This window comes from Weissella uvarum (assembly GCF_016908785.1).
Classification (GTDB): Bacteria; Bacillota; Bacilli; order Lactobacillales; family Lactobacillaceae; genus Weissella; species Weissella uvarum.
The window spans coordinates 1-57,671 of sequence record NZ_JAFBEO010000004.1; the positions used below are offsets into that span (position 1 = coordinate 1).

Here is a 57,671-nt window from a genome sequence, read left to right on the forward strand (position 1 = left end):
TGAGGTCACACCTGTTCCCATACCGAACACAGAAGTTAAGCTCAATAGCGCCGAAAGTAGTTGGAGGATCTCTTCCTGCGAGGATAGGACGTCGCGATGCATATCATTCCGAATTAGCTCAGTTGGTAGAGCACACGACTGTTAATCGTGTTGTCGTCGGTTCGAGCCCGACATTCGGAGTTAGTGAAGCACCTTAGTAAAATTGCTAAGGTGTTTTTTATTATAATTAGGTATTGAAAAGGGGCATCAACCAATGGTTAAACAAGGGAAGTTTGCAAGTTCTGAACGGCAAAAGCAAGTCCAAAACAAAAACCGTAAGCCCAAAAACCAAACAGCAACAATAGAGGCAGACCAAGCCTTGGATTTTTTGTTAGTTCGTTATCACTTGGTTAGCAAACAAAGCAGTTTAGTTGAAGAAACCAATAGTCGATTTATACAAGAGTTTATGCAACTTGGGATGGACAATCCTTGGTCATTGGCAGAAATAACACTACGTGTGCTTCAACAAGTCGATGTGAATGTCCCCTGGCAGTTTTATCAAATTTTATTTGATCATTGGGAACAAACAAAGCATTTTATATTAAAAGAAGTACCAGCGATTCCACTTATAAATCGTATTAATATTATGGACGATTTGAGTACGGAAGAATTACAGAATGCAATTGTAGATAAGCTGGCGATGAATTGGTTTATAAATCAATTTAAGGGCGTTCCAGATAAGTTAGGGAAAGTTACCGACCAACAAATTAAAGAGCTGGCTAAGGGGTTAAAACAGGGCTCAGAGATTGATTGGAATAAAGTAGCGGAGCTTAACCGTTCAATTGTTTCCGGAGAAGTAGCCAATGTGGATGCAGGGACACAAGCATGGCTTGACGCACTTAAAAATATGTAAAAAAGCATTACCGTTAAAATAACGGTAATGCTTTTTTGTTATTCACGCGTTTGATCGATAGCGTGACGAACATGATCAACAACATCTAATGTATCGGAACCAAGATTCACACCAACTAAAGTGAACAAGCTGTCGATAATCGTGAGTTGTGCTAGTAGTGATGACATTGATTCGCTTCGTAAGTTTACTTCAGCAGCCGAACTTGGAAGGACTAAGTCAGCAAGCTTGGCTAAACTAGAGTTAACATGGGCCGTAATGGCGATAATTTTAACGTGATTTTGTTTGAGTTGTCGCGTAATCTTCAATGTATCTAAATTGCGTCCAGAATGAGAAATGACAATAGCAACATCATCAGGCTGCATCCGAACAGCTTGCATTAATTGAACGTCATAGTCTGGATGTTGTTCAGCATCAATAGGCGTTCTTAAAAACTTATGGTAACCATCTAATGCAACAATTGAAGAACCACCAATGCCGAAAAATCCAAGCTTGCGACAGTTAATAATCCATTGATATGCTGTATCCCAGCTTTCTGTTGGAATTAAATCAAAAGTTGAAGACAGTGCGTTTTCGCCTCCCTTAAAAACTTTGCTGACAATTGCTCGAGTATCATCGTCACTTTCAATTTCACCAAAGAAATTATTGTCAGATGCAGGGGCTGCCGTTAAGCTGAGCGAGAATTCGCGAAATGAACCGTACCCAATTCGCTTAACAAAACGTGAAATTGTAGCAGTAGATACATCGACGGCAGATGCCAATCCTTTAATTGTAAGACCTTGGACAGTATTAGGATTATCTAGGATATAATCTGCTATTTTAGCATCAGATCCAGAGAGCTGATCTCTGAGAGCCTGAATGCGGTTGAAACCTGATTGTGGCATAAGGTCCAAAGCTCCTTTTTCTATTTGATATTAAAATAGTATACGCACTAATTTCATAAATGTAAATATTTTACAGTAAAAGGCTTGCTTTATGAAAATAGTTTGCATTATAATAAGGGGGTAGATAAATATGAAAAGAAGAATGAGGTATTTGAAATGAAGTTCGCAATGATCGGCCTTGGTAAGATGGGCTTGAACTTGGTTAAGAACGCTGTAGACAATGGTCATGAAGTTGTTGCATACGACTTGAACCCTGACTTTGTTAAGGAAGCAGCTGAATATTCTGATAAGGTTACTGCCGCATCAGATATTGATGATATGTTGGCTAAGTTGCCATCACCAAAGGTTGTTTGGGTTATGGTACCAGCTGGTGCCCCAACTAACTCAACGATCGACACATTGATTGAAAAGATGGACGAAAATGACATCATCATCGATGGTGGAAACTCAAACTTCCACGATAACTTGGAACAAAACAAGCGCACAACTGCTGCTGGTATCAAGTTCTTTGACGCTGGTACTTCAGGTGGTATGAGTGGTGCTCGTAACGGTGGAAACTTCATGATTGGTGGAGATGATGCCGAAGCTTGGAAGACAATCGAACCTTTGTTCAAGTCACTTGCTCAAGAAGATGGTTACCTATACACTGGTAAGTTAGGTTCAGGACACTACTTGAAGATGGTTCACAACGGTATCGAATACGGTATGATGCAAGCCATCGCCGAAGGATTTGAAATTTTGGATGCTTCAGAATTTGATTATGATTATGAAGCTGTTTCAAAGCTTTGGAACCACGGATCAGTTATCCGTTCATGGTTGATGGAATTGGCTGAAGAACAATTCGCCAAGGACCCTAAGCTTTCAGCTATCTCAGGTCGTATGCACTCATCTGGTGAAGGTAAGTGGACTGCTGAAGAAGCTTTGAAGCTTGAAGTTCCTGCTCCAATTATCACAACTTCATTGATGGTTCGTTACCGTTCAATGCAAGAAGATACATTCTCAGGTAAGGTTGTTTCAGCTTTGCGTAATGGATTCGGTGGACACGCCATGGATCCTGCAGGTAAGTAAGCTTATCTTGATTATAAAAAGCCTATCCGTTTGGGTAGGCTTTTTTGTTGCAAAAATTAGCGTATTCCTAGGCTTCTGGTAAACTTAAAGATGAGATGGACTCACAGATAGCGTATAATGGACGCTAGATAGATTAAAAAGAGGACCTTGAAATGAAATATGAATTGTTAGTTAACATTAATCCATTGGGGATTGATGGTGAATTGCTCGATGAAAAAAATCAAAGCCAACAATTACATGTAGCTTTTGATCAAAACGAATTTGCCAACAGTGTTGTTGAAATGGATGCATTTTTAAACGCAGTCCATGCTTTTTTGCATCAGCTTGAACTAAAAGTTGCTGAAACAGATGAAATTAGCGCCATTAATTTTAAAAACATCATGCATGGCTGGCTGGCCTTAGATGAAAATTTTGAAGCAGTTAGTCCAATTATGCTTGGTGATCAAAATGATGAACATTTTATTGAAGCGTTAATGATGAATGGTATTGGAGGACAATTGCAACGTAAAACTGGTGTACCATTGGCTGTAACTTCACCTTTAATCATGACGTTGCATTTGCGAAATGATAATCCAGAAATTTATGCTAAAGCACAACATTATATGACTTTAAATGATTATATTGTTTATCGTTTATTTGGTAAAAATGTCACTGATGCTGCCGTTGCAGCACGAACTGGTTTGTATAATGTGGCCACTCAGGATTGGGATGGACAAGCCTTGGCTTTGACCGGGGTCACAAAGGAACAATTACCTACTTTATTACCACATGATCAATTAGTTAATGAATTAGTATTGACTGGGTTACCACAGGCGATTAACCAGGAAACAAATTTCAAGATGGATTAAATTTTTAATGGTGGTTGTGCTATAATATTTTCTGTTGCTGGAGATGCAGTTAGCCAGGGAGTGATGACCTAGGGCTGCTTAAATTTTTAAGAGGGTGCGATTCCCTGCTGTCCAGCGATGGCTCTTTTTGAGAGGTGAAGGACTCAAAAGGAGTCGGAGAAAAGATTCTAAAGTTATGTGGATGATAACTTTAGATGGGGATTATTTATAGGGTGGTGCCTATAAATATGATATGGTGAAAAGCTATGTGGTACGTGGTGGTCCACATAGCACAGCAGAGTCTGCACTCGTTGAGCGAGAGAGACTCTGCTTTTTTATTTGTGAATAAAATATTTTAATAATTTTCTCATTCACAAATTGAATTAATATGACTAGACGTTTAAAATCTAAATATATTTCAAATGAATTTAATTAAGATGAATGTAAGCGATTCAATGATTTGCTTGTGAAATAATTAATTATTTTTAGTAAGTCATTCTTGTGAAAACGTGTTACACTATGTGCATAGACAAGATACAGTTTAGAAAAGAGGTATTTCAGATGATTAAGAATCTTGTGGTTGCCGGTGGTGGAACGTTAGGAAGTCAAATTGCCTTTCAAAGTGCATACTTTGGTAAGCATGTGACAATTTATGATATCTCAGACCAAGCTTTGGATGCAGCTAAGGAACGTATTACAAACTTGAAGACTAACTATAAGGACTTCTTCAAGGTTGATCAAGACGTTGTGGACAAGGTTGCAGATGGCATCAAGTATTCAAGTGATTTGAAGGAAGCAACTTCAGATGCTGACTTAGTCATTGAAGCAGTACCAGAAAGCGATAAGATTAAGGGTAGCTATTACCAACAATTGATGGAAGTTATTCCTGATAATACATTGATTGGAACAAATACTTCAACAATGTTGCCATCACACTTGGCACAGTATGTTGGTGAGGATAACCTATATCGTTTCTCAGCTACACATTATGCTAACCAAGTTTGGGCTTCAAATACCTTTGAGATTATGCCAGTGAAGGAAACTTCATCTGAAACTGTTGATGAATTGGTTCAATTTGCGAAGGATACTGGTCTAGAGCCAATCAAGATTAAGAAGGAACAATCAGGTTATGTTTTGAACTCTGTTTTGGTTCCTTGGTTTGATGGTGCCCTTCGTTTGTGGGGTGGCGATATCGCCGATCCAGAAGAAGTTGATAGGGTTTGGATGATTGACTTGCGGGTTAACCGTGGACCATTTGCCTTTATGGATGTTGTTGGTATTCGGACAGTACTTGAAATTACTAAGCGTAATTACGCTAATAGTGATGACAAGCAAATTTTGAGTGCCATCGATAAGCTACAAAAGATGGTTGATAACAAGGAATATGGTATGGAAACGAATAAGGGATTCTATACTTATCCAAATCCAAGCTATAAGGATGTTAAAGTTGCTTACATGGACAAGTAATTAACTATAATAAAAAGACGCCAGATAATGATTTATTTGGCGTCTTTTTTGGTGCTTTTTTAAAGGTACACATTTAAAATGACATGTGAAAAAATATTTTTGATTTATTTTACTTTCACAAATTAAATAAGTTTGACTAGATGACGTTAATTTATAATCAATTTATATAAAATACTTTACAAATAAATGAAAGCGCTTGATAGTATAGATTGTGAAATAATTAATTATTTTTAGTAAGTCAACTTTGTGAAAACGTGTTAAACTAAAGGTGTCGATGGGAGATAAATTAGGAAAGAGGTAGTAGAGATGATTAAGAATCTTGTTGTTGCAGGCGGTGGTACATTGGGTAGTCAAATTGCATTTCAAAGTGCTTATTTTGGTAAAAATGTGACCATTTATGATATTTCAGATCAGGCTTTAGAAGCAGCGAAGGGACGGATTGAAAAGCTTGAAACTGAGTACAAGAATTACTTCAACGTTGATCAATCTGTCGTGGATAAAGTTGCCGATGGCATCACGTACTCAAGTGATTTGAAGGAAGCAACTGCTGATGCTGACTTGGTCATCGAGGCTGTTCCTGAAAGTGATAAGATTAAGGAAAGCTACTATAAGCAATTGATGGAAGTTATTCCTGATAATACATTGATTGGAACAAACACATCAACGATGTTGCCTTCACATATTGCACAATATGTTGGTGAAAAAGATTTGTATCGTTTCTCAGCGACGCATTATGCAAATCATGTTTGGGCATCAAATACCTTTGAAATTATGCCTGTTCAAGAAACAGCGACTGAAACGACAGATGCATTGGTACAATTTGCCAATGAGACCGGTCTAACACCAGTTGTGCTAAAGAAGGAGCAAGCTGGTTATATCTTGAATTCATTGTTGATTCCATGGTTCTATGGTGGACTCCGTTTGTGGGCCGACGATATTGCTGACCCAGCTGAAGTTGATAAGGTATGGATGATTGATTTGCGTGTAAAGCGGGGACCATTTGCTGAAATGGATGTTGTGGGAACTCGAACAGTGCTAGATATTACGAAGCGTGATTTTGGTGATAGTGATGATAAGACCATGTTGAAGGCCATCGATAAGTTACAAGAAATGGTTGATAACAAGGAATATGGTCGTGAAACCAATAAGGGCTTCTACACATATCCAAATCCAAGCTTTATGGACGTGAAAATTGCAGAAATGGACAAGTAAGCTTGTCATGATAGGAGTTGAGCCGGTCCTGGTTCAACTCCTTTTTTTGATGTTAAACATAGCTATTCTGTGTGACGTGTGGTCGCAGGTGAAACTAGACGGATTGTATATTTACTCTTGAAAGTATGCGTTTATACTGAAGTTATACAGTAAAGATAAAGAAATTTGCTTGGCCTAAGTATAGGGGGATAATAATGTTCGGTATATTAAGCTTCTTTCAGATGATTTTGGGAATTGTGTTGTTTTTCATGTTTAGAAAGCAACTAGATCAATTGTCGCAAGGGCAAAAGATGGTCGTTTACTTAATCTTAGCGTTTGCCATTTTGACAATCGTAGCTATGCTTTTCTCGCTCCCAGGGGCAATCCATGACTTTTCAATGGGCTTTGAGGCTGGTATTTCAGGCCATTAAGCTATAGTTTCGTATACAAAAAGCGATCAAAAGTTAAATGCTTTTGGTCGCTTTTTTATATGTGTTTACTTAATGACTTGTTTGCGTGCTTGCCGTGATTCGATGGTATAGCGGACAGGGATGCGTGACAACAAGAAAAAAAACCATGAATAGCAAACCAGGTTTATTCTGGGTTAACATCATAATCGCAGAGCTCTCATCGATGAAGACGATGATAAGGAAAATGAAGAAAAGAGCTCCCGCGGCGATAAGCGATTCGTTAGTGATTTTCTTAAGTAATGTAAAATTAAACATAGCGTGAGTTCCTTTTGATTTGCTAGTAATTGAGCCGATAAGCACTAATTTATAGTGAGTGAATTCCGACACCACTGGTGATTTCTTGGATATAAATTAATGAAATTAGTTTTGCTAGTGAACTTGGGTAAGCTTTAGGATTGCCATCCGTAAGGGACAAGAGCTTTTCGCGGAAGCTAGTTAATTGGCTGCCTTTTAATTGCTTCGAATGAACTTGGTCACGGTTATCGAGAAGAAACTGGTGAATAGTAGGATAATCTTGTAGTTCCAATAAAGTTTGATCGTATTGCGCGATGATGTCTTTATATTTATTCAAGGGAAGTACCTCCATTTTTTTGGGGGGATGAAGCGATTAATAATATAAATTAATTGTAAATGATGCTTTTTTGATAAGCTATCATTATTTTGTATATGAGAAAAATGTAATTATTATAAAACGTTTTATGATAAATTGTAAGCTTATAGAGTTATCAAAACGTGTTTAAATGGGAATGTAAAATGTTAATTGCGTTACTTTAGTAATTGTTTACGGTAATTTAATAGGGGAAGGAGGTGCTTAATGAACTTTGACGAAATGATTAAGGCTATACGTTTGAATCGTGAGATGACGCAAGAAGAGTTTGCTCAGGAACTCAATATTACACGTCAGACATTATCAAGATGGGAGACGGGACGCGGTTATCCGAATTTAGATACACTAGTAGATTTAAGTTATCGCTTTGATATTTCCTTAGATGAATTGTTAAAAGGAAAAGATTTAAATGGGGAGAAGACAGACGTGGTAGAAACAATCAGTAAGGATGTACGAGATAAACAAAAGTATAAAATTTTGGCCTTTGTCATGGCCATCATTATGATAATTTTCGTGATTGGATTGAGCGTTTTAGGCTATGGACGTGAAAAACAGGTGTCTGTGATTGATCGATTTAACCCTTTTTTGCAGACAAGCGTTGGCTATGGACGATTGCCAAAAGAATTTGAATCTGGGAAAGTGGATACTTTCATTATGCAAGATGCTTTTGGAGAAGGAGAATGGTTGAATTTTATCACTGGGAAAGAAGAATCAAATGACGACTTTGTGATGGTAAAACATAAGGGAGCATATGTAATGGGAACACGTACAATCAACAAAAAGAACATACCAGTTGATTTGCGGTCTCAAATGCCATCTGAATATATGAAGTATAATTCGAAGGCAGATGGACCTAGAGTTGCTAAAAAAGTTCCTTGGTGGCCGTTTGATTAAATTAAAAACCCTTGTTGTGCCGACTTTGTGAGGACACAACAAGGATTTATGATTGATGTTCTTTAATATAGTCATCCATGGATGAATAACCAGAAAATAGCATGACGGCAGCAACAGCTAAATACAAGCCAAACATGAAGATTGGTTTGTCATAAGTATTGGTTAAGAAGCATGTATAACCGCCATAGAGTGTGACGCCAATAGGTATGATGAAGATTAGAAATTTATAACGAGGAAATCTCGCAAAAACGAGGGATTGAATTAAAATCCCCGCAACGATTAAAATGGTTGTAATCAAGAAGAGCTCCTTTGTGTGGTTATTTGAGATGTTACTAGCTGCTACATGTAATGTGAATTAGGTTTTGAAGACACCTAAGAGCTTAATACCGACTGCTTACATTGTGGGTTGGTGCGGTCATGCCGTACCCATTGGCTGTCCCAAGTGTCTTTAGCTTACTGATAAAAGGTTTATCTTCTTCTGGCAAATCCAATTCATCTTGTTGTGCTAGATCGTAAAAAGAATTGGCAAGCATTGTCGCGACAATGGGAGCGGCTTGGCGATGATGATCTAAATCATTTTTCGCAGCTGAAATAACACGATAAGCATACGGATTGCTGATATCAGAGGTATGCTTGTAAAGCGTATCAACAATTTCTTTAATTTCAGCAATCTTTTTATTTTTGAATCCAAACATGATGCTACCTCCGAGACCAATGGCTAAGTGATATCAATTAGTTTTATTTTAGCGCAGATGCTAGTGGAATAATATGGTCGCAAGCAAGAATACAAATTTTCTTGAACAAAGAATGCAAATATAAACTTCGTTTAAGAGATGAAGATTAGCATAAAGATTATACAAATAGATTTGCATTTGTGATACCCGTGATTGCTCGTGTCATGAAATGATTGGAACAAGCCGTTTGATACGGGGAGGCTACTAATGAAATTAAGACAAAGAGATGATATAACCTTATTTGCGATGTATGCCATTTACATCATGTTAGTTCGTAATCCTAATCAGCCAATGTGGCTTAAATTTATCACATTTATCGTAGGAATGCTGGCTTTGGCGGCAGCGCTCAAGAAGATTAAAGATGTGCTGGGAAAACGTAAGCGGAGAGCGGTTCGATAAAGTGATAAACAACAAACAGATAAAGAAAAAGGAACTGTTGCGTGAGTTAGCAGTTCCTTTTTTATTGGTAATGATCACCAATTAAATTATGAATATCTTCATCTAATAGTCGCTCGATGGCAACTAGGATATCGATGTTGGGGATACGCAAACCATTTTCAGAATGCGATAGGGTCGTGACGTCAATGCTGAGGGCATCGGCCATTTCACTCTGTGTTAACCCGTGCTTATTTCTTAGTTGTTTTATATTTGTTCCAATATGCGAACTACACACTTCTTCATTCATTTGGTTGTCTCCTTATGATGGTAGGATATGTAAAGAAATATTCGTTAGTAATATATTGCACGATGAAAAATAAAATAAAGTATGTCGTCTCAGTTAGATTGGCAATAAAAAAGTGCCTTTACACGGATGTAAACACACTTTGTAGTAGTAGTTATTTTTTTGTTGGTTTTTTGATGCCAATCGTCAAAGGATATTTTAAATCCCACGCTGGCTCAAGTTTAAAGTTACGCCAGTAGTTAAAGAATGTATAAGCAATCGGCCAAGCAATTAACCATACCAGACAGGCGATGATAAACAAAAACGTGTGATTGCCTAAAGTACTAATGCCATAGAATAGAATTAGCATAATAAAAACAAATATCAGCCGAGGTAAATCATATTTAAGGTGTTTCTCGGATTTTCGCTTTCGTAACTGATCGACTTGAGCTGCGTTATAGGCCATAATTGTTTCCTTTCTATCTGAACCAATATGCGTAAACAAATCAGTGACTTGCACATTTAGGGCTTGTGCCACTAACCGCAAGGTCTCCAAGCTTGTTTCTTCGCCGGCTTCAAGTCTTTGAATTGTTCGCGTATTGATATTGCAAAGTTCTGCAAGGTGGTCCTGAGTCCAGCCTCGTGCTTTTCTGAGTTGAGCAACATTACTTTTGTCCATGGCTAAAGTATAGATGAAAAGCCGATAGAATCAAACGACAGTTACCTGACAGATGGCCGACAGTGTGATTTTTTTAGTTGTTTAACAGGTTTGCTTAACGTTGCTCATTTTTTTAGATAATATATATCTGTATGATTTTTGTTATGAGAGAGTTTTGCAGAATTTGATACATGAACTTACTATTTTGGCGGTTGTAAGTCAGACAATCCGTGATATACTTATTATTAGTAAGAGATTTCACGAGATGAAAGGATGGTAAACAAATGAAGATTGCGATTATTGGTGCAACGGGTATGACAGGTAAGGCGCTTTTTAATGAAGCTAAGGAACGTGGTCACGAAGTAACTGGCTTTGTACGTAATGAGGCACGTGGTAAAGAAATCCTTGGGGATGATGCCAATTTGATTGTGGAAGATGCTTTTGCGATTACAGGCGACCAATTAGATCAATTCGATGTTGTGATTGATGCATTTGCGAACCATCAAGAACCAGAACAAAACTTAGATGTATTAACCCATTTGATTCATCAAACACGGAAGCACTCGGTTCGGATGTTCTTTATCCTAGGGGCCGGCCCTCTTTTGCAAGCGAATGGTGAATATGTTTATGAACACTTGAAAACTTTGCCTGGGGCTGAAACTTGGGTTGATGAGCCACGTTATGGAGTCACCGAGTTACAAGTGTTGCTCAGCACGCGTGATGTCAATTGGACTGCTATTTCTGCACAAAATACTTATAGTGAAGGTCCAAAGACAGATTATGTCTTGGGTAAGGACCACTTAATGGAAGCAAGTGATGGTGAATCACATGTGACATCAGGTAACTTGGCAAGCGCTGTTTTGGATGAAATTGAGACACCACAACATAAAATGGAACGCTTTACAGTTTCTGATAAATAAAACGAATTAAAGCGGTGCATTTTGGTGATGTGCGTGCTATAATCATCCTATTGCAAGGATGGTTTAAGTAGAGAGTGAGTTTGGAAATTTCAGAAACACAGTGGCTGATGTGAACTGTGCCGGCTTATTCTTGAATTACACCCATCGAAAAGGTTTGCACGTCACGCTCGGCGTTATGAGCAAGATAAGGGGTCACAGAATACTGTGGCAAATTAGGTGGTACCGCGTTTAAGTAAGCGTCCTAATCAGTTCATCGACTGATTGGAACGCTTTTTTTGTTCAATCAGTCAAAAATACACTTTTATGGAGGTACAGCATGGCTGAAGAAAATGTTTTGCAAGAATTAGAATGGCGAGGAGCCATTAATCAACAAACTGATCCAGAAGGTTTGTTGGAGTTAATGGATAAAGAGCAAATTGGCGTTTACGTTGGGATTGATCCAACTGGGGATTCAATGCACATTGGGCACTTAATTCCGTTTATGGTGCTTAAGCGTTTCCAAAATGCTGGGCAACATCCAGTGATTGTCGTTGGTGGTGCAACGGGTTCAATTGGTGATCCATCAGGTAAAAAGTCTGAGCGTAAAATGCTTTCTAAGGAACAAATGGACCAAAACGTTGCTAAGATGAGCAAGCAATTGGAGAAGCTATTTGGTAAAGATGGCTTCACAATTGTAAATAACATGGATTGGTTGGGTGAATTTAACCTATTAGATTTCTTACGTGATTACGGTAAGATGTTCCCAATTAACACGATGTTGGCTAAGGATGTTGTGGCATCTCGTTTAGAAGCTGGAATTTCATTTACTGAATTTACTTACCAAATTTTGCAAGCGATTGACTTCCATGAGCTTTGGAAGCGTGAACATGTACGTTTGCAATTGGGTGGTTCTGATCAATGGGGTAACATCACCGGTGGTGTTGACTTGATTCACAAGCTAGAAGGTAGCGATGCGCCAGCATTTGGTTTGACGGTACCCTTGTTGTTGAAGTCTGATGGAACCAAGTTCGGTAAAACTGAAGGCGGTGCGGTTTGGTTGGACCCAGAGAAGACGACGCCATTTGAGTTCTACCAATTCTGGTTGAATACAGCCGATGAAGATGTTGAAAAGATGTTGAAGTTCTTTACCTTCCTATCAAAGGAAGAAATTGATGAACTTGTCGAATCAACAAAGACAGATGCTTCAGCACGTAAAGCGCAACGTCGTTTAGCAGAAGAAGTCACGCGCTTTGTGCATGGTGAAGAAGCTTTGAAAACGGCTGAAAAAGTGACGGATGTGCTATTTGGTAATGCCGATGTTGCCACGCTTTCAACTGATGAAGTGCAAGCTTTGGCGGGAAATGTGCCAACATTTGAAATCGGTAGTGAACCAATTGGTATTTTGGACTTAGTTGTTGCCGCTGGCCTAGAAACTTCAAAGACGCGAGCACGTGAATCAGTAACCAATGGTGCCATTCGGATTAACGGCGAACAAATCAAGGACGTCGAAACAATGATTGATCCAAAGGCTGCTTTTGATGGTAAATACGTGATCGTTAAGCGTGGTAAGAAGAAGTGGGCGGTTGGTAAAGTCCAATAAGCTGATACTTGTCACTTAAACACGAACGATAAAAAGTGTTTTTATTTATGATAGCCAAAAACACGAATTATTGTTATACTAGATAAATATTAATATCAAGTCCTATGAGTATAGTGGTTGGAGAATGGCCAACGAGTTTCTACCTGCGTCCCGAGATGCAGACTACTCACAATGTATTTAGAAAGCCATTCTTTTTTGAATGGCTTTTTTTACACCCTTTTTCGATTAGGACAATTCTTGGAGGAATTTATGGACACGGTTAAGCAACAACCTAATCGACTAGAGTCAGCCTTTTTAGGCTTACAACATGTTTTGGCGATGTATTCGGGCGGGGTGTTAGTTCCCTTAATGATTGGGGCGGCCTTGCATTTTACACCGACCCAAATGGCGGTTTTGATTTCAGCCGATATTTTCATGACTGGAATTGGAACACTTTTGCAATTAAAGACGACTCGGTTCACTGGAATTGGACTTCCGGTGGTGATTGGATCAGCGATTCAGACGGTGACACCTTTAGTTAATATAGGTAGTACTTTAGGTATCGGTGCCATGTATGGCGCAACGATTGGCGCTGGAATTTTTGTATTTTTGATTGCTGGGATTTTCGCTAAATTACGTCGCTTCTTTCCACCAGTTGTAACTGGTTCTTTGATTACAGTGATTGGGTTTGCGTTGGTGCCGGTCGCGATTCAAAATATTGGTGGTGGCAATGCAAAAGCAGCTAATTTTGGTAATATGACTGATTTAGCCATTGCTTTAGTTACGATTGTGACGATAGTGCTATTAAATATCTTTGCGAAAGGCTTCGCGAAAGCAATTGCGGTATTATTGGGAATTATTGTCGGTGCATTGTTTGCAGCATGCTTGGGCCGAGTTGATTTAACGCCAGTGGCACAGGCTTCTTGGTTCCACTTACCAATGCCATTTTATATGGGGACACCAAAATTTCACTTGTCAGCAATTATTACCATGTCGGTAGTGGCCTTAACGTCATTAATTGAATCAACTGGTGTGTATTTTGCTTTGGCTGATTTAACTGGTAAAGATTTAACAGAACGTGATTTAGCACGTGGTTACCGTTCAGAAGGCTTAGCCGTCATTTTGTCTGGTATTTTTAGTACTTTCCCATATTCAACTTTTTCACAAAATGTTGGTGTGGTACGTCTTTCAGGGGTTAAGTCAAAGCGTCCGATTTATTATGCAGCAGTAATGTTAATTTTAATTGGCTTGTTGCCAAAATTTGGTGCTTTGGCTACCATTATTCCAACTTCGGCCTTGGGTGGTGCGATGTTAGTATTGTTTGGTACAATCGGAATACAAGGAATCACGATTCTGCATCAAGTCGATTTTGATCAAGACCGTAACTTGATGATTGTAGCGTTGTCAATTGGCACTGGTATTGGTATTACGGTTTACCCACAAGTATTCCAACAATTACCTGAGTTGATTCGTTTGGTGATTGAAAACGCAGTGGTTGTGACATCAATCTTAGCAGTAGCTTTGAATATCATTATTCCGGGCCGGACTGATGAATAGAAGGGAATGGATATGCAATTATTAGAAGATCGAATTAAAAAAGATGGACGCGTTTTAGGTGAAGATGTGTTAAAAGTGGATAACTTTTTAAATCACCAAGTTGATCCAAAATTGATGGCTCAGTTGGGCGCTGAATTTGCGCGCTTGTTTAAGGATGAAAAAATCGATAAAGTGTTAACCGTTGAGTCTTCGGGAATTGCCCCCGCGGTCTTTACGGCTTTGGACTTAGAAGTACCAATGGTTTTTGCGCGTAAGAAAAAGTCTTTGACGTTGACTGAAGAAAATTATACGGCCGATGTCTATTCATTTACGAAACAAGAAACGAACCATATTATTGTAGATAAGCGCTTTATTCAGCCGGGCGAACGGGTCTTGTTAATTGACGACTTTTTAGCAAATGGGCAAGCTGTTCAAGGGATGATGGAGATTTTGGACGCCGCTGACGCAGAGTTGGCTGGCGTTGGAATCGTTATTGAAAAAACGTTCCAAAAAGGCCGTGCATTACTGGATGAAGCGAATGTGCGTGTAGAATCATTGGCGCGGATTGCAGCTTTTGAAGACGGTGAAGTAAAATTTGCCGATGAAAATTAGCAATAAAAAAGAGCAGGTTAGTTAACTAACCTGCTCTTTTTTTATGAAGGTGGTGATGGGAATCGAACCCACGATCACGGTTTTGCAGACCACTGCCTTACCACTTGGCTACACCACCAGAAACGAACAAAAACCATTATATAAGAAAGTCAATCAACATGCAATGTGATGCGAACTAAAAAGATAAATTAACTAGAAGTGAAAATAATGCTTGCATTGTTTTCTTATCCTAGGTATAATAATTTTTGTTGTTGAGATACATAAGTGTTACACAACATGTTGGACGATTAGCTCAGCTGGGAGAGCACCTGCCTTACAAGCAGGGGGTCACAGGTTCGATCCCTGTATCGTCCATTGGTCGCATGGTCTAGGTGGTTAGGACGCCTGCCTGTCACGCAGGAGATCACGGGTTCGAGTCCCGTTGTGACCGTTTTTTTTATGGCGCGATAGCTCAGTTGGTAGAGCATACGATTGAAGCTCGTAGTGTCGACGGTTCGATTCCGCCTCGCGCCACTTTATAGGGGTATAGTTTAATGGTAGAACAACGGTCTCCAAAACCGTCGGTGGGGGTTCGACTCCCTCTACCCCTGCTTTATACAGTATGATGGCGATTGTGGTGAAGGTGGTTAACACACCGGTTTGTGGTTCCGGCATGCGTGGGTTCGAATCCCATCAATCGCCCTGAAAGCTTATTGAGCTTTCTTATTAGAATAATTATTTGGTTGTTGCCGTTGTGGCGGAACTGGTAGACGCGCTGGACTCAAAATCCAGTTCCCTTTTTGGGAGTGTGGGTTCGATTCCCACCGACGGCATTAGCTGTTATAGCATACGAACTAAATAATTATCTTGCCGTTGTGGCGGAACTGGTAGACGCGCTGGACTCAAAATCCAGTTCCCTTCTTGGGAGTGTGGGTTCGATTCCCACCGACGGCATAAACTAAGAGGTATCGACAGTTGTCGATACCTTTTTTTGTTATCATAAGGGTATAGTGAAGATGGTGATAAAGACGGAGGTTGGATATGCTTGACGTAAAACAAACTGATGAATTGACTCCTGCTGAATTAGTTAGCATTATGGCGGAACGGACAGCTGTTTTCGTTGTGGAACAAAATTGTCCTTATCAAGAGGTTGATACTGATGATTACGATGCCTTGCATGTACGTTTGATGGAAGATGGTGTTATGCATGCATATGGTCGAATTATTCAGGCGGATGATGGCATTCATTTTGGGCGAATTTTAGTACCAAAAGCATTCCGACATCAAGGGCAAGCTAAAAAATTAATCGAAAGCATTTTGGAAGTCATTAAAGAACGATTCCCAAATCAACCTGTTTTAATTCAAGCGCAGGCCTATTTAGTTAATTTTTATCAAGAATTTGGTTTTCAACCAATATCTGGGATTTATTTAGAAGATGGGATTCCGCATCTAGATATGCGGTTAGATTGGGGTAATTAATGTTTCGACGAAAAAGAAATTGGATAATTTTTGGTTTGATAATTGTTGTGATTGCGATGTTAATCGGTGGAGTTGGATACACGCAATATCAAAAAACGCAAGCGCCAGAAGAAACGCGCGATCCAATTCAAAAACAAATCAATCATATGACCTTGGATGAAAAAATTGGACAGCTTTTTGTGGCGAAAACTTCCGGCGTTAAGCCAAAACAGGTCGAGCAAAACGTCAAAGAATATCACTTAGGTGGTTTATTGATTAGTTCAGATGCGTATTATCATACAAATCGCCAACAATTTAAAAAACAATTAGCAAAGTATCAAAATCAAGCACAGATTCCGTTAGGATTAGCGGCCGATCAAGAAGGTGGGACGGTTTCACGATTAGATATTAATCATAAAATTACCAATGTTGCGCGTTACCCATCTCCAATGGAAATTTACCAGGCGGGTGGCCTAAAAAATAATGTTAAATGGGCAAAATTAACAGCCAAGAATCTCCATGAACTAGGGTTTAATTGGGATTTTGCCCCTGTTGCTGACGTGGCTACTGATAAAAATGCTTTCATTTATGATCGGACGATTGGTCAAAACTATCAAAAGACAGCTCAGTATATAAAAAAGGTTGTGCCAGCGATGCAAAATCAAGGAATTGCCACTTCTGTTAAGCATTTCCCCGGTTATGGTAATGCTGGTGATACGCATGACGGCGGTGCCACCGCTGAACGGACAAAAGCACAAATTATGCGTGAGGATGCTGTACCGTTCAAAGCAGCAGTTCAGCAGCATGCGGCTTCAATTATGGTGACGCATGTGGTCTTGGATAAAGTTGATCCTGGCCGGCCCGCCACGATTTCAAAAAAAGATATTAATTTGTTGCGTCATGATTTGAATTACAATGGGGTTATTATCACTGATAGCATGCAAATGGGAGCGATGACTAAGTATGCGAAAGCCCATCATATTAATGCAGATGTAGCCGCTTTAGAAGCTGGTAATGATGTTATTTTATCGAATGATTTTAAGACGAGCGTGCCAAAAATTAAGCAGGCAGTCCGTTCAGGTAAGCTTTCCGAAAAACAAATTGATGAATCAGTTTATCGTGTTCTAAAAATGAAGCAAACGTACTTCAAGGATAAATAATAAAAAGCCAGCGGAGTTACCGTTGGCTTTTTTATTATTTTGTAATTTTATTTTTAATCCAGTCCATGGCAGTTAGAACGATGTAAGTTACACCACCTAATAAAATACCATCACTGATGGAATGGGTTAAGGGCATGCCGAGCACAATCAAGAAAGCTGATGCAGCAATTTTGAAATTACTCCAATCAATCTCCTTTAAATTGCCAAGCATTAATACGCCTACAACAATCAAGGCACTAGCTGTAATCTGAGGTGTAATCACAGTCAAAAGAGGTGAAAAGAATAATGACAAGGCAAATAAAATAGCCACAACCACTGAAGTCAAACCTGTTCGACCACCTGCAGAGACGCCGGCATTTGATTCAACAAAGGCAGTCGCCGGAGAAGTACCAAAAATAGCAGCACTAATGTTACCTAATGCACTCGCAATCAAAGATTTGTTCGTGTCGCGGTTGGTGTGCATCTGTTTTTGCACTCCTAAGATGGTACCGGTGGTATCAAAGAAAGCAACCAAGAAGAAAGTCAGGACAATTGGAATGATTTGCCAATTTAATACATCTGATAGATGGGTAAAGGCAACCCCAAAAGTGGGCTTAACACTTGGGACGGTTGAGACGATTTGGCTGGGGGCATGGACCAGCCCAGTAACAAAACCAATTAAGGTTGTGGCTAACATGCCAAGAAAAATGGCGCCAGGGACACGGTAGTAATATAAAGCGAGAGTGATTAAGATACCCGCAATTGTTAATAAGGCTTGAGGTGCCATTAGATTGCCTAGGGTTGTAAACGTTGCTTTATCGGCAACGATGATGCCACTTCCAGTTAAGCCGATTGTCGCAATCAAAAGTCCGATACCGGCGCTAATTGCTGATTTTAAATCATCTGGGAAGATATTTAAAATCCAGTCACGTACGGGTGTGATCACAACGACTAAGTAAAGCAAGCCAGCTAAGAGCATGGCACTTAAAGCGGCTTGGAATGAGTAGCCTTGTTGTAAAATCACAGAAAAAACAAAGGCGGAATTAATGCCCATTCCCGTTGAAATGGCAATTGGCATATTAGCGATGAGAGCCATCATTAAAGTACCGAAAATTGAAACCAGAGCGGTGGCAGTGAAGACAGCTCCTTTATCCATGCCGGCTTGTGCTAGCATTTCGGGTTGAACAAATAGAATATAAGACATAGAAATAAAAGTCGTAAAGCCGGCTAATACTTCTGCTTTAACGGTGGTTCCGTTATTTTTAAGTTTGAAAAAGTCCACAGAATTACTCCTTAAAATAAAAAAATCACAGCCAAACTTGGCTGCGCCTTTAATAGAATAGCGCAATTGTTTGTGAACTGCAAACTGCGTGAGGTTCAATGGTGAATCGTTTTAAAAATAAAATGGAAAGTGTTATGAATTGCTTACAATGACATGGTATGATTAGGCGTTAACTATTATTTTAGATATAATTTAATGCAATACAGCCAAATGATATGGCGATAGTTTAATTGATAATAAAAAGATAAATGGGTAGATGAAGATGGCAGTTGATCAAAATAAAATTATTGAAACATGTTTATTAGCGGGACGAATCATGGTAGAAGGTGGTTCGGAAATTTACCGTGTTGAAGACACCATGCGTCGCATCGTGCGGAAAGCTAGCAATAATGATAGCCAAATTTTTGCGACAATTACGGGAGTTTTGGTAACGATGGACGCGGATGAAAATACGCGTTTTAGCCAGATTAACCGGCGGGGCATTGATATGGAGAAAATTAATATCGTTAATGAACTGTCTCGTAAGTTTACCGATGGCACAATTGATTTAGATCAATTACGGCAACGTTTAAAGCGCCTCGATCGTGAGTTACCAAATTTTCCCCTCTGGTTACGTGTGCTTGGAGCGGGCTTTGAAGGGATGTTCTTGATGATCATTTTCACCCAGACGCATGCGTGGGTCGATATGCCATTGACGATGTTGGCTGCCGCGACCGGATATTTGGTATCAGATCGCTTAGGACAGATTTCGCGGATTCGGTTTGTGCAAGAATTTATGGGCGCGTTAGCACTGGGCTTAGTTGGTATCTTAGGGGTGCGCTTAGGGCTCGGCCATAACATTGATAATGTCTTGATTGGGGCGGTGATGCCGTTGGTACCAGGTGTACCGATTACGAATGCCCTTCGTGATTTAATTGAAGGAAATCTCTTAGCGGGAATTGAACGTGGCTTTGAAGCAACGTTAACTGTGTTTGCCATCGCCTGTGCGATTGGAACTTTGCTACATTATGTTTAAGATTAAAGGAGGACGTGTAGATGTTATTTAATGCATTAATTCAATTAGTTTTTAGTTATTTAGCCACCGTTTCCTTTGGTCTGTTCATCAATGTTCCGCGTAAGGCTTTGAATGCAGCAGGTATATCTGGTGCTATGGGTTGGATGGTATATTGGTTTGCTGTTCAAGCTAACCTTAGTGATATTTTTGCCAATTTTTTTGGTGGGTTAACAGTTGGTTTAATTGGTTTAGTTTTATCACAGCGGAAGCGCATTCCCAGCACTATTTTTAATATTCCTGGCTTGGTGCCATTGGTACCAGGAGCCTCGGCCTATCAAGCACTGGTTATGATTATGAGTGGCAATGTTGTGAAAGCAAATGAGAAAATCTTCCAAGTCTTAATGATTGGGGGCGCGATTGCAATGGGATATGTCGTTTCGCAATTAGTTTCGGAGCAATATTTCCGTTATCGCCATAATCGGGTGTTATCAAAGAATGACGAAGAAAATGTCGCTGATGATTTTGTTAAAAAACCACATTAAAAAGCCGACAGTCATTTTTGAACTAAGCATGCGTTGATCAAAAAAGTAATCGACATTATTTTATATGAGATAACGGACTATCTTGATGAGATAAAACCCATGTGCCACATTCTTCAAGCGGTTCGACATAGCCGTTTTGCTTTAATTCAATGGATTAAGCTTACGAAGATTTGAATGTTAAAGATAATGTCATTGATAATAAAAGTGTACAAACTAAAACCCACAAGCAAATTTGCCTGTGGGTTTTTATTTTATGGATTTAATCAAAAATCAGTTACTTTGATAATATTGACAAATTGATAGCTTCACTTTTGTCAACTGAATCAATTATGTTGGGTATTGCTTGTTGGATAGCCTAATGTAAATAGCGAAACACAGTGTATTTGTTCGTTAACATTTTTTGAAAGTTATTTTGTTTATTTAATCTCTCGTTAGTTTCTTTAAAAAAACGTGTGATTTGCAATATTTTAAAATGCTTTTAAATATAAAATTTGATTAGTCAATGTTTGTTTGATAGCGTTAGATTTGTATATATTCGAAGTTCACGTAAGGTAAGCGGATGTGTTTTTTAGGAGGAAGAGTCTTGAAGTTTTTGAATGCAGTATTGGACTATTGGAAACAGATGTTTGATTATCGCTCAAAACAGGGTCGTTTGAGCTTTTTTGTGGGATTTACTGTGAATGCCCTCTTGGTCGGTGTAGCTTATTATGCAATTTCATATATTCTTGGATTTATGGGTGGTTACTACGATGCAGATGAAGGATCAATTGATGTGATGATTATGGCGATTACTTGGGTGATGATTATTGCTTATACTGTTGCTTATATCAGTAGTTTAAATCGTCGTTTACGTGATGCTGGATTTAATCCTTGGTGGACGTTAGGTGATTTTGTGCCACTTGTACAAATTGCAGTATTTATTTTTACATTCTTTCCAACAAAAAAAGGAAGTTAAGGGATGGAGTATTTCGTAATACAAAAACTAGGGGATAAAAAACAAGAGTTTGATAGAGAGCTAAATGATTTTGTATATACAACTAGCAGAATGTTGTCTTTAATGGAAATGTTAATCGTAAGAGGATTACATAATATTGATTTGACATCAATCATCTTAAAGGGTTATTTAGAAGAAGAAGTAGAAGATGGTGATTTTGATTTTCCACGAATGGTCGATGATGATGAATTAGTTTTGTATGAAGTAACGGGGTGCGACTCAGCCATACTCGCTTACATGAAGTTCAAAGATTTTTATCCGATTTTAGAAAGAAAAATTCATAATCGATTGAAACTGCAAAATAATAGTTACCGGGATATTCCAAAAGAAGAACAAGTCGAGATTTTAGAAGAATTAGCTGAAGTAAAAACAAGCTTCGGTCTGGATGATTAAACTTAAAAGATAGGATGTTGTTAGAATAGCAAGCTGCGTTTCAAACTTTCCATAAAAAATAATATGCTAGTGTGGCTGAAAAGGTATAGTTGAGACGGTATTTCCTGTTGTAAGCTACTAATAATAGTAAGAATGATGAAAGGAAGTTGAGCGATGGAATATTTCGTCATACAAAAATTGGAGGATAAGAAAAAACAGTGTGATGAGGAACTAGGTGCTTTTTTACATTCTACTAATAATATATTAAGATTATTGGGGATATTGATATCAAGAAGCTTAATGAATAGTGATAATACATCCATCATCTTAAAGGCTTTTTTAGAAGAAGAAGTTGAAGATGTCGATTTTGATTTTCCACGAATGGTCGATGATGATGAATTAGTTTTGTATGTAGAAACGGGGAGCGACTCAGCCGGACTCACCTACATGAAGTTCAAAGATTTCTATCCGATTTTAGAAAGAAAAATTCATAATCGATTGAAACTGCCAAAGAATAGTTATTGGTATATTCCAGAGGAAAACCAAGCAGAGATTTTAGAAGAATTAGCACGTGTCAAAACCAGTTTTGGTCTTGATGATTAACTGAAAAAGGGAAGCACTAATAAAGTGCTTCCTTTTTTTGTTATAAACTACATGTAAACCTTAATTAGGTATTACCTAGCTATAAAGTTATTTGTATTGATACATTTATTATTGTCGTACTCCATCGGATTTGTCCGGTTGGGAGCTAGACAGATATATTTTTATTGCTGCTAGTTGTGGTTGCTTTTGAAAACATAGAAAACCCCATTAGTTAGATCTCTCTGACTAATGGGGCTTTTTTCAACCGAAAAATTTTCGGTGCTTTTTTATTTAATGACGCTTTTTACGTGAAATGCCAAAGCCTAAGGTGCTCAAAAGTAGTCCGATTCCAGCCCAAACACTGGCAGGTTCAGAATTAGAACCAGTATTTGGTAAGGTTTCATTGGCTTGCTTAGTAGCGTTAGCTGGTGCTTTTTCTGATGCTGTTGCCGCAGACTTTGTCTTAGGAGCAGTAACGTTTTGCTTTAAGCGTTGCGCAGCATCAGCTTGAGCTTGTGCTAAGACGAGGTTGGCTTGAGCTTTTGCTGTATTTTCTTTAGCTCGTTGTAATTGGACGCCAGCAGATGTTGTGGCGGCTGAATCACCTAAGCTAGTGTTAGCTGTGTCAGGAGAGGCCAATTGCTCTAACTGAGGTGTTTGATTAGCTTGAGTGGTCATCTGCTTGGTGGCTGAAGTTGGCACTGCAGCCTTTTGGGTTTGAGTTAACTTTGCAGCATTGCTAGGGGCTGTTGTGCCAGTACTTTGCGTTGTTTGGTTACCTTGCTTGGTAGCTGTTGAGCCGGTCACTTGACTTGATGCTGTTGAATTACCAGTTGAAGGTTTGGTCTGATTTGAAGGAGTTGTGGTACCACTATTTGGAGTAGTTGTATCAGATGCTGTTGCTAAACCAAGTTCTTGGGCTACGCGTTGATCAGAAACAGATGCAAAGGTGTTTAAATCACGCTTATCAAAAACAATAACATCAGTTAAGTAATCCCAAGTGAAGGCACCGCCACGGTTACCAACGTAATCAACGAATGGGACCAGCATTGCGACTTGGTCACTCTTGAAAGGTGTTAGCATTGTTTGACGGTGACCATTATTAGAATCAGCATCTTTATAAGCCATAGCAGTCAACGCATTGAGAATATCAATTTTGGCTTCCAACATAGTCGTGGCAGAGCCGAAGCCTAGATTTTGACTTGAAGATTCAATGAAGAGATTTGTTGGATTGTAAGACTGATTATTTGAGCCCAATTCGACAAAAGTTGTGTGTTGATCAACGGTTGCTTGGTGGGTTGTACGATAGGCAAGTTCGCGATCGCTAACAGCTTGCCAAATTTTATCAGTCATCACGAGTGGGGCTAAGTTTTGTGAAGCACGGAAACTATTGATTAATTCAAGGGCGTATTCAGCCAATTCTTTTTGTTGGCTGGCAATGAGGCGGTTGTTTTGAACCGTTAGTTTAGCAGATGTATCACGAGTTTGGTCGACATCATACCAACCGTAATAATCACCACTACGAGATTCAGTACCATTGGCTAAATCCTTGGGCTCAGTCAATGTAGTTGGCAATTCAGATTCATCGCCAATTAATTGGGTGATTTGACCATCAGCATCTGCTGGGGCAACTGCCTTAGTTGTTGTTGCCTTGACGCTTTTTGTGGTTGCTGTTTGGGCCTTAGCGGTTGTTTTATTTTGGACCTCAGTTGTGGTTTGACTAGCGGCTGCCTCACTTGTGTCAGTGGTGGCAATGGTGCTTGATGACGTAGCTTGGCTGTCAGAAGAACTAGTCGTTGTGTTTGCGACTGTATTCTCGGAACTAGCAAGGCTGTTTTGACTATTTTGGATAGTGGCACTAGTTGATGCCTGAGTAGTAGCGCTAGTTGAGGTGGAATTAGCGCTTGCAGAGGTTTGTGATGCAGAAACTGATGTTGGGTTAGCTGAAGCATCAACAGCGGATTGTGCTTGCGCTTCCACAGTTTGGGCAGATTGTAAGTCTGCTTGTTTATCAGCTAGGTTCTCGCTAGCGGTTTGGCTGTTAGCGTCTTCGGTAATTGTTGGTGTTTGTTGTGGATTGCTAGTTGAAGCAGTTGTATCCGCTTGCCCGTTAACCTGCAAACCGGCTAAGGTTGTGGCGGTAACGGCCAATGTTAATTTAAGTTTATTGTGCATGTGGAACCTTCTTTTAAAAGTGAAATTTTTAAATGATTTATTTACTATCGTCCATTATACCAATTTATGAGAAAAATGTAATTTAACTTGTTAGTCAAGGCGAAGTGGTTTAATCAAAGCTCGATGTTTTACAGGCGACCAAATTGGCTGGGTTAGACCAATTTAAAATCTTTTGGCAAAAATAAGCATAAAAACATTTTAAATTTTCACAAAGCATTTTCATATTACATAATCTTATTAATAAGCGATATTATTTCTATTTGAAAAAGTAAATTTCACAAATTAAAACGATTTTATTGTTGGCTTAAGCTAGCGAACGTATAATAGTTTACGTCAAAAGGGTGAGATACCTTTTGATGCTTATATAGCAACATACACTGCTCATATTAGTTGTCGAGTCATCGACAATTAACTCCTATTTTATATATGCTCCCAACATATGTAAAAAGTTAGTCCCGGTGTAAACCTGATTAGCGGAAAGACCCTGGCCTCCCATCCGGGGTCTTTTTTTATAGTTTTATAATGGTTTAGTCATCTGATTATAAGATGTTATAATGTATTAGTAACAACGTTAGTTTAATTACGAAGGAGTGTACATCAATGACTGAAGAGAAAGAACACTTGACGACTGCTCAAGGAGCACCCGTCGGTGACAATCAACATTCAATTACTGCTGGAGAAAACGGACCAGTTTTAATTCAAGACTACCAATTGCTAGAAAAGTTAGCACACTTTGCGCGTGAGCGTATCCCAGAGCGTGTTGTTCACGCTAAAGGGGCTGGTGCCTTTGGAACATTTAAGTTAACCCATGATATGTCTGACTATACCAAAGCAGATATGTTTAATGGCGTTGGTAAGGAAACTGAAATGTTTGCCCGTTTCTCAACAGTTGCTGGTGAATCAGGGGCTTCAGATACGGATCGTGACCCACGTGGTTTCGCCCTAAAGTTCTATACGAACGATGGAAACTATGACATTGTTGGGCTTAGCCTACCAGTCTTCTTTATTCGTGATGCCAAGAAGTTCCCAGACTTTATTCATACACAAAAGCGTGATCCACGGACTCATTTGCATTCAGACCGTGCTAAGTGGGACTTCTGGTCACATTCACCAGAATCATTGCATATGGTAACCATGTTATTCGGTGATCGTGGTATTCCTGCGACATATCGGAATATGAATGGGTTTGGTAACCATACCTTTATGTGGGTTAATGCTGATGGTGAACGGACTTGGGTAAAGTACCACTTTAAGCCAAAGGCTGGTGTAAAGTCATTAAGCGCGGACATGGCTACAAAGTTAGATGGTGAAAATCCGGATTCAGCCACTGAAGACTTGTACAATTCAATTGAAAGTGGTGATTACCCAGAATGGACTATGTACGTCCAATTAATTCCATTTGAAGAGGGTTGGAACTATAAGCAAAATATTTTTGATGTGACACGTACTGTTTCACAACATGACTATCCATTGCACGAAGTTGGAACAATGACTTTGAACCGGAATCCAGAAAACTACTTTACAGATGTGGAAGAATCAACTTTCGCACCTGCTAACTTAGTTCCTGGAATTGAACCATCACCTGATAAGATGTTGCAAGGCCGTTTGTTCTCATATGCGGATGCGCAACGTTACCGTGTTGGTGCTAATTCTACGCAAATTCCTGTGAATGCGCCTAAGACAGCCGTACATGACCATCAAGCTGATGGTGTGATGGGCTTGAACCAAAATACTGGTGACATTAACTATGAGCCAAACAGCTTTGATGGTATCAAGGAAGATCCAACTGTTAAGGATACTGGCTACGATGTTAATGGTCGGATGGGACAATATGTCACATATGATGATGATTTCTACACGCAACCAGGTATCTTGTATCGTGATGTTATGTCAGAAGATGAGCGGGAACGCTTAGTTTCAAACATTGCTGCAAGTTTGGGAAATGTTGAAGAAGATGAAATTAAGAAGCGTGAAGTAACGCAATTCTATAAGGCAGATCCTGATTATGGTAAGCGGGTTGCAAAGGCAATTGGTTTAGATATGGATTTTTCTGCTTTAGACTAATTGATTGAGCAAGAAAAATGTTGAAAAATGACATTTTGAGTTAATTTGTTCATTTTTTTAAGTTTTTTATCTTTGGTTTAAGCTTCTACAGTTACTATAAGAATTGTTAAGAGGAGCCCACCTCTTAACATCTACAAGTTATAAAAAAACTGTAGACCCTACTCCTAAAACAGAAACAATTTAACGATGCACAAACGCATTGCAAAAAGGAACTCGGATAAACTTATTCGGGTTCCTTTTTGTGTGCTTGACAAGCAAAATGGGACAAGCTAAGATAGTCACATTGATAAAAGACATGAATTAAATAAACTCGTAACCTATCGAGAGTTCAGGGAGGGACTAGACCCGTTGATCTGACACCAGCTACCGGAATCGGTGTTGTGGTAATTTCTAGCAGATAGGCGCATTTCTAACTCTGATATGCTGCCTACTGTGCGGTGTTCAGAGTTATTTTTTTCGCAATTTTTAAAAGAATGAGGCAATGATTTATGACAGAAAAACGTTTATTTACTTCTGAATCGGTTTCAGAAGGACATCCTGATAAAGTATCAGATCAAATTTCAGATGCAATTTTAGATGCCGTTTTGGCACAAGACCCTAATGCACGTACAGCGATTGAAACATCGGTTACCACTGGTTACGTAAATGTATTTGGTGAGATGTCAACGAGTGCCTATGTAAATATTAACCAAATCGTCCGCGACACTTTAACTCGGATTGGTTATGACGACCCCGATGCTGGTTTCCTAGCTGATGATGTCCATGTTGGGATTACCATTGATGAACAATCACCTGACATTGCGCAAGGTGTCGACCAAGCGATTGAACAACGTGAAGATGGTGGGGTTGATCCGCTTGACGAAATCGGAGCGGGTGATCAAGGTTTGATGTTTGGTTATGCCACAGATGAAACTGACCAATACTTGCCACTCTCAGTTGTGTTATCACATGCGTTGGTTAAGCAACAAGCGCAAGTCCGTCGTAATGGCGAATTAGATTATTTATTGCCTGATGCCAAAGCTCAAGTAACAGTTGAATTAGATGATCAAGGTCGTGCTACTCGTATCGATGCTGTGGTTCTATCAACGCAACACCGTGAAAATGTTTCTTTGGAACAACTTCGTCGCGACGTGAAAGAATATGTGATTGATCCAATTTTGCCAGCAGACATGGTTGATAATGATACGCGCTATTACATTAACCCAACTGGCCGCTTTGTGATTGGTGGACCTAAGGGTGATGCTGGTATGACCGGTCGTAAGATTATTGTCGACACATATGGGGGTTATGCGCGTCACGGTGGTGGTGCTTTCTCTGGAAAGGATGCGACAAAGGTGGACCGTTCAGCCGCCTATGCCACACGGCATATTGCCAAGAACATTGTTGCCGCAGGTTTGGCTAAACAAGTTGAATTGCAAGTTGCTTATGCAATTGGAGTGGCCGCCCCGGTTTCAATTGATGTGAATACTTTTGGAACTGGTGTTGTTCCAGATGCAGATTTGATTGCCGCTGTTCGTGATATCTTTGAATTGCGCCCAGCTGGAATTATCGATGACTTGGATTTGCGTGAGCCACGTTATGAGAAGACTGCAGCTTATGGACATTTTGGTCGTCCTGAACTTGATCTACCATGGGAGCGTTTGGATAAGGTCGACGAATTGAAGGAATACTTTAATATGTAAAATAAGGGGCACCCGCTGGTTTGGGCGCCTTTTTTTGAATAGTTAAGCTATAATAGAAGTAACAAACACGAGTGAAACGAGTAGAACGCATGAGACCTAAAGTAAATATCCCAGTTAAATTGGGAGAAATTGTCACGATTAAAATTGATGAAGTGGCTTATAGTGGACAAGCAATTGGGGAATATCAAGGTTACCCAATTCATTTGGATAATGCTTTTGTTGGCGAAACAGTCCGTTGCCAGATTACGCAAGTGAATCGTAAATTTGCCCGTGCGCAATTGGTTGAAGTTGTTGATCCATCACCGGATCGAATTGATGCGGGGCGTCCAGATATTATTGAGACGGGGATTGCGCCATATTTGAACTTGGCTTATCCGGCCCAATTGAAGTTAAAGCAACAACAAGTTGAAAAGATTTTTGCGGATGCTGGCGTATCAGCCACGATTGCACCAACGATTGGTATGGAAGAACCAAGCCATTATCGCAATAAGACTGTTGTACCCATGGCCTATGAAAATGGGCATTTGGTGACAGGGTTTATTAAACGGCAAACAGCCAATACGATTGTGCCGTTAGATGATTATTACGTAAATGATCCGGTGATCGACCGGGTGATTGGTCAAGTCCGTGATATTTTGGATGCACACCATGTTTCAATTTTTTCTGATGAAACGGGCTTGGGTGAGATGCGCTATATTATGGTGCGCCGTGGTTATTACAGTGGCGAGGTGATGGTGGTGCTGGTCACGCAAACCGAAACCTTGCAAGACGAGGCGGAGATTGCAGAAGAAATTGCAGCGGTCGTACCTGGAATTAAGAGTGTGATGCTAAACCACAATCCACGCAAACTACATCTGATGATGTCAGGAGATAATCGATTGTTGTGGGGAGAAGATGCCATTCATGACCAGCTCTTAGGAGTTGAATTTGTGATTGGACCTAATTCCTTTTACCAGGTGAATCCACAGACAACCGAAGTGCTGTATGCTCTTGCGGCGCAGAAAGCTGAATTGACACCCGATGATACGGTAATTGATGCATATTCCGGGATTGGGACAATCGGCTTAACAGTCGCTAATCAAGTCAAGCAAGTTCTGGGGGTCGAAGTTGTTGCTCGTGCCGTCGAAGATGCTAAGCGGAATGTGGCGCGTAATCATATCGAAAATGCGAAATTTGTGACGGCCGATGCGCCAACGCAAATGCAAGCTTGGAAGGCAGATGGCTTAACGCCAGATGTGATTTTTGTTGACCCACCTCGCCCGGGATTGACGCCGGAATTACTTGATGCGGTGATTGAGATGGATCCAGCGCGGTTTGTCTATATTTCATGTAATCCTAAAACGATGGCCCGGGATATTCGCTATTTGTTGGACCATGGTTTTGAATTAAGCGGGGATGTGCAACCACTGGACCAATTCCCACAAACAGCTCATGTTGAGACAGTGGCAGTTTTAACCCCAACGCAAGCGAACAAATAATTGGATTGAGTTTAGTATCGAAAGGCGGTTTGATGATGTTTCTTAAAGAGTCTGAACGAGCAGAAGCTTATGTTGCCTATTTAAAGCGTGTTTTCACAGATTTGTATAATGGATTGCCAGATGAAGAACAATATACGTATTTACGTAAGGATTTATTACAAGGTTATCAAGACGTCGAGGCTGGTTGGAATCCGGTTCCAATTGTTCAGAAGCTTTTAGGTGATATCAATCAAGTCTATCTTTTGAACTTAAAGCAGCATGAAACTAACCCAGATGTGGTTAAAACAGCTGAAAAGCAACTGCGCAATGCCAACGAAGGCGCAACTTCACATCGTTGGATTAGTGATTATGCTTTTTTGTTTAATATCATGGATTCTGGTGCTGGTCCAATGTAAAAAATAAAACAGCTGACAAATTTGTCAGCTGTTTTTTTGTAGTTAAATTAGTTTAAGACGTCTTTGTTTGTAACTCGTTGACGAGCGCTTGGACGTATTGTTGAATCGTATCACGAGTTTGAACAAAGTCTGCGCGACGGGTTGCCAAATCTCCAGTCACTTGCGCAGGGTCGGTTAAATCCCAATGTAAGTGTTGAACATGGGGTGGTGTCATAGGACAGTTATCACGCGCATCTCCACATAAGGTTATGACATAATCAGATTGATTCAAAAATTGTGGATCAATTAAATCGGAAGTCTGTTGGCTGATATCGATTCCAACTGCGGCCATACTTTCGATGGTGAGTGGATTGATCCCATGGGGTTGCGTGCCAGCACTAGCAATTCGCCAATCAGCGGGGGCTAATTCTTTTGCGAAACCTTCAGCCATTTGACTACGGCAAGAATTGCCAGTACATAGGAAATATAATTGCATTCAAAGACTCCTTATAGGCGTTGAAGTAAGAGAACTTGCTCACCAGACTGTAAGTCTTGGAATTGTTTTACGTCGTATGCTTGCTCTGGCAGATTTTTAGCATAGTCAGTCAGTTCGGGGATTGGTGTCGCATCGTTTGTAATCAAGAGAATCATTCCTTGTTTTTTCAAAGCCATTAATAAGGGCTTAATCGTGGATAAAAGCGCCGTTTGGTCAGTATCAGCATCAATTTGGAATAATGCAGCGCCAACTGGTTGGGTTGGATCAAGATAATTAATAATGGCAGAAAAGTCTTTACTAATGAGGTCGACACGCTGGTTTAAACCACTTAAGAATAGTGATGTGGCCACTTGATCAACATCGTGTTTATTATCGGAAAAAGCTAAGACTTTACCTGTGTCGCCGACGCGGCTGGCTAAGAAACGGGTAATATCGCCATGCTTAATTGAGCCATCAATGGTTAAATCACCAACTGTTAAATATTCATCCAGCGTCATTTGTGAAATGTTTTGTACGGAACGCATGAGTGCGCCTCCTCTTTTAAATTGACAGTTATTTTAAATTAGACATTGTCATTTTAGCACACTCTGAATAGTGACCAAAATTAGGGGGATGCTTTTGTCCATTGATGCGGTGTTGGTAGGTTTAAAACGTTGAAATGACGGGGCTTTTTTGATAGAGTTAAAACATTAAAGTGAGGTTAATAGCTATGGCATATCAACACAAAAAAATTGAACAAAAATGGCAACGTTATTGGGATGAACACCAGACGTTTAAAACAAGCGAGGATCATACAAAGCCTAAATACTATGCGCTAGATATGTTCCCATTCCCATCAGGACAAGGGCTACACGTGGGCCATCCTGAAGGATATACGGCAACTGACATTGTGTCACGTATGAAGCGGATGCAGGGTTATAATGTCTTGCACCCAATGGGTTTTGACGCATTTGGACTACCAACTGAAGAATATGCAATCAAGACTGGTGAAGATCCAAAGACTGTGACGCACAAGAATGTAAATAACTTCCGGCGGCAAATGAAGTCCTTGGGTCTTTCATATGACTGGTCGCGTGAAGTGAATACAACTGATCCAAAATATTATAAGTGGACTCAATGGATTTTTGAGCAACTTTATAAGATGGGCCTAGCTTATGAAGATGAAATCATGGTTAATTGGGCTCCTGATTATAATGGTGGAACTGTTGTTGCCAATGAAGAAATCATTGATGGTAAGACTGAACGTGGTGGTTATCCTGTTTATCGTGTTCCAATGCGTCAATGGGCTTTGAAGATTACGGCTTATGCCGACCGTTTGATTGATGATTTGGATGACCTAGACTGGCCTGAGGCCATTAAGGAACAACAACGGAACTGGATTGGTCGCTCAATTGGGGCGGCCGTTAACTTCCAAGTGATGGACCAAGAAGCACAAGTTGAAGTCTTTACAACGCGTGCAGACACTTTGTTCGGGGCAACTTACCTTGTTTTGGCACCTGAACATGAATTGGTGGACCAAATTGTGACTCCAGATCAAAAAGCTGCTGTTGATGCCTTTAAGGCTGACTTAGCAACGAAGTCTGACTTGGAACGGACGGATTTGAATAAGGATAAGTCTGGTGTCTTCACCGGTGCTTATGCAATGAATCCAGCTACTGGCGAACCAATTCCAATCTGGGTTGGTGATTACGTCTTATCATCATACGGTACGGGTGCTGTTATGGCGGTCCCAGCGCATGACCAACGTGATTATGACTTTGCTAAAAAGTATGATTTGCCAATGATCCAAGTTATTGAGGGTGGAGACATCGATCAAGAAGCTTATACTGGTGATGGAAAGCATATTAATTCTGGCTTCTTGGATGGTTTGGACAAGCAGACAGCCATTGATAAGATGATTGATTGGTTAACTGAGAATGGTGTTGGTGAGAAGCGCGTGAACTATCGTTTGCGTGACTGGATTTTCTCACGGCAACGTTACTGGGGTGAGCCAATTCCAGTTATTCATTGGGAAGATGGCGAAACAACACTAGTTCCAGAAGATGAATTACCACTCCGCTTGCCTGAAATTGATAACATCATGCCATCTGGAACCGGAGAATCACCATTGGTGAATGTTGAAGACTGGGTCAATGTGGTTGATGAAAATGGACGTAAAGGAAAGCGTGAAACGAACACGATGCCGCAATGGGCTGGTTCTTCATGGTACTACTTGCGCTTTATGGATCCACATAATGACGACAAACTAGTATCTGAGGATGCGGTTAAGTATTGGCATAATGTTGATTTGTATATTGGTGGAGCCGAACACGCGGTGCTTCATTTGCTTTATGCACGTTTCTGGCACAAGGTGCTTTATGACTTAGGTGTTGTTGATACTAAGGAACCATTCCAAGAATTAGCTAACCAAGGAATGATTCTTGGTGAAAACCATGAAAAGATGTCAAAGTCAAAGGGTAACGTTGTTAATCCAGATGATGTTGTTGAACAATATGGTGCGGACACTTTGCGTTTGTATGAAATGTTCATGGGACCTTTGGATCAATCAATTGCTTGGTCTGAAGAAGGTTTGTCAGGTTCACGCCGTTGGCTAGATCGTGTTTGGCGTTTGTTTATTGATGATGATGATAAGTTGCGTGATCGTATCACGACACATAATGATCACAAGTTAGACAAGGTTTACAATGAGACTGTCAAAAAGGTGACAGATGATTACGAGAATTTGCGTTTCAATACGGCGATTTCGCAAATGATGATTTTTATCAATGAAGCTTACAAGGTTGATAATATTCCAGCAGAGTATATGGCCGGCTTCGTACAATTATTGAACCCAGTTGCACCACACATGACTGAAGAGTTGTGGTCATACCTTCACCCTGAAGAAATCATTGATTATTCAACTTGGCCAACATATGACGAAAATGCTTTGGTCGAAGATGAAATCAAGATTGCAGTACAAATTAATGGTAAGGTTCGTGCTAACATTATGATTCCAGCAGATGCTGATAAGGATCAAATGACTGAATTAGCCTTAGCAGATGAGACAATTCAAAGTCGATTGGATGGCGCAACTCCTAAGAAGGTCATTGCTGTCCCTGGTCGTTTGGTAAATATTGTTGTTTAAAATAGAAATTTAAAAGCTATCCGACTGATTTGTCGGGTAGCTTTTTTTGTGGAATTTGCTATCGCATAATGGATTTTGCGTTTTATCTAGTAAACGTCTCTACATTTGGTTTAAACTTTAGTATAATGATAGTTTGTAATGTGGATGAATGGGCATTATGAACAATTATGGCGCTATAGTTCAACTGGATAGAACAAGGACCTCCTAAGTCTTAGATCACAGTTCGAGTCTGTGTAGTGTCATTAAGCATAGCTGAAAGGAGACCGGGGACGTATGGCTGAAGATAATCAAGACACGCAGCATGAAGATCCTTTTCGAGGGCATCTCACTTTTGATGAATTACAACAATTATCAAACGGGGAAGTGACCCTTGCAGATATCTTTGCTAATCGTGATAAGTCATCTAACGATACGCCAGAGGATAATATGAAAGAAGATGCGACAGAGCAAGATCAAAATCTAGAAGCGACCGATCAACAAGCGAAAACACAAGATCAGAACCTAGAATCACAAGCCCTTCCTACTTCTGCCGCTGATGAGTCAAATGCTGACACAGTAGTACCAGAAGCGCCGGTTGAGGATGCTAAACCTCAAAAAATTGAAATTAAAGACGACACTGAAATAATTGATCAACAAGGTGCTTTTGAGATCCATGGTATGGAGGATCCGTTTAAGGCCACCGGGCCAACGCCGGAAGCAACAGTAAGTCTGGATGATCAGCAAAATGAGGATCCAAAATCTCAAGCACAGAGTAAAGTTTCAGAAACGCCTGAATCAGCACCTGAACTATCGGACGAAACAAAGGAATCAGAGTTTGATGAAATTCGGCCAATTGAACCGAAAGAATATCCTGATACATTTGCACCGCGTTTTACTAGTCCAGAGCCGCCAACTTATTATGCTGGCGCTAGTTTCGTTGATCAAATGGGCGGCTTAGGTTCGACCACTGTTATTCCAATTCAAAATTCAGCAGTAAAGACGGATCCTGAAAAGGTTGCGATGCAAGCTGAAGAGGATCAAGCTGAGCTACCTGAGGGTGTCGAAGTGCTACAACCAGAAGGGGATGTCTCAGAAACAGCGGTTGAATCAGCAGAAGCCGCTGAAGATGAAGATACTTCTTCAAGGATGCTGCGTGGGTCATTCTGGATGACGGCAGGTAGTTTAGCCTCACGACTATTAGGAGCACTGTATGTGATTCCTTGGATGGCAATGTTGGGTTATACCTACGCCAATCAAGCGAATGCGGTCTATGGTCAGGGTTATCAAATTTATAGTTTAGCTTTGATGGTTGCCACAGCGGGATTGCCGAATGTTTTAGCTCGACTAGTTGCAGAGTATGCTTCTAAAAAGGAATTCAATCGTGTTCAGCAAGTCTTTAAACAGTCGCTCTTATTGGGTGGCATGATGGGCGTGCTGGCTGGAGCAGTCTTATATCTATTTGCAACGCCACTTGGTCAAGGCGACCCTAACGTTGCCCGAGTGATTCGTTCATTGGCGCCGGCCGTCCTGATTATCCCAGCGCTTGCCATGATGCGTGGCTATATGCAGGGATTTGAATTCATGGGTGCTTCAGCACTTTCACAATTTGTGGAGCAAGTTGTTCGAGTGTTTTACATGTTGGCTCTCACGTACTGGATTATGATTGGGCACCATGGAAATTGGGTTGATGCAACAGTGCAATCAACCTTTGCCGCCTTCTGGGGTGCTTTGGCTGGAACCATTGTGTTAGCGCTAGCGATTTGGTATAAACGTGATTTCTTTGCTCATGAAGCTAAAACCCAAGTTCCTACTGAACCAATTGATGCCGGTAGCTTAATTCGGACGATGGTGAAGCAATCAATCCCAGTTATTTTAGCCGGATCAGCCATCTCAATTTTGCAATTGATTGACCAATATTCATTTGCGAATATTATGAAACACTTTACGGATTTCTCTAATTTAGCAATTACGAATATGTTTGCGCAATTTGCGGTGAATTCGAATAAATTGATTATGTTAGTGATTTCATTGGCAGTTGGAATGGCGGAAACCGCCTTGCCAATGTTGGCTCGGGCTCGCGAAATTGGCTCACGTGAGAACATTAGTCATCAAATTAAGTATGCATTTAAGTTGTTATCTTTTATCTTGGTACCAGCAGCGTTGGGAATGGCATCAGTGGCACGTCCACTATACTTGTTGTTCTACACAGCTAACGATGCACACAATGGAACATTAGTGTTGCAATATGCTAGCTTTACAGCAGTGGTCTTAGGTTTGTACATGGTGGTATTAGCAATTTACCAAGGCCTTAACCAATTGCGTTACACAGTTAAGATGTTGGGTTTGATTGTCATTGTGAAGTTGATTCTACAATTCCCAGCGGTCTTGTTATTGGATGGGATGGGACCTTTGGTTTCAACCGTCATCGCATTTGCGGTCGGATTGTTCTTTGGTATTCGCAAGTTGACGCATGATTTCGATATTGAATGGCGTGACTTTATGCATGATTTAAAGATTATCATGTTCTGGAGTTTGATCATGTATGTTGTTGCCATGTTATTAACAGCCGGATTAACAGCAATCTTGCCAGATGGTAAGCTATGGCAGTTATTAATTATCTTAATTGCTGGTGGTGTTGGTGCTGTTATCTATGGTATTGCTGCTTTGAAGAGTAACATTGCGCAAGATATTTTTGGACCACGGATTCAAAAATTAGCTGATAAATTACCATTTTAATTAAAGAAAAGTGTCGCAGTTGTGGCACTTTTTTTATACCCAAAATAGAAAAATCTGTGGATAAGTTGTGTAAAAGGGGCTTATTTATCCACAAATTCCAAAATTAATGTGGAGAAAGCAGGGATTAATTTGACCTTAGGTATAAATTTAGATACAATAATACAGTTATCGATAACATTAAATGGAGGAAATGAACTATGGCAGTTAAGTCACCATATAACTCATGGGCCGGTAAACGACCAGTAGGCCGCGATGCTAAGAAAGTTCGTCGTGTTGCCGAAGTGGTTAACATTCAACAATGGGCCAAGGGTAAGACAGAATTAGAATCAAAGTAATTTGATTTTGATTGCGGATGATGTAGATATACGTTATCCCAAAGCGTTTCGGAATGATTCCGGAGCGCTTTTTTTATTGAAAAAAGTATGCGTTTTGTCATGTTATAATAGGATAACTGTTGAGAGAGAAATCCAACAGGTGGTGCCTCAAAAGGCACCTAGTGTCTTTAAATTCACGTCTTCACATCCGAGTACAAGCGACTATGATGGAACTATAGGAGGAATTGATCATGACGAAACAAATGCAAGCAGTTGGATTTTCACAACACTTACCGGTTGATGATCCGGCTAGCTTTGAAGATGTTCAGATTGCAGCTCCTGAACTACAAGCACATGATTTATTAGTTAAAGTGGCTGGGGTGTCAGTTAACCCAGTGGACACAAAGACACGTGGCAATGGTCGCAAAAATAAATTGGCCCATCCCAAAGTAATTGGATGGGATGCGGTTGGTATTGTTGTGGCAGTTGGCCAAGATACTGAACTGTTTAATGTTGGTGATCGCGTTTGGTATGCGGGTGATTTCCGACGTTCCGGTAGTTATGCGCAATATCAAGCTGTTGATGAGCGAATTGTTGGGCATGCTCCGAAAGCTTTCACTGATGATCAAGCAGCTGCTATGCCACTTGTTGGGCTTACTGCTTATGAAGCATTGTTTGAGCAGCTAGCATTGCAACCCGCAAACGACACCGGAAAGACAATCCTGATTATTAATGGTGCGGGTGGCGTTGGCTCGATGGCTGTGCAATTAGCTAAATTAGCTGGTTTGAAAGTAATTGCTACGGCTTCACGACCAGATTCGCAGGCTTGGGCGCAAAAAATGGGTGCGGATGCGATCATCAATCACCATGAAGATTTAGTTCCACAAGTTCATGAACTTGGTTTAAAATATGTTGATTATATTTTGAACCTTGGTAACTTGGATGCACATTGGGATGAAATTGCTGAATTGATTTGCCCTGATGGGCGAATTGCAGCTACTACCGAAAACCGCCGCTTGATTGATTTACAAAAATTAACGAAGAAACGAGCTACTTTTAGCTGGGAATGGGTATACAGTAAATCTTATTTCCAAACAGAGGCGATGATCACCCAGCATGAAAATTTGGATACGTTAGCCGAACTCGTCGATGCAGGTAAAATTCAACCAATTGATAAGATTCATTATCAACCAATTAATGCTCAAAATATGCGTAAAGCTCATGCCGATGTGGAATCAGGCAAGATGGTCGGTAAAGTCGTTTTGACTGGCTGGCCAGAGGTGTAGGCTTAAGCACTTAGTTGAGTTTTAGTTGTCTTGAAACACCAGTACTTTGAAAGATGGTAGCAGATTGTACAAGTATTTTGGTTTGGAGTAAGTAGCTTACATATTAATTTAATTCAAAAATTTAATACATTAGATGACCTTAGGCCTCTACTGAACTCTGGTTCTGAGGTGTGATAACATTAGAGTACAAAAGATAGAGACATGTAAAAATGCCTCCGTAAAAACCACTCGTTTGATTGCGAGTGGTTTTTTGTGTATGTTTTTCGTGCTTCTAGCTTTTGTAATGATAATTATTACTGGAGTTGTTGTCGAAATTATTAAATGTTATTTCATGAAGTAGCGCTTTTTTGTATAAAATAAATTCAATTAAAACGATTAAATATTGAATATGGATTTTATTTGAAGTTAATGAGCGCTACAATATAGGTGCAAGCTAAATGATGTGAAATGTCAGATGGGTCTATAGATTCGGCACCAACGAAAGGAATTGTTATGAGTAAAAAATGAAGTATGGATTGATTGCGCTTATTTTAATTGTTGTCGTTTTTGTTGGATATAAAATTGTGGCATCACCGCATGAAATGGATGATCAGCAAGTCTTAGAAAAATACACTTGGACGCTAAAGACTGATGGAAAAGCCAATGGAAGTGCTGAATTTTCAAAAGATTATATCAAGACTCAGGGTCATAAGTATCATTATCAATTGGATGATAATGACAATATGAAGATTAAAGAAGGACCCTATCAAGGGACATATTCTCTATCAGATGAGGATGTGGACTACGTTTTGAACAATAATAAGAAAGATGCAACTCCCCAAAAGATTAAGCTAGAACGTAACGACTAGTGAATTCATGCTTGGTTTTTAGTAGGCAAAATATATGGCAGATTCGCAAATAGGAAGGCCGCTTAGCGCGTTATCATAACGGGTTAAGCGGCCTTCTTTGCAAAAAAGCCCTGCCTAAGAAGACAGGGTTTAAATCATATAACTGAATATATGCTAATCAGCTTTTTGGACTGCTCTAGCTGGACTCGAACCAGCGACCCTCGCATTAACAGTGCGGCGTTCTACCAACTGAACTACAGAGCAATTAATGAATGTGTTTATGATATGATGGTTTGCACAAAATGTCAAACATTTAATTTGTTTTTAATTTCATAAAGCGAAAAACAGACGAAAATACTGATTATACGGATGAAAACATTTGTTTAGCTCAATAATATCAAGACATCCATAAAAACTGACAAGTCTATGAAATTTAATAAATCTTTAATTTTTGCTAATTTTAAGATTGCTGATTTAGAAAACACGGAGGGAAGTGCATAAGAATGCCTTTCACGCCATTTTATCAATTTTTATGTTACACACAACATGTAAGAGAAATGTAATTGATACAATGTAACATATTTGACATATATAAATGAGCGTGTATACTAACCATAAAGTTAGATGAGCAGGACCGAAGGGTCGCTGGAATATACATAGGAGGTAGCCTGATGTTTGGATTGAAGCAAAGGAAAAACGCCAAGATACAACAACTAATTGAAGCATTATATCAACAGTTGACTCTAGTTGACCAACCCGAGAGTTATCGGATTACGCGTTTGGCTAAGCAAGACTTAGCAGCTGATCCACAGGCGGCGCCTCTGATTGCAACGAAGCTGGCCGACAGCTTACAAGCACATCCTGACCGTCACTACAATTTACCAGAAACAGCTCAACCAATCATTAATGAATTGGGACGCCTGGGCCATCAAGAATTAAAGCATCAACATTTTGATTTGCCCGATGTGCCATTAGCTTATGAATAATTGCAATAAAAAACGACGCCTGAAGACGTCGTTTTTTTTAATTGGCACCAATTTCCAATTGATCGAAAGGCAAATCAGCAACGAAGTCAGGTTCGTGACTAACGAGGATGATAATACCAGGGTAATCAATGAGAGCTTTCTTGACGGCGGTTTTACTGCGTTCGTCAAGATGGTTAGAAGGTTCATCTAAGATGAGAATATTACTTGGGATTAAGGTCATTTTTGCTAACTTAACTCGAGTTTGCTCACCACCAGATAGATCACGCAATGGTTTAGTAGCATTACCGGCGTTAATACCAGATGTTGCTAAGACCTGACGGAGTTTCTTTGTATCCAAATCTTGGAATGCATTCTGCATTTCTTGAAGTGGTGTTTTTGAATCATCAGGCCAAATCAAATCCTGTTTGAAATAGTTAACTTTGGCATTTGCGCCGAGTTCGCTATTACCACTTACTGGTTGAAGCAAGCCAAGAATTGTTTTAATGGTCGTTGATTTTCCAACACCGTTAAAACCACTGATGATTAATTTATCATGACCAGTTAACTTAATCGTCAAAGGGTCGAGCAATGGCACACCATCATAACCAACCACAAGGTCTTTAGCTTCAACCGTGCTGAGTTTGTTACTGAATGGGAATTGGTAAGAGATGTCGCTTTGGTCATTTTCTAATAAGCTAACCTTTTCCAATTTCTCTAATTTCTTTTCACGTGACTTAGCCTGCTTAGCGGTTGATGAACGGGCCTTGTTTTTAGCAATATAGTCTTGCTCTTTTTTAATCACGGCTTGTTGTTTAACATATTCACGTTCTTGTTGTTCCGCATTTTCTTGCTTCTGTTGCATGGCCTTGTTGTAGTTACCAGAATACTTGGTTACAGTCCCATAAGAAATATCCAAAATGGCATTGGTGATCTTTGATAGGAAGTCAAAATCATGACTAATGACCAAGATTGTACCGTCAAAGTCGTTTAGATAATCACTTAGCCAGCTAATTTGGTCCGTGTCCAAATTATTTGTAGGCTCATCCAGAATCATCATATCGTTATCGGATAGTAGTAGTTTAGCCAGCATGACTTTGGCTCGTTGACCACCTGAAAGTTCAGCCATCTTGGCATCTTGATCAATACTGGTAAGTCCAAGTCCAGCAACGACTTTATCGATTTTTGTCTCGATTTCATAAAACTCGTGGTTGTCCAAAATTTCTTGAAGTTCACCGGCTTTGGTTAACAAGTCATCGTCGGCGTTTTCAGCGTAGGCCATATAGTCTTTGTTTAGCTCATCATTGAGTTTGTACAATTCGGCAAAGGCACTTTGTAAGGTTTCATGGACTGTTAAATCAGCATTTTCTTTCACATACTGGTCCAAGTAACCAATTTTAATATTTTTACGCCAGTGGATGTCACCACCCAAAGGATCGAGTTGTTTCGTTAAAATTTTAATTAATGTTGATTTTCCTGCACCGTTATCGCCGATTAGGCCGACATGGTCTTCATTGGTCAATTTAAAATTGACGTTACTGAATAGCTTTTTATCAGGATAAGCCATTTCGAGATTATTGACTGTTAGGGTTTCCATAAATTCTCCTCAATTTTAATTTTGCTTGATACCGATTGGGAGAAGGGTGTTAATACGCATCCATACCTCCTTAAAATTAGACATAGAGTCTAGTATACGCTTTTGAGCGAAAGTTAAAAGGTACGGTAGCGATATTTTCATTAAAAAAGAGCAACCCTAGTTAGGGTTGCTCTTTTTTAATTAACTTACTTACTTATCTGTATCAGTACGACGTTGCCAGTTTTCTTCGATTTCCTTGTCAAATTGCTTCTTTTCATTTGAATCAAGAGTCTCGTAATAACGCTTCATCATTTCAGTGTATTCCATAGTTAGGTCCTCCGAAAACGGTTTAATTTTTACTATATTCATAGTATACACTATTTACTTTCACATTTCTAATATATATTTAATTAATGTATGCATTCCCATAAATTAGTTAATTCATGCAAAACATCGTCATGGACTGACTCCTTTAAAAAGCGATTCATAGGCGTGATGGCATGCCGATCTTTAAAGGCCAAGGGACGGGTTGCGACGAGCACCACAAGTTGGTTATTTTCTGTTAAGAAAATTTGACCCGGTTGACCTAAGCGTCCTTTGGTATGTTTACCAATCCGCCAGCTATGAAAATCGTGTTCGCTGAGCGGATTATTTTTGGGTTGATAAGTCCCATTATTGTCTTGTTCAACAACGACACCAATTAATTCTGCGGTTGGATATTTATCTGTCATAATCTACTCCAATTTTGTTAATAGGCTTAGTATAACGCTTTTTCAATAGAGACTGTAGGGCTTGGAAAGCTTGGACGATTTTGGCAAGGCGGGATTGATATGATATAGTTAGTGACAAATAATAAGTTAATGCAAAAGTAGGGAGGCTACGTAATGAATTTTGAGACTAAAGTTATTCATGGTGGAACACAAGAAGACCCAGCAACTGGTGCGGTGGTCCCACCCATTTATCAAACGTCTACGTATCATCAACAAGAATTAGGTGGTAATGCCCCTTATGAGTATACGCGTGGTGAAAATCCAACGCGCTTTGCTGTGGAGTCAGTAATGGCATCCCTTGAAAATGGAAAATACGGTTATGCTTTTTCATCAGGAATGGCGGCAATTCATGCGGTGATGACCTTATTACATGAAGGTGACCACTTGGTCATGGGCAATGATGTGTATGGTGGAACTTTTAGATTAGTTAATTCTATCTTGGCTGAATTAGGCGTTAGCTACACAGCTGTTGATACGGCTGATCCAGACGCGGTGGCAGCAGCAATTCAACCAAATACGAAGATGGTATATCTTGAAACTCCATCAAATCCACTCTTGCATGTTACCGACATTCAAAAAGCAGCTGACATTGCCCACGATGCTGGAGCGATGGCCGTTGTTGATAATACATTTGCCTCACCTTACAATCAAACCCCACTTGATTTAGGGGCTGACATTGTCGTGGCTTCAGGGACTAAATATCTGGGTGGCCATTCTGATACTGTGTCTGGTTTTGTGGTTACTAGTGACACTGATTTGGCTGATAAGATTAAAATGATTCAACTATCAATTGGGGCAGTATTGTCACCACAAGAATCATTCTTAGTACAACGTTCGCTTAAGACGCTTGCACTTCGGGTTGAACGGCATAATTCAAATGCGCAAACTTTGGCCGAATGGTTAAATGAACAACCTGAAGTTCAAAAAGTTTACTATCCCGGTCTTCCGGGAACACCAGATTATGAAATTGCTAAGCAACAAATGCGTGGCTTTGGTGGCATGATTTCAATTGAATTGCAAGATGGCTTAGATACAAAGCATTTTGTTGAGAATCTTGATATTTTCCAACTGGCCGAATCATTAGGTGGGGTCGAATCATTGATTGAAGTGCCTGCCGTGATGACCCATGCGTCAATTCCGCGTGAAGTGCGTTTGGAGAATGGTATTAAGGATGAGTTAGTTCGTATCTCAGTTGGGGTTGAAAATGTTGACGACTTGCAAGCGGATTTGGCCCAAGGTTTAGCGGGATTGCATTAGTAAAACACTTAGTAAAACAATAAAAAGTCCAAAAGTTTTAATTGCATTTTACCTTGTGGTTATGCTAATATTACTTAACGTCAATTTAGGAGGCCAATCATGATTTGGAACGTAAATAATAATAATAATAATAATGATAATTTACACTCAAACGCAAATTGTGATTGGGTCGTTTAGTGCGACACAAAAAAGTGTAAAAAACTTTCACCCAATCTCTAGCCAGGTTGGGTGATTTTTTATGTCAAAAACAGAACGGAGTTAGGAAGATGGAATCGCAAGTTGAACTGAAACGCTCGATGGGCTTAATGTCAGGGCTATCATTGGTTATTGGAACGGTTATTGGATCAGGAGTATTCTTTAAACAAGCTGGAGTTTTGCAACAAGCTGGGAATACAACGATGGGCTTGTTGGCTTGGGTTGCTGGAGGAATTATTACTTTGGCCGCCGGCCTTACGATTGCCGAGGTTTCAAATCGTTTGCCAAAGACTGGTGGTTTGTACAGTTATATTGAAGATTTGTACGGGCCAACAGCTGGTTTCTTGACAGGTTGGATGCAAGTGATTGTTTACGCCCCAGCTGTAATTGCTTCAATTGGAGGTTATGCTGCATATTTAACAGCTAACTTCTTAGGTTGGGATATTTCAACTGCCCGTTGGATTACGGTCGTTTATATCTTAGGTGTTATGCTTTTGAACATGTTAGAAAACCGTGTTACTTCAGCCTTTCAAGTCATCACAACGTCAATTAAGATGTTGCCAATTATTGTGTTGGTTGTTTATGGTTTGTTCTTTGGTAAAGTAGATGCCTTGGGTCAAACTGTTAGCCAAGTGAGTTCATCAGCACACGGTGGCTTTGGGGCGGCTATCTTAGCAACTCTGTTTGCTTATGATGGTTGGATTCTATTAGGAAACATCGCTGGTGAATTGAAGAACCCGCGTCGTGATATGCCACGAGCCATTATTTTGGGAATTACCACAATTGTCTTGGCTTATGTTGGGGTAACCTATGCAACTTACCGGACTTTGCCAGCCAACGAAATTATTCATTTGGGAAACAACACAACTTTTGCCATGGCGACCCAAGCTTTTGGTGACCTAGGTGGGCGTTTGTTGAGTATCACAATTATTATTTCAATGTGGGGAACCTTGAATGGTAAGATCATTTCGTTCCCTCGTATGGCTTATGCGATGGCCAAAGATGGGTTGTTCCCAAAGTTCTTATCACACTTGAACCCTAAGAGCCAAGAGCCAATCCGTGCGACAGCGACTGTAGCTGCCATGGCGATTGCGATTGCGGTATTCACCAACTCAGCTGATCGTTTATCAGATATTGCCATCTTTACGATTTGGATTTTCTATACAGCAGCATTCTTTGGAATCTTTATTCTACGTAAGCAAAATGCGGACCAACCCGAAACAACTAGTTTCAAAACGCCGTTGTATCCAATTACGCCACTTGTAGCGATTGCCGGTTCACTTTTCGTATTAGGATCAACGATTATTTCTGACTTTAGTGGAGTGCTATTATCACTAGTGATGGTCGGCTTAGGCTTGCCAGTTTATTACTACTATCGTCACAAAAATCATGTGCAAAAATAAATTTTAGAACGGCTAGTTAAATCTAGCCGTTTTTTATTTGGGCGTAAACGCTTTTTTGCAGAGAGGTTTGTTAAAATGAAAGTAACCATTAGAAGTTAGAAAGGGATTGTTATGTCGTTAGAAATATTGCTGGGGCCAGCCAGCAAAGATCATGAGCTGGCACTCCTTGAACGGATGCAAACCGTTTTAGCCAATGATGAGGCCACCCAATTATTTTATATCGTGCCAAACCATATTAAATTTGAAAGTGAAATTTCAGTTTTACAGCGGTTAGCTCAGTTAATGCAGCATCAAGGTAACGCCGTTTCAATTCCACGAGTTCAGGTTTTTTCTTTGAGCCGGTTGGCCTGGTACTACATGAATGAAGATCCAATTTATCAGGCTGCCAATGTGTCAAAAGATGCCTTGCTCATGCTAGTGCAGTACTTATTACAAAAAAACCAAGCTGACCTACAGTTATATGGATCGATGTTAAACAAAGCTGGGTTTGTGAGTCAATTTACGGATCAATTACTGGAGTTACGTCAATCTGGTTTGAGTGCGGATGACTTAACTGAGATTCAAAACGATTTGCAAGCTGCGCAAACTTTAGTGTATAAGCTTCATGATTTAACACTAATTGGCGAGCAATTAGATGCTGTTTTAGCGGAGCGGGGTCAATATTTAAATAGTGATTTATTATTGGCGCTAAAGGTTTACTTGAATACGGATAAGCCAGATTTAACGCATCATCAATTTTTTATTAATCGATATTCTCAGATGACCCATGCCGAACGGGGTGTTGTTGAAGCGCTGATTACAAATGCGCAAGCAGTGACAATTGGCGTCCCAGCGACAGATTTGCAAACCAACCAAACTGAGCCAGCCTTGGACCAGCACGCCCAAAAACTTGGTTTGGATTTATTAGATTATGCGCAACAGCATGATGTTACAACCACTGTTACGCCTGTAACGACAGCTCGCCCAATTAGTCAAACCTTGCAATCGGTTGAAGATTTTTGGTATGCCTATGAACAAAAAGGGGTGCAGCCACAATTGGATGCGCCAGTTGATCCAAATGAATTGCAAATTTGGCAAGCCAGTACTCCCTATCAAGAAGTCGAGCAAATGGCGCGCATGATCCGTCAGGAAGTAGCGGCCGGACACCATCGTTATCGTGACTATCTATTGTTAGCGCGTGACTTGGGACCATATCAAAACATGATTCCGGCGGTATTTAACCGGTTTGAGATTCCATTTTTCATGGATAGTGATACTGCCATGGCTGAGCATCCCTTTGTAGCCTTTTTGGATCAACTCTTGTCCTTAGCAGATGGCATTACGCTGGCAAAGGTGATGGGGCTTTTAAAGACAGAGTTATTGCGTCCAGCAGATGTGAGTTTAGCAGACTATCGGGAAGCTTTAGCGTTAACAGAAAATTATGCCCTCGCTAAGAACTTACCAGGCTGGCGTTGGACTGATCAGACACCTTGGCAATTTGATCGCCAAACTTTGGATATGAATGATGAAGTGGTCCGGGAGCGAGTAGCTAATAAAGATGCGCAAATCGAATTAATTCATCAACAAATTAGTCAAGTTGTTGCGCCATTCTTGCAACAATTGCAAGGGATTACCGAGGCTCAAACGTTAGCAACGACACTTTATCAATTTCTAAAAGCGCAACGAGTTGACCAACAACTAATAGCTTGGCGAGACCAAGCAATTGAAGCCGGAGATTTGAATTTGGCCCGCCAACCAGAGCAGGTTTGGCGCACTTTTATTAGTGTGCTGGATGATTTTGTGGAAGTCTTTGGTACGCAAACCCTATCGTTGACGGAATTACGGGATGTGCTGCAAGCTGGTTTTGATAATGCAAATTACACGGGAATTCCGGCCACAATGGATCAAGTCCGCATTTCAGAAAGCGGGATTGTGCAAAATTACGCCTATGACACAACGATTATTTTTGGGGCTACGAGTGCCAATTTGCCTGGGACAAGTCGGACACAGGCGATTTTGAACGATCAAGATCGGGAAAGTTTAGAGCCATTGTTACCACAAGGAACGCAATTAAAAGTGACAGCGGAACAAGAAATGGCCCAAGAGCCCTATTTGATTTATAGTGCCATGATGAGTGCGCAACGCCGGTTGATTTGGCTCTATGCGACTAGCGATGGTTCCGATGCTCAGCAGGCTTCAACCTATGTTAATCGCTTGATGACCCAATTTAATTTGAAGCCGCAGACATTCTTGGCCTTACCAGACCCTACGGCTCAGGATTTAACCCAATTCGTGGGATCACCAGCTAGTACCTTGGCCCATGTTGTGATGGTTAATCGGATTGCGCAAACCGGTCAATTAGCTTTGAGTAGTGCTTGGCAAGGCTTGCAACAACAGGTATCACGGCAAATTCCGGCACAAGCCCAACGCTTAATGAGCAGTTTGCATTATGTTAATCAAGCCCAGCCACTAAAGTTGCCGATTGTGCAGGCTTTATTTGGTACGGACTTAAAGGCTTCTGTTTCACGCTTACAAAGCTATGCACGTAATCCGTATGAGTTCTTTTTGCAATATGGCTTACGTTTGCACGAACGGGAAGTCATGAATTTAACGCCAGCGGAAAAGGGAACCTACTTACATGCTTTGTTTGAACAAGTTTTTAACCAACTAATTGAACAGCAACAACCGCTTGGGGCTTTGGATGATCAAACGCTCCGTGAATTAGTTCAGCAAAAAGCCCAAACTTTATTGAGCTCTGGGGATGTGACATTTGATGTCTTCCAAAGTTCAGCGCGGATGCGCTATTTAACGCAACAGTTGAGTGACCAAGTGTTACAAGACTTGCAACAAATGCGGCGTGGGCAACCAAGTCGCGCTAAAGTACAAACGCAAAAGACTGAAGTTGGATTTGGTTTGGGGCCTAATGCTCTCAAACCAATTAAGTTAGATTTGCCACATGGTTCAATAACGGTGCGTGGAAAAATTGACCGATATGACCGTGTGCAAACCGATGCTAAAGACTACTTAATGATTGTTGATTATAAATCTAGTCAACGTAAATTTGATTTTCCTAAGGTTTTGTCAGGCTTAGAGTTGCAGTTGATGACCTATTGGATGGCATTGAGTCAAAGTGAAACGACACCAATTGGTGGCACTAATTTCTTCAATGCGCAAACGCCGTTGATTAAAGTGACCGATTTTACTTTGTCACAAGTGCCTGATTTTGATACAACTGTGGCACAAGCAGAGGCTGAGTTTAATCAAGGTGGTCGCTATACCGGTGTTTTGCGTCGTGAGAGTGACTTATTACATGCCTTGGAAGTGCCTGAAGGTGAAAAGCGCTTGTATGGTTTTGAATTTAAAAAGGATCAAACGGAACTGAAAGCCACTGGGAATGAAACGTATTCGGATGATGAACTAGCAACTTTGCTTGATTATAATCGGTACATTACAGAACAAATTGGTGAGCACATCTTACAGGGACAATTCCCGCTATTGCCATATCGTGATAATTTGCAGACCGGTTTGCAAAATAGTGATTATCAACCAGTGATGTTGTTTGATGCGATGTTAGGAAATCAATATCGTGATATTACGCAATTACCAAGTAAACGTGATGCGGCTTTAAATGAAATGCGGCGAACGTTAGATGAAGAAAATGATTCTAAAGGAGGGCAAGCCTAATGCAATTTACTGACTCACAAGCGGTGGCGATTAGTCATCAAGGTAATAATATTTTGGTATCAGCTTCGGCTGGATCGGGCAAAACACGTGTCTTGGTTGAACGTGTGTTACAACGTTTATTGGCTGGTGAAAACATTAATGAATTCTTGATTGTGACTTTTACTAATGCCGCTGCGGCTGAGATGAAGGAGCGGTTAGAGAAAGCCATTCGGCAAGCTTTGCCGGACGCAAATCCAGATCAAAAACAGCATTTGATCAAGCAATTGCGGTTAATCAATGTGGCTAATATCTCAACTTTGCATGCCTTTGCGATGCGCTTGATCGAACAATATCACTATACAATTGATTTAGATCCACAATTTCGTTTGGTTGATGATGCCGAAAATACCTTAATCAAACAAGAAGTGTATCAAGATTTATTGGATCAAGCTTATGTTGAAGATGAAGCGACTGAAGAACATCCTTTTGCGCATTTTGTGCAACAATTTAAAAATAATAGCCAAGACGATGGTGATTTACAAAAGGCTGTCTTTACGCTTTTTAATTTTGCTATGGCTCGTCCAGATACAACGGATTGGTTGAATCATCTCACTGATGCATACGAATCAGCTGATGATTATGCGCAGACACCATTCTATCAAGACAATGTGCGGCCAAAGATGTTGCAAGATTTGGAAGGCTTAGTTAATTTAGCCCAACGGGCCATTGATGAAGCACCAGATACGAATGATGAGTTGCCAGCAGAGAACCGTTTGAATAATTTAATGGATGATTATGCCCAGTTAAATGACTTATGGCAATTAGCACAACAACCGGACTTGCCATTCGATACTTTGCGTAAACAAGTTTTGGATACCAGTTTTGTGACCTTCGGTAAAAATCCAAATGGTAAGTCGCCCCGTTTTGAAAAAGATTCACTTGCTAAGCCAGCGTGGGAGGCGGTTAATCAAAACCGTAAAAATTTAAGTGAGCGCCTAAAGGATTGGAAAAAACGTTATTTTATTTTGGATTCCAAAGGACAACAACGTGCGATGGATGGTGCCAAAGCAACGTTACGTCAATTGGTTAGCTTCACACAAAAATTCCAAGACCAGTTTTTGACAGAAAAATTGCGGCGAAAAGTTCTTGATTTTAATGATTTGGAACATTTTGCGTTGCAAATTGTCCAACAAGATCGAGTTGCTGATGAACTACGCCAACAGTATCGTGAAATCATGGTTGATGAATATCAAGATACCAATCAATTACAAGAAGCAATTTTAAGTCGGATTGCTGGACCTTCAAACACTTTCCAAGTGGGGGATATTAAGCAATCGATTTATAAATTCCGGCAAGCCGATCCAACTTTATTTGGTTCAAAGTTGACGCACTATCCGCAAGATGCTGATAGTGAAGTGATTACATTGCAAGAAAATTTCCGTTCACAACCAAATGTGACGAATTTTATCAATTATATTTTTGAACAAGTGATGGACCATGAACTGGGAGATGTTGATTATACCGGATCTGCCAAATTAGTAGCGGGAGCGGATTATTATCCTGATGATATTGCTAAAAAAGCAGAGTTACTAGTTTATTTGCAGGATAATGGCGATGCTGCGACTGACAATGATGCGGTCATGCCAAATGTTGACGATGATCAATACAATGGTACAATCGGTCAAATTCGGTTAATGGCGTTGAAAATTAAGCAGATTATGCAAGACCCAGACTACTTGATTTATGATCGAAGTGCTCAGGAGAAAAGGCATCCACGCTTTTCTGATATTACAATTTTAGTGCCAACTAAGAATCAAAACTTAGATGTTTTGGACGTTTTTGGTGCGCTCGATTTGCCAGTTACGATTGAGGGGACTGAAAACTTTTTTCAGACAACTGAAATCTCAGTGATGCTAAGCCTGTTACGAGTAATTGATAACCCGCATCAAGATATTCCTTTAGCCGCTGTATTGCGTTCACCATTATATGGTTTGGATGATAATGATTTGGCCTTGATCCGATTACAAAATCAACAGGATGATTTTTATCAAGCGGTCCGCACGCTGGGAAAGACGCCATTGGAAGAATTGCCATATGTTGGGGATGATGCTGAAAAAACTCAACATGTCCAACAAGTTTTACAGCGCTTTTTGCATGATTTAGACGATTTTAAAGCTTTGGCAACGCAAAATCAGATTGTTGATTTAATTTGGCAAATTTATAATCGCACCGGTTGGCTGGACTATGTGGGTGGCTTACCTTCTGGGGCTCAACGTCAAGCTAATTTACACGCCTTGTATGAACGCGCGGCTAGTTATCAACGTTCATCTTTTGTCGGTTTATATCAATTTATTCAATACGTCATGGAATTGCAGGCACAAGACCGTGATTTGAGTGCTGCCGATGCGAATACGAGTGATGACACAATTCATTTGATGACCATTCATCATTCTAAAGGTTTGGAATTTCCAATTGTATTTGTCTTGAATAGCACGCATCAAATGGTGAGTCAAAATGAAACCACGGGTCCAATTTTAGTTGATGCTAAAGGTGGGGCTGGTTTGGATTATGTTGATGCCAAACATCATATGCTATTACCAACTGCCCAACGTGAATATGTGAAGCAAGTTAAGCGTCAAGGCGCTTTTTCAGAACAATTACGAGTTCTTTATGTTGCGTTAACGCGTGCTGAACAAGAGCTTTATCTGGTTGGGACGTATAAAACGTTAGATGACTTAGATAAGACATGGAAATTGAGTTTAATGGCCGATGGCGTCTTGCCGGTATGGATTCGTGAAAATGGAAAATCATTTATGGATTTGATTGGAATGGCCTTATTACGGCATCCTGAAGCTGACACTAAGATGACAGAAGCCTATCAAAGTGTTGGAGCAGAGTTTGTGATGCCTGACCATAAAAATTGGCAACCAGAAATTGACTTTAGCTTTGATATTACGTTGATGAATCAACAAACGTTGCAAGCTGCGCAGGCACAAACAGGATCGATGCAACAAGCTGTTGCAGCTGAACCAGTTGTGCAAGCGTCTGAAGCGTCAAAGCAAGACTGGACCCAGGTACTCAATTTTAACTATCCGTATGAATCGGCAACACGTGCGACTGCTTATCAATCAGTTTCTGAATTGAAACGTTTGTTTGAGGACCCAGACTTGCAAGCTGGACGGGCTGTGGCAGATTTGCGCTTAACTCCAAATGCTGATGCAGGGTTACGCTTTGTTGATGATGAATTACCTGAACCAGCGTTTATGCAAACACAAACGCAAGAAGTTAGTGCAGCGGCCGTGGGTACGGCAACACACTTGGTGATGCAACGAGTTAATTTGCAAAATGGGGCACCAAGTCAGGATGATTTGGCGGAGCTGGTGAAACACCTTGTTGCGACACAGGCTTTCGATGCGACTGTAGCTAAAAAGATTCGTCTTGATAAGATTACGCATTTCTTTAGTGCTAATCCACTCGGTCAAGCAATGGTTGCGCACGCAGATACTTTACAGCGGGAAGTGCCATTCTCACTCTTATTAGATGCAAATACTTTGTATAAAGATTATAATGGTGATGAAAAGGTATTGGTCCATGGGATTATGGATGGATTCTTTTATGTTGGTGATGAGGTCTGGTTGTTCGATTATAAAACAGACTATATCGGGCCAGGTCAATCAGCCAAGGAACTATTGACCGAACGTTATTCAGGCCAGCTAAACATTTATGCGCAGGCCTTAGTAGCGCAAGGATATCCATACCCAAGACGTTTTATTTATGCCTTTGGTCCCGAAGAAACAGTGCAATTAGATTAAGCGAGGTGCAAAAATGGCAAAGCCTAAGATTTTAGTAACTGGTGTTCCACATATGCTTCAAATGGAAGCACTAGCTGATAAGTTTGACTTCACTTATGCAGTAAAAAAGCCTTATACACGTGAAGAGCTGTTAGAGGCTATTCCGGACCAAGATGGGGTAGTATTCTTTGGATTCCAAGCTGATCGTGAGTTTATCGATGCGGCTAAAAATTTGAAGATTATTGCCACAGCTAGTGTTGGTTTTGATCATGTTGATATTGATTATGCGCAAGAAAAAGGGATTGTTGTGGCTAACACACCAGAAGCTGTCCGTGTATCAACGGCTGAAACCGCTTTGGCTCTGATGCTAAATGTTATGCGTCGTATTCCAAGTTTGAATCATAAGATGCATGAAGGGGAGTGGACGCCGATGGCCGATCCACGTAATCAAGGTGCTAGTGTTCAAGGCAAAACTTTGGGAATTTACGGGATGGGCCGGATTGGTAAAACCTTTGCTAAGTTTGCTCAGATGCTAGGAATGGAAGTTATTTATCACAATCGCCACCAGCTTGATCCCAAGGATGAAGCTGATTTGAATGTGAAGTATGTTAGCTTTGATGACTTGATTCAACAAGCAGATGTGTTATCACTACATGCGCCCGCTACTAAGGAAACGCAACATGTGATTAATGCGCAAGTCTTCGATGCCATGAAGCCAACGGCTTTCTTGATTAATGTTGCACGTGGTGTACTTGTTGATCAAAAAGCATTGGCGGATGCGCTCAAGCAAAAGCAAATTGCAGGGGCTGGTTTGGACGTGTTCGAAAATGAACCGCAAGTTCCTGATGAGTTGACGCGTTTCGACAATGTGGTGATGACACCACATGCTGGTACAGGTACCATTGAAACGCAAGATGCTATTTTTGCGGAAGCAATGGATAATATTGATGCGTTGCTTTATGATGGTAAGCCAACCAATATGGTGAACCATGTCGCCAAGTATGAAGATAAATAATTAAAAATAAAAACGTGAGGGCAAACGCACTCACGTTTTTTTATTGGGCATATCGAATTTTAACACGTGTGGCAAAGTAGTTTTGTTGTTGATTAGAATAGCGATGATTTGTGTCATCAACGACCTTAGCTAAGGGAACTGTTTTTTTAGGTTGCGCCGATTGACCATCATAATAATTAACTTGATTATGATCAGGCCCCACCAAACGATAGTACGGTGCATCTTTTTTGGCAGTATCCTTAATTTGCAATGCGTAGCTCATCGATTGAGTTGAGGTAGGGTTCTTGACGACAGTGAGTCCCGTTTTGAGGGTGGCTTCAGTTTTGTTCCAAGGCGAACCCTTCAAATGTTGGCTACCATATAAGCCAATAACGGTGGTCGCCAATTCTTCGTTAGTTTTAGTTTGGGCGACAGTAGTGGTCCCATTTGCAGTCTTAATCGGATTATAGGGAGTTGGAATTTTTTTGGCTAGCGGGGTTTGGCTGGCTAGTAAACCTGCACCAGTAATGACACCGAGTGTAAGTCCAACTTTGCTAAGTGTTTTCATACAGAAACTTCCTTTTTTTGGTTTAAGGCTAGTATAGCGAACTAGGTCAAAGGTGTAAAAAAAGTCCTTGCGAAATATTGTGAAGTAAAATACAATTAAATTGTGAAAAACATAACAATATTTGAAATTGGGGGATATTTTAAATGAAAGCGGCTGTTGTACGGGATGAACTTGATGGCTATGTTGATTTGGTGGATGATTGGGAGCCATGTGAACTGGGATTTGGTGAGGCATTAGTTGATGTTGAGTACTGTGGATTATGCCACACGGATTTACATGTTGCTAATGGTGATTTTGGTAATCCCAATGAATTAAACGCTCGTCCTGGTTATCGGCGAGTGATTGGCCATGAAGGTGTTGGTATTGTGGCTAAACTGGGTGAAGGTGCAAGTGATTATCTTAAGGTGGGAGACCGTGTATCAATCGCTTGGTTTTACGATGCTTGTGGTGATTGTGAATATTGTAATACGGGAAATGAAACTTTCTGTAAGCGGGTGCGCAATGCTGGCTTTACAGTTGATGGAGCTATGGCGCAACAAGTCGTGGTTAATGCCAAGTATGCTGTGAAAGTACCAGATGGGTTAGATCCAATGGAGGCTTCTTCAATTACTTGTGCGGGAGTTACGATGTATAAGGCTTTGAAGGTTGGTGAAACAAAGCCAGGTCAATGGGTCTCAGTCGTCGGAGCAGGTGGCCTAGGCAACCTTGCTATTCAATATGCGCACAATGTCTTTGGCGCGCATGTGGTAGCCGTTGATGGTAATCCTGATAAGTTGCAAGCTGCGCATAATGCTGGAGCTGAATTATTAGTTAATCGCAAAAGCGAAGATGTTCCGACGGTGATTAACCAAACGGTCGGTGGTGTGCACAATGCGCAAGTAACGGCCGTTAATACCCAAGCGTTTGATCAAGCAATTGAGTCACTACGTCCAATGGGGAAGCTTGTGGCGGTTGCTTTACCACAAGGTGACATGAATTTAAATGTAGTGAAAACGGTCCTTGAAGGTATTGAAGTAAAGGGTTCTTTGGTTGGGACACGGACAGACTTGTCTGAAGCCTTTCAATTTGGAGCCGAAGGTAAAGTTAAGCCAGTGGTTCAAAAAGCAGATGTACGTGATTTGAATGACGTCATTGAAGCCATGCAGCATAACCAAATTACTGGCCGGATGGTTTTTGATTTTAAGTCGTTATAAAAATAAAAGAGACGCCATGGCGTCTCTTTTTTTATTGCCAATCAAGATCCCATTTTTGATGGGGTGCTTGGCTAGGTTTAAGGGCTAATTCATTGACATCTGGTTGATCAAAAACTTGCAACATTTCAGCAAAGGTATGCGGTAATTGGAATTTTCCGCTTAATAATTCATCACGAGTTGTCCAGAATATTTCACCTTCACGGCTAGCCTTTAATTCACCAGAATAATTGTAGGCGTGAAATAAGAAGACGATATAACGTGCGTCTTGATCAAGTGGCCATTCTTTTATGCCAACTAATTGTGGTTGGCTGATGGTTAAGCCAGTCTCTTCATAAGCTTCGCGAATGGCTGATTCAGTGACGGTTTCACCTGCTTCAATGTGGCCACCAGGAAAGGTTACACCGGGCCAAGTGGGGTTTTTGCGGTCTTCAACTAAGATGGCGTGAGTTTGTGGATTCTCGATTAAAATCATATTGGTGAGTTCTGTCGGCGTTGTACGCATATTCTTTAATTTTCCTTTCGTTATCTTTGGTCTAAATAAAAAAACAATCCGAGGTGGATTGTTTTTTATTTTTTATTGTTTAACCTTTAAAGACCCATTCATTACCATCTTTAGCTAGTAATTCATCAGATTCCTTTGGCCCCATTGAACCAGAAACATAATTAGGGAACTTAGCAGGTGTCTTATCCCAAGCTGCTTGGATGGCGTCAACGAACTTCCAGGCAACGGCAACACCGTTCCAGTCAGCGAAATTAGAACCATTACCGTCCATGCAGTCGTGAATCATACGTTCGTATGGCTCAGGAGTAACAGCTTTGTCTTCGGCAGAAACTTGCCAATCAAGTTCGATTGGACGTGTCTCGAATTGATCAGTCACATTCTTAGCATTGAGCTTAAATTCGATGCGACCAACTGGATCAATCAAAATTGACAAAACAGGGTTTTCTAGCTTTTCGCCACCTTGACCGAAGATGTTAGCGCTCTTCTTGAAGACAACGTCAACACGGGTAGCTTTAGCAGCCAAACGCTTTCCTGAACGGATGTAGAATGGCACGCCTTCCCAACGTTCGGTATCAAATTGCAACTTACCAGCAACGAAAGTGTTGTTTTGTGAACCAGCAGGCACACCGTCTTCATCTAAGTACTTACGTTGTGAACCGTCAGCTGATTCACCGTATTGACCACGCACGAAGTTTTCAGCAACTTCCTCGTCTGAGTAAATCTTAAGGCTGTTGAAGGCCTTATTCTTAGCTTCACGAACAGCTTTGTCGCTAAAGTCAGTTGGCTTCTCCATTGCTAACCAACCAATGATTTGCATGGTGTGGTTTTGAATCATGTCGCGGAGGGCACCAGCAGTATCGTAGTAACCAGCGCGTTCTTCCACACCAAGCACTTCTGAAAGGGTAACTTGGATGTTTTCGATGTAATCTTTATTCCAAGCAGCGTCAATCAATGGGTTACCGAAACGAAGTGGGGCAATGTTTTGGACCATTTCCTTACCAAGATAGTGGTCAATCCGGTAAATTTGATCATCATCAAAGGCTTGAGAAAGGTCATTTTGTAACTCTTCAGCAGTCTTGAATGATGAACCAAATGGCTTTTCAATCATCAAACGGTTGAATTCACCATTTTCAGTAATCAAACCTTCTGACTTTAGATACTTAGCAATTGTTCCAAAGAAGCGTGGCGCAACTGACATGTAGAAGATACGGTTACCCTTCAAATCATATTTTTGATCTAACTTGTTATCAAGTTCAAGCATTTCAGCGTAACTAGCGCGATCAGTAATGTCTTGCTTGATGTAGTAAAAATGTGAAACAAATTCTTTTGCATTTTCAGGGTCATCTACGAAACCATCAAGTGACTCAAGTACAATGGCGCGGAATTCCTCATCTGATAGGTCTTGACGTGAAGCACCAACGATGGCGAAGTGCTCTTGTAAGAAGCCCTTTTTGAAAAGGTTGTATGTAGAAGGGTAAAGCTTACGCTTGGCAAGATCACCAGTTCCACCGAAAAATGTTAGTAAAGTTGTAATTTCTTCTGGCACGACGATACTCCTTTAAAAATTAATTGAACTCATTTTGAAACTAAATCGTTTCCATTTAAGTTATAGAAACATTTAACAAATTTTATTATAAACTTTTTTTCACAAATTAGCTATTAACCAGCTTACAAATTCGTGAAATTAATCATCAGCAAAAATTTCAGTCGTCTTAACGGCGGCATGCCAACCACGCAACAAGCGTTGGCGGGTTTTATTGTCAATTTCAGGTTCAAATTGACGACCAGCTAAGACGTGATGTTCTAAGTCAGCCACACTATGCCAATAACCTACCGCGATTCCAGCAAGGTAAGCCGCGCCCATTGCAGTTGTATCTTCATCCATCGCCCGATGGACTGGTAAATTGGCAATATCTGCTTGGAATTGCATCAAGTATGGGTTACGAGAAACAGAACCATCTGCTT

Annotated in this window: 51 protein-coding genes, 11 tRNA genes, 1 rRNA gene and 1 riboswitch (1 of these 64 running past the window's edge); of the genes, 45 read left to right on the top strand and 18 right to left on the bottom strand. The window is 40.4% G+C overall.

The features are described 5' to 3' along the window. The 3 genes from rrf to JOC36_RS05635 all read left to right on the top strand — a co-directional run. A 5S ribosomal RNA gene (rrf, locus tag JOC36_RS05625) occupies nucleotides 1-100 on the top strand; the annotation flags it as partial. Nucleotides 101-107: 7 nt separating this feature from the next. Continuing rightward, nucleotides 108-180: transfer RNA gene (locus tag JOC36_RS05630), tRNA-Asn, on the top strand. A gap of 73 nt (nucleotides 181-253) precedes the next feature. Further along, nucleotides 254-892 carry a hypothetical protein gene (locus JOC36_RS05635; RefSeq protein WP_205145540.1) on the top strand — a complete coding sequence of 213 codons (639 nt, stop codon included), beginning with the start codon at nucleotides 254-256 and terminating at the stop codon, nucleotides 890-892. A gap of 38 nt (nucleotides 893-930) precedes the next feature. On the opposite strand, the gene JOC36_RS05640 is transcribed toward JOC36_RS05635, so the two are convergent. Beyond that, complete coding sequence (locus tag JOC36_RS05640) at nucleotides 931-1,773, bottom strand: MurR/RpiR family transcriptional regulator (RefSeq protein ID WP_205145541.1); 843 nt, start codon at nucleotides 1,771-1,773, stop codon at nucleotides 931-933. Between the two features lie 156 nt (nucleotides 1,774-1,929). Between JOC36_RS05640 and gnd the strand changes: the two genes are divergently transcribed. From gnd to JOC36_RS05665, 5 genes are all read left to right on the top strand, one after another. Then, entirely contained in the window at nucleotides 1,930-2,841 is a 912-nt protein-coding gene (gene gnd / locus JOC36_RS05645; protein WP_205145542.1) for a phosphogluconate dehydrogenase (NAD(+)-dependent, decarboxylating), read from the top strand. A gap of 152 nt (nucleotides 2,842-2,993) precedes the next feature. Then, complete coding sequence (locus JOC36_RS05650; protein ID WP_205145543.1) at nucleotides 2,994-3,689, top strand: FGGY family carbohydrate kinase; 696 nt, start codon at nucleotides 2,994-2,996, stop codon at nucleotides 3,687-3,689. Between the two features lie 540 nt (nucleotides 3,690-4,229). Then, nucleotides 4,230-5,135 carry a 3-hydroxyacyl-CoA dehydrogenase gene (locus tag JOC36_RS05655; protein WP_205145544.1) on the top strand — a complete coding sequence of 302 codons (906 nt, stop codon included), beginning with the start codon at nucleotides 4,230-4,232 and terminating at the stop codon, nucleotides 5,133-5,135. A 306-nt stretch (nucleotides 5,136-5,441) separates the two neighbouring features. Further along, nucleotides 5,442-6,347 carry a 3-hydroxyacyl-CoA dehydrogenase gene (locus tag JOC36_RS05660; RefSeq protein WP_205145545.1) on the top strand — a complete coding sequence of 302 codons (906 nt, stop codon included), beginning with the start codon at nucleotides 5,442-5,444 and terminating at the stop codon, nucleotides 6,345-6,347. A 194-nt stretch (nucleotides 6,348-6,541) separates the two neighbouring features. Beyond that, nucleotides 6,542-6,757: a hypothetical protein gene (locus tag JOC36_RS05665; protein WP_205145546.1), complete on the top strand. Its 216-nt coding sequence runs from the start codon at nucleotides 6,542-6,544 to the stop codon at nucleotides 6,755-6,757. Nucleotides 6,758-7,100: 343 nt separating this feature from the next. On the opposite strand, the gene JOC36_RS05670 is transcribed toward JOC36_RS05665, so the two are convergent. Further along, nucleotides 7,101-7,367, bottom strand: coding sequence for a hypothetical protein (locus JOC36_RS05670; RefSeq protein ID WP_205145547.1), 267 nt, complete (start codon nucleotides 7,365-7,367; stop codon nucleotides 7,101-7,103). 243 nt (nucleotides 7,368-7,610) lie between these two features. Here JOC36_RS05670 and JOC36_RS05675 point away from each other — a divergent pair, with 243 nt between their 5' ends. Continuing rightward, nucleotides 7,611-8,297, top strand: coding sequence for a YxeA family protein (locus JOC36_RS05675; RefSeq protein WP_205145548.1), 687 nt, complete (start codon nucleotides 7,611-7,613; stop codon nucleotides 8,295-8,297). Between the two features lie 46 nt (nucleotides 8,298-8,343). Here JOC36_RS05675 and JOC36_RS05680 read toward each other — a convergent pair whose 3' ends face one another. After that, entirely contained in the window at nucleotides 8,344-8,595 is a 252-nt protein-coding gene (locus JOC36_RS05680) for a hypothetical protein (protein WP_205145549.1), read from the bottom strand. Nucleotides 8,596-8,677: 82 nt separating this feature from the next. Beyond that, entirely contained in the window at nucleotides 8,678-8,992 is a 315-nt protein-coding gene (locus JOC36_RS05685; protein ID WP_205145550.1) for a bacteriocin immunity protein, read from the bottom strand. A gap of 246 nt (nucleotides 8,993-9,238) precedes the next feature. Here JOC36_RS05685 and JOC36_RS05690 point away from each other — a divergent pair, with 246 nt between their 5' ends. Next, entirely contained in the window at nucleotides 9,239-9,430 is a 192-nt protein-coding gene (locus JOC36_RS05690) for a hypothetical protein (RefSeq protein ID WP_205145551.1), read from the top strand. 61 nt (nucleotides 9,431-9,491) lie between these two features. Here the strand turns inward: JOC36_RS05690 and JOC36_RS05695 are convergent, their stop codons facing one another. Further along, complete coding sequence (locus tag JOC36_RS05695) at nucleotides 9,492-9,716, bottom strand: helix-turn-helix domain-containing protein (RefSeq protein ID WP_205145552.1); 225 nt, start codon at nucleotides 9,714-9,716, stop codon at nucleotides 9,492-9,494. Between the two features lie 151 nt (nucleotides 9,717-9,867). Further along, nucleotides 9,868-10,371 (bottom strand): helix-turn-helix domain-containing protein, encoded by a 504-nt coding sequence (locus tag JOC36_RS05700; RefSeq protein ID WP_205145553.1) that lies wholly within the window; start codon nucleotides 10,369-10,371, stop codon nucleotides 9,868-9,870. Between the two features lie 263 nt (nucleotides 10,372-10,634). On the opposite strand from JOC36_RS05700, the gene JOC36_RS05705 reads away from it, so the two are divergent. From JOC36_RS05705 to JOC36_RS05720, 4 genes are all read left to right on the top strand, one after another. After that, the gene (locus JOC36_RS05705; protein ID WP_205145554.1) at nucleotides 10,635-11,270 is read left to right on the top strand and encodes an NAD(P)H-binding protein; all 636 of its coding nucleotides are present in this window, start codon (nucleotides 10,635-10,637) and stop codon (nucleotides 11,268-11,270) included. Nucleotides 11,271-11,586: 316 nt separating this feature from the next. Then, nucleotides 11,587-12,849 carry a tyrosine--tRNA ligase gene (gene tyrS / locus JOC36_RS05710; protein ID WP_205145555.1) on the top strand — a complete coding sequence of 421 codons (1,263 nt, stop codon included), beginning with the start codon at nucleotides 11,587-11,589 and terminating at the stop codon, nucleotides 12,847-12,849. Between the two features lie 86 nt (nucleotides 12,850-12,935). Further along, nucleotides 12,936-13,034: riboswitch (purine riboswitch) on the top strand. 64 nt (nucleotides 13,035-13,098) lie between these two features. Then, nucleotides 13,099-14,385, top strand: coding sequence for a nucleobase:cation symporter-2 family protein (locus JOC36_RS05715; protein ID WP_205145556.1), 1,287 nt, complete (start codon nucleotides 13,099-13,101; stop codon nucleotides 14,383-14,385). 12 nt (nucleotides 14,386-14,397) lie between these two features. Beyond that, a complete protein-coding gene (locus JOC36_RS05720) occupies nucleotides 14,398-14,976 on the top strand; it encodes a xanthine phosphoribosyltransferase (RefSeq protein WP_205145557.1) in 579 nt (192 codons plus the stop codon). 47 nt (nucleotides 14,977-15,023) lie between these two features. On the opposite strand, the gene JOC36_RS05725 is transcribed toward JOC36_RS05720, so the two are convergent. After that, nucleotides 15,024-15,094, bottom strand: a tRNA-Cys gene (locus tag JOC36_RS05725). A gap of 163 nt (nucleotides 15,095-15,257) precedes the next feature. Here JOC36_RS05725 and JOC36_RS05730 point away from each other — a divergent pair. The 9 genes from JOC36_RS05730 (at nucleotide 15,258) to JOC36_RS05770 (ending at nucleotide 17,573) form a co-directional block, all read left to right on the top strand. Continuing rightward, nucleotides 15,258-15,330, top strand: a tRNA-Val gene (locus JOC36_RS05730). Nucleotides 15,331-15,332: 2 nt separating this feature from the next. Further along, a tRNA-Asp gene (locus JOC36_RS05735) sits at nucleotides 15,333-15,406 on the top strand. A gap of 10 nt (nucleotides 15,407-15,416) precedes the next feature. Beyond that, nucleotides 15,417-15,489 (top strand) — tRNA-Phe (locus tag JOC36_RS05740). A gap of 6 nt (nucleotides 15,490-15,495) precedes the next feature. Further along, nucleotides 15,496-15,566 (top strand) — tRNA-Trp (locus JOC36_RS05745). A gap of 17 nt (nucleotides 15,567-15,583) precedes the next feature. Next, nucleotides 15,584-15,657 (top strand) — tRNA-His (locus JOC36_RS05750). Nucleotides 15,658-15,703: 46 nt separating this feature from the next. Beyond that, a tRNA-Leu gene (locus JOC36_RS05755) sits at nucleotides 15,704-15,788 on the top strand. A gap of 36 nt (nucleotides 15,789-15,824) precedes the next feature. Continuing rightward, nucleotides 15,825-15,909: transfer RNA gene (locus JOC36_RS05760), tRNA-Leu, on the top strand. A gap of 87 nt (nucleotides 15,910-15,996) precedes the next feature. Continuing rightward, nucleotides 15,997-16,434 carry a GNAT family N-acetyltransferase gene (locus JOC36_RS05765; RefSeq protein WP_205145558.1) on the top strand — a complete coding sequence of 146 codons (438 nt, stop codon included), beginning with the start codon at nucleotides 15,997-15,999 and terminating at the stop codon, nucleotides 16,432-16,434. After that, entirely contained in the window at nucleotides 16,434-17,573 is a 1,140-nt protein-coding gene (locus tag JOC36_RS05770) for a glycoside hydrolase family 3 N-terminal domain-containing protein (protein WP_205145559.1), read from the top strand. Before JOC36_RS05765 ends, JOC36_RS05770 begins: the two co-directional genes overlap by 1 nt. A 34-nt stretch (nucleotides 17,574-17,607) precedes the next feature. Here JOC36_RS05770 and JOC36_RS05775 read toward each other — a convergent pair whose 3' ends face one another. Beyond that, nucleotides 17,608-18,834: a solute carrier family 23 protein gene (locus JOC36_RS05775; RefSeq protein WP_205145560.1), complete on the bottom strand. Its 1,227-nt coding sequence runs from the start codon at nucleotides 18,832-18,834 to the stop codon at nucleotides 17,608-17,610. A gap of 256 nt (nucleotides 18,835-19,090) precedes the next feature. Between JOC36_RS05775 and JOC36_RS05780 the strand changes: the two genes are divergently transcribed. The 5 genes from JOC36_RS05780 to JOC36_RS05800 all read left to right on the top strand — a co-directional run bounded on the left by JOC36_RS05780 (nucleotide 19,091) and on the right by JOC36_RS05800 (nucleotide 22,339). Continuing rightward, nucleotides 19,091-19,849, top strand: a complete 759-nt coding sequence (locus JOC36_RS05780) for a threonine/serine exporter family protein (protein ID WP_205145561.1) — start codon at nucleotides 19,091-19,093, stop codon at nucleotides 19,847-19,849. A 20-nt stretch (nucleotides 19,850-19,869) separates the two neighbouring features. After that, complete coding sequence (locus tag JOC36_RS05785) at nucleotides 19,870-20,370, top strand: threonine/serine exporter family protein (RefSeq protein WP_239517550.1); 501 nt, start codon at nucleotides 19,870-19,872, stop codon at nucleotides 20,368-20,370. A 583-nt stretch (nucleotides 20,371-20,953) separates the two neighbouring features. Next, the gene (locus tag JOC36_RS05790; RefSeq protein ID WP_205145562.1) at nucleotides 20,954-21,325 is read left to right on the top strand and encodes a DUF805 domain-containing protein; all 372 of its coding nucleotides are present in this window, start codon (nucleotides 20,954-20,956) and stop codon (nucleotides 21,323-21,325) included. A 3-nt stretch (nucleotides 21,326-21,328) separates the two neighbouring features. After that, the gene (locus tag JOC36_RS05795; protein WP_205145563.1) at nucleotides 21,329-21,757 is read left to right on the top strand and encodes a hypothetical protein; all 429 of its coding nucleotides are present in this window, start codon (nucleotides 21,329-21,331) and stop codon (nucleotides 21,755-21,757) included. A gap of 153 nt (nucleotides 21,758-21,910) precedes the next feature. Continuing rightward, nucleotides 21,911-22,339 (top strand): hypothetical protein, encoded by a 429-nt coding sequence (locus tag JOC36_RS05800; protein WP_205145564.1) that lies wholly within the window; start codon nucleotides 21,911-21,913, stop codon nucleotides 22,337-22,339. 270 nt (nucleotides 22,340-22,609) lie between these two features. Here JOC36_RS05800 and JOC36_RS05805 read toward each other — a convergent pair whose 3' ends face one another. Beyond that, nucleotides 22,610-24,493 carry an LPXTG cell wall anchor domain-containing protein gene (locus JOC36_RS05805; RefSeq protein ID WP_205145565.1) on the bottom strand — a complete coding sequence of 628 codons (1,884 nt, stop codon included), beginning with the start codon at nucleotides 24,491-24,493 and terminating at the stop codon, nucleotides 22,610-22,612. A gap of 600 nt (nucleotides 24,494-25,093) precedes the next feature. On the opposite strand from JOC36_RS05805, the gene JOC36_RS05810 reads away from it, so the two are divergent. The 4 genes from JOC36_RS05810 (at nucleotide 25,094) to JOC36_RS05825 (ending at nucleotide 30,112) form a co-directional block, all read left to right on the top strand. Then, nucleotides 25,094-26,557 (top strand): catalase, encoded by a 1,464-nt coding sequence (locus JOC36_RS05810; RefSeq protein WP_205145566.1) that lies wholly within the window; start codon nucleotides 25,094-25,096, stop codon nucleotides 26,555-26,557. 488 nt (nucleotides 26,558-27,045) lie between these two features. After that, a complete protein-coding gene (metK, locus tag JOC36_RS05815) occupies nucleotides 27,046-28,239 on the top strand; it encodes a methionine adenosyltransferase (protein WP_205145567.1) in 1,194 nt (397 codons plus the stop codon). Between the two features lie 89 nt (nucleotides 28,240-28,328). Continuing rightward, on the top strand, nucleotides 28,329-29,717 hold the full coding sequence (gene rlmD, locus JOC36_RS05820; protein WP_205145568.1) for a 23S rRNA (uracil(1939)-C(5))-methyltransferase RlmD: 1,389 nt from the start codon (nucleotides 28,329-28,331) through the stop codon (nucleotides 29,715-29,717). A 35-nt stretch (nucleotides 29,718-29,752) separates the two neighbouring features. Next, nucleotides 29,753-30,112 (top strand): hypothetical protein, encoded by a 360-nt coding sequence (locus tag JOC36_RS05825; RefSeq protein WP_205145569.1) that lies wholly within the window; start codon nucleotides 29,753-29,755, stop codon nucleotides 30,110-30,112. Between the two features lie 52 nt (nucleotides 30,113-30,164). Here the strand turns inward: JOC36_RS05825 and arsC are convergent, their stop codons facing one another. Then, the gene (gene arsC / locus JOC36_RS05830) at nucleotides 30,165-30,587 is read right to left on the bottom strand and encodes an arsenate reductase (thioredoxin) (RefSeq protein ID WP_205145570.1); all 423 of its coding nucleotides are present in this window, start codon (nucleotides 30,585-30,587) and stop codon (nucleotides 30,165-30,167) included. 11 nt (nucleotides 30,588-30,598) lie between these two features. Beyond that, the gene (locus JOC36_RS05835) at nucleotides 30,599-31,111 is read right to left on the bottom strand and encodes an rRNA methyltransferase (protein WP_205145571.1); all 513 of its coding nucleotides are present in this window, start codon (nucleotides 31,109-31,111) and stop codon (nucleotides 30,599-30,601) included. 185 nt (nucleotides 31,112-31,296) lie between these two features. Between JOC36_RS05835 and leuS the strand changes: the two genes are divergently transcribed. From leuS to JOC36_RS05865, 6 genes are all read left to right on the top strand, one after another. After that, a complete protein-coding gene (leuS, locus tag JOC36_RS05840; protein ID WP_205145572.1) occupies nucleotides 31,297-33,711 on the top strand; it encodes a leucine--tRNA ligase in 2,415 nt (804 codons plus the stop codon). Nucleotides 33,712-33,880: 169 nt separating this feature from the next. After that, a tRNA-Arg gene (locus JOC36_RS05845) sits at nucleotides 33,881-33,953 on the top strand. 31 nt (nucleotides 33,954-33,984) lie between these two features. After that, on the top strand, nucleotides 33,985-36,426 hold the full coding sequence (locus tag JOC36_RS05850; protein WP_239517551.1) for a polysaccharide biosynthesis protein: 2,442 nt from the start codon (nucleotides 33,985-33,987) through the stop codon (nucleotides 36,424-36,426). A gap of 197 nt (nucleotides 36,427-36,623) precedes the next feature. Then, nucleotides 36,624-36,761, top strand: a complete 138-nt coding sequence (locus JOC36_RS05855; protein ID WP_205145573.1) for a hypothetical protein — start codon at nucleotides 36,624-36,626, stop codon at nucleotides 36,759-36,761. A gap of 242 nt (nucleotides 36,762-37,003) precedes the next feature. Further along, nucleotides 37,004-38,026 (top strand): zinc-binding alcohol dehydrogenase family protein, encoded by a 1,023-nt coding sequence (locus tag JOC36_RS05860; protein WP_205145660.1) that lies wholly within the window; start codon nucleotides 37,004-37,006, stop codon nucleotides 38,024-38,026. A 503-nt stretch (nucleotides 38,027-38,529) separates the two neighbouring features. After that, nucleotides 38,530-38,874, top strand: a complete 345-nt coding sequence (locus JOC36_RS05865; protein WP_205145574.1) for a hypothetical protein — start codon at nucleotides 38,530-38,532, stop codon at nucleotides 38,872-38,874. Nucleotides 38,875-39,044: 170 nt separating this feature from the next. Here the strand turns inward: JOC36_RS05865 and JOC36_RS05870 are convergent. Further along, a tRNA-Asn gene (locus JOC36_RS05870) sits at nucleotides 39,045-39,117 on the bottom strand. 407 nt (nucleotides 39,118-39,524) lie between these two features. Here JOC36_RS05870 and JOC36_RS05875 point away from each other — a divergent pair. Next, a complete protein-coding gene (locus tag JOC36_RS05875) occupies nucleotides 39,525-39,839 on the top strand; it encodes a hypothetical protein (RefSeq protein WP_205145575.1) in 315 nt (104 codons plus the stop codon). 37 nt (nucleotides 39,840-39,876) lie between these two features. Here the strand turns inward: JOC36_RS05875 and JOC36_RS05880 are convergent, their stop codons facing one another. Both JOC36_RS05880 and JOC36_RS05885 read right to left on the bottom strand, forming a co-directional pair. Further along, nucleotides 39,877-41,412: an ABC-F family ATP-binding cassette domain-containing protein gene (locus JOC36_RS05880; RefSeq protein ID WP_205145576.1), complete on the bottom strand. Its 1,536-nt coding sequence runs from the start codon at nucleotides 41,410-41,412 to the stop codon at nucleotides 39,877-39,879. Between the two features lie 389 nt (nucleotides 41,413-41,801). Next, a complete protein-coding gene (locus JOC36_RS05885) occupies nucleotides 41,802-42,122 on the bottom strand; it encodes a DUF7671 family protein (RefSeq protein WP_205145577.1) in 321 nt (106 codons plus the stop codon). 153 nt (nucleotides 42,123-42,275) lie between these two features. Between JOC36_RS05885 and JOC36_RS05890 the strand changes: the two genes are divergently transcribed. From JOC36_RS05890 to JOC36_RS05910, 5 genes are all read left to right on the top strand, one after another. Next, complete coding sequence (locus JOC36_RS05890; protein WP_205145578.1) at nucleotides 42,276-43,418, top strand: trans-sulfuration enzyme family protein; 1,143 nt, start codon at nucleotides 42,276-42,278, stop codon at nucleotides 43,416-43,418. Nucleotides 43,419-43,684: 266 nt separating this feature from the next. Further along, on the top strand, nucleotides 43,685-45,016 hold the full coding sequence (locus JOC36_RS05895; RefSeq protein ID WP_205145579.1) for an APC family permease: 1,332 nt from the start codon (nucleotides 43,685-43,687) through the stop codon (nucleotides 45,014-45,016). A gap of 111 nt (nucleotides 45,017-45,127) precedes the next feature. Continuing rightward, the gene (locus tag JOC36_RS05900) at nucleotides 45,128-48,679 is read left to right on the top strand and encodes a PD-(D/E)XK nuclease family protein (RefSeq protein ID WP_205145580.1); all 3,552 of its coding nucleotides are present in this window, start codon (nucleotides 45,128-45,130) and stop codon (nucleotides 48,677-48,679) included. Then, nucleotides 48,679-52,470 (top strand): helicase-exonuclease AddAB subunit AddA, encoded by a 3,792-nt coding sequence (gene addA, locus JOC36_RS05905; RefSeq protein WP_205145581.1) that lies wholly within the window; start codon nucleotides 48,679-48,681, stop codon nucleotides 52,468-52,470. The genes JOC36_RS05900 and addA overlap by 1 nt, the downstream gene beginning before the upstream one ends. Before the next feature lie 13 nt (nucleotides 52,471-52,483). Then, nucleotides 52,484-53,464, top strand: coding sequence for an NAD(P)-dependent oxidoreductase (locus JOC36_RS05910; protein ID WP_205145582.1), 981 nt, complete (start codon nucleotides 52,484-52,486; stop codon nucleotides 53,462-53,464). Nucleotides 53,465-53,504: 40 nt separating this feature from the next. Here JOC36_RS05910 and JOC36_RS05915 read toward each other — a convergent pair whose 3' ends face one another. Beyond that, nucleotides 53,505-54,011, bottom strand: a complete 507-nt coding sequence (locus JOC36_RS05915; RefSeq protein WP_205145583.1) for a hypothetical protein — start codon at nucleotides 54,009-54,011, stop codon at nucleotides 53,505-53,507. Between the two features lie 143 nt (nucleotides 54,012-54,154). Between JOC36_RS05915 and adhP the strand changes: the two genes are divergently transcribed. Further along, nucleotides 54,155-55,204: an alcohol dehydrogenase AdhP gene (gene adhP, locus JOC36_RS05920; RefSeq protein ID WP_205145584.1), complete on the top strand. Its 1,050-nt coding sequence runs from the start codon at nucleotides 54,155-54,157 to the stop codon at nucleotides 55,202-55,204. Between the two features lie 31 nt (nucleotides 55,205-55,235). Here adhP and JOC36_RS05925 read toward each other — a convergent pair whose 3' ends face one another. The 3 genes from JOC36_RS05925 to glpK form a co-directional block, all read right to left on the bottom strand. Continuing rightward, nucleotides 55,236-55,706: an 8-oxo-dGTP diphosphatase gene (locus JOC36_RS05925; protein ID WP_205145585.1), complete on the bottom strand. Its 471-nt coding sequence runs from the start codon at nucleotides 55,704-55,706 to the stop codon at nucleotides 55,236-55,238. Nucleotides 55,707-55,785: 79 nt separating this feature from the next. Then, nucleotides 55,786-57,252: a glucose-6-phosphate dehydrogenase gene (gene zwf, locus JOC36_RS05930; RefSeq protein ID WP_205145586.1), complete on the bottom strand. Its 1,467-nt coding sequence runs from the start codon at nucleotides 57,250-57,252 to the stop codon at nucleotides 55,786-55,788. Nucleotides 57,253-57,390: 138 nt separating this feature from the next. Further along, a protein-coding gene (gene glpK, locus JOC36_RS05935; RefSeq protein WP_205145587.1) for a glycerol kinase GlpK crosses the window boundary here: on the bottom strand, nucleotides 57,391-57,671 show its end. The gene runs 1,228 nt beyond the window's last position; the window shows 281 of its 1,509 coding nt (coding positions 1,229-1,509); its start codon lies off the right edge, out of view; it ends in the stop codon at nucleotides 57,391-57,393.

Coding starts and splice junctions, on each gene's coding strand:
- JOC36_RS05810 (WP_205145566.1), top strand. CDS start 25,094: ATGACTGAAGAGAAAGAACACTTGACGACTGCTCAAGGAGCACCCGTC.
- JOC36_RS05765 (WP_205145558.1), top strand. CDS start 15,997: ATGCTTGACGTAAAACAAACTGATGAATTGACTCCTGCTGAATTAGTT.
- JOC36_RS05890 (WP_205145578.1), top strand. CDS start 42,276: ATGAATTTTGAGACTAAAGTTATTCATGGTGGAACACAAGAAGACCCA.
- JOC36_RS05715 (WP_205145556.1), top strand. CDS start 13,099: ATGGACACGGTTAAGCAACAACCTAATCGACTAGAGTCAGCCTTTTTA.
- JOC36_RS05925 (WP_205145585.1), bottom strand. CDS start 55,706: ATGCGTACAACGCCGACAGAACTCACCAATATGATTTTAATCGAGAAT.
- JOC36_RS05875 (WP_205145575.1), top strand. CDS start 39,525: ATGTTTGGATTGAAGCAAAGGAAAAACGCCAAGATACAACAACTAATT.
- JOC36_RS05665 (WP_205145546.1), top strand. CDS start 6,542: ATGTTCGGTATATTAAGCTTCTTTCAGATGATTTTGGGAATTGTGTTG.
- JOC36_RS05770 (WP_205145559.1), top strand. CDS start 16,434: ATGTTTCGACGAAAAAGAAATTGGATAATTTTTGGTTTGATAATTGTT.
- leuS (WP_205145572.1), top strand. CDS start 31,297: ATGGCATATCAACACAAAAAAATTGAACAAAAATGGCAACGTTATTGG.
- JOC36_RS05695 (WP_205145552.1), bottom strand. CDS start 9,716: ATGAATGAAGAAGTGTGTAGTTCGCATATTGGAACAAATATAAAACAA.
- JOC36_RS05795 (WP_205145563.1), top strand. CDS start 21,329: ATGGAGTATTTCGTAATACAAAAACTAGGGGATAAAAAACAAGAGTTT.
- arsC (WP_205145570.1), bottom strand. CDS start 30,587: ATGCAATTATATTTCCTATGTACTGGCAATTCTTGCCGTAGTCAAATG.
- adhP (WP_205145584.1), top strand. CDS start 54,155: ATGAAAGCGGCTGTTGTACGGGATGAACTTGATGGCTATGTTGATTTG.
- JOC36_RS05685 (WP_205145550.1), bottom strand. CDS start 8,992: ATGTTTGGATTCAAAAATAAAAAGATTGCTGAAATTAAAGAAATTGTT.
- JOC36_RS05900 (WP_205145580.1), top strand. CDS start 45,128: ATGTCGTTAGAAATATTGCTGGGGCCAGCCAGCAAAGATCATGAGCTG.
- metK (WP_205145567.1), top strand. CDS start 27,046: ATGACAGAAAAACGTTTATTTACTTCTGAATCGGTTTCAGAAGGACAT.
- JOC36_RS05690 (WP_205145551.1), top strand. CDS start 9,239: ATGAAATTAAGACAAAGAGATGATATAACCTTATTTGCGATGTATGCC.
- JOC36_RS05650 (WP_205145543.1), top strand. CDS start 2,994: ATGAAATATGAATTGTTAGTTAACATTAATCCATTGGGGATTGATGGT.
- JOC36_RS05835 (WP_205145571.1), bottom strand. CDS start 31,111: ATGCGTTCCGTACAAAACATTTCACAAATGACGCTGGATGAATATTTA.
- JOC36_RS05865 (WP_205145574.1), top strand. CDS start 38,530: ATGAAGTATGGATTGATTGCGCTTATTTTAATTGTTGTCGTTTTTGTT.
- JOC36_RS05705 (WP_205145554.1), top strand. CDS start 10,635: ATGAAGATTGCGATTATTGGTGCAACGGGTATGACAGGTAAGGCGCTT.
- JOC36_RS05910 (WP_205145582.1), top strand. CDS start 52,484: ATGGCAAAGCCTAAGATTTTAGTAACTGGTGTTCCACATATGCTTCAA.
- JOC36_RS05915 (WP_205145583.1), bottom strand. CDS start 54,011: ATGAAAACACTTAGCAAAGTTGGACTTACACTCGGTGTCATTACTGGT.
- JOC36_RS05800 (WP_205145564.1), top strand. CDS start 21,911: ATGGAATATTTCGTCATACAAAAATTGGAGGATAAGAAAAAACAGTGT.
- JOC36_RS05700 (WP_205145553.1), bottom strand. CDS start 10,371: ATGGACAAAAGTAATGTTGCTCAACTCAGAAAAGCACGAGGCTGGACT.
- JOC36_RS05860 (WP_205145660.1), top strand. CDS start 37,004: ATGCAAGCAGTTGGATTTTCACAACACTTACCGGTTGATGATCCGGCT.
- JOC36_RS05850 (WP_239517551.1), top strand. CDS start 33,985: ATGGCTGAAGATAATCAAGACACGCAGCATGAAGATCCTTTTCGAGGG.
- rlmD (WP_205145568.1), top strand. CDS start 28,329: ATGAGACCTAAAGTAAATATCCCAGTTAAATTGGGAGAAATTGTCACG.
- JOC36_RS05885 (WP_205145577.1), bottom strand. CDS start 42,122: ATGACAGATAAATATCCAACCGCAGAATTAATTGGTGTCGTTGTTGAA.
- JOC36_RS05895 (WP_205145579.1), top strand. CDS start 43,685: ATGGAATCGCAAGTTGAACTGAAACGCTCGATGGGCTTAATGTCAGGG.
- JOC36_RS05655 (WP_205145544.1), top strand. CDS start 4,230: ATGATTAAGAATCTTGTGGTTGCCGGTGGTGGAACGTTAGGAAGTCAA.
- tyrS (WP_205145555.1), top strand. CDS start 11,587: ATGGCTGAAGAAAATGTTTTGCAAGAATTAGAATGGCGAGGAGCCATT.
- JOC36_RS05785 (WP_239517550.1), top strand. CDS start 19,870: ATGTTATTTAATGCATTAATTCAATTAGTTTTTAGTTATTTAGCCACC.
- JOC36_RS05635 (WP_205145540.1), top strand. CDS start 254: ATGGTTAAACAAGGGAAGTTTGCAAGTTCTGAACGGCAAAAGCAAGTC.
- JOC36_RS05720 (WP_205145557.1), top strand. CDS start 14,398: ATGCAATTATTAGAAGATCGAATTAAAAAAGATGGACGCGTTTTAGGT.
- JOC36_RS05675 (WP_205145548.1), top strand. CDS start 7,611: ATGAACTTTGACGAAATGATTAAGGCTATACGTTTGAATCGTGAGATG.
- gnd (WP_205145542.1), top strand. CDS start 1,930: ATGAAGTTCGCAATGATCGGCCTTGGTAAGATGGGCTTGAACTTGGTT.
- JOC36_RS05825 (WP_205145569.1), top strand. CDS start 29,753: ATGTTTCTTAAAGAGTCTGAACGAGCAGAAGCTTATGTTGCCTATTTA.
- JOC36_RS05855 (WP_205145573.1), top strand. CDS start 36,624: ATGGCAGTTAAGTCACCATATAACTCATGGGCCGGTAAACGACCAGTA.
- addA (WP_205145581.1), top strand. CDS start 48,679: ATGCAATTTACTGACTCACAAGCGGTGGCGATTAGTCATCAAGGTAAT.
- JOC36_RS05660 (WP_205145545.1), top strand. CDS start 5,442: ATGATTAAGAATCTTGTTGTTGCAGGCGGTGGTACATTGGGTAGTCAA.
- JOC36_RS05805 (WP_205145565.1), bottom strand. CDS start 24,493: ATGCACAATAAACTTAAATTAACATTGGCCGTTACCGCCACAACCTTA.
- JOC36_RS05640 (WP_205145541.1), bottom strand. CDS start 1,773: ATGCCACAATCAGGTTTCAACCGCATTCAGGCTCTCAGAGATCAGCTC.
- JOC36_RS05780 (WP_205145561.1), top strand. CDS start 19,091: ATGAAGATGGCAGTTGATCAAAATAAAATTATTGAAACATGTTTATTA.
- JOC36_RS05880 (WP_205145576.1), bottom strand. CDS start 41,412: ATGGAAACCCTAACAGTCAATAATCTCGAAATGGCTTATCCTGATAAA.